A 57,671-nucleotide genomic window follows, 5' to 3' on the forward strand; every position below is an offset into this window, starting at 1 on the left:
TACATCGATATGTATAAAGATCGTTTCGGGGTCGAGCCGATCTGTCGCACTTTAGGTGCTACAGAGGGTGGGTTCATCACTTCCAGGGGTTACCGTGCCGCTAAGACCCGTCCCATCAGCGACCGTGAAGTACGCGATCGCCAGTTGATTCCAGTGTTGTGTGAAGTTCATGCCCGTAACTACGGGGTGTACGGCAAACGCAAAATGTGGAAAGCCATGGTACGTGATGGGTGGGAGATCGGTCGGGAACAAACCGCCAGACTTATGCGCCAAGCCGGCCTTCACGGAATCCGCAGGGGCCGCAAACCCGTAACCACCTGCCCTTCTAGGACTGTTGATGAACGCCCTGATCTAGTGGACCGTAACTTTGATGCCACTGCTCCTAACCAGCTATGGGTGGCCGACATTACCTATGTGAGAACCACGTCTGGGTTCTGTTACACCGCATTCGTCACCGACGTGTTCTCCCGCAAGATCGTAGGCTGGTCAACCAGGTCAACGATGCGAACCGAAGACCTCCCCTTGGAGGCGTTGGAACATGCGTTGATTGCTGCTAAAGACCAAGCCCTTCAAGGCCTAGTCCATCACAGCGACAGAGGCAGCCAATACGTGTCGATTCGTTATTCTGAACGTTTGGAGGAAGCCGGAATAACCCCCTCAGTTGGGTCACGCGGGGATGCTTACGATAATGCCTTAGCCGAGACCGTCAACGGTCTTTACAAGGCCGAGCTCATCTTCGCCAGGCCTGCATGGCCCAGCGTCACCGAGGTCGAGTTCGAGACCCTCAAATGGGTGCACTGGTGGAACCACAACCGCCTCCACGAAGCCCTTGACTACCTGACCCCAACCGAATACGAAACAAACCACTACAACACCCATGCCAGAGCAAAAGCCCTAGCATAAACAACGGAACAAAACCTGGACCGTCTCACGAACGCTACACAAGCGCCGCAATGACATCCTGGCCTACTTCACCCACCCCCACTCCTCCAACGGACCAACCGAAGCCATCAACGGGCGCCTCGAACACCTCCGCGGCATAGCCCTAGGATTCCGAAACCTCCAAAACTACATCCACCGCAGCCTCCTCCACACCGGAGGATTCAAACACCACCTACAGTCCCTATTGTGAAGAGCCCACATACAGCGCCGTTGCGGCTCCCCCTCGCCACACCTGCCCCATCAGCAACGGCGGGTAGAGAACCGCCGCCAACAGAAGTGAAACGACGAGGACGAAGAACGAGGCCGGCAGAATCCGCCTCACCCTCTTCGCATAGAAGTCCGCAAACGGCACCCGCCCATACCGCTCAATGGACCCGAGCAAATGTGACGTAATCAGGAACCCCGAAATCACAAAGAATATGTCGACACCCACATAGCCCCCGGGAAACCAAGGTAGGCGGGCGTGATACAGCAACACTGCCACCACAGCAATTGCACGCAACCCCTGAATATCTGGCCGAAAACGGGTCTGCGAAGGGGAATGTCCACTCACGAAGACATATTAGATCCTGTGCGGACATAGGCGTGACTGGTGGCCAACGGTGGGCATGGGTGCCTGCAAGCAGACTGTCTCGAACCTCAATCGAGTCTGACCGCGTCCGACAACCTAGAAGCAACGTGGGCAATCGGTCAAGCTACGCCATCGTCGCGCTCGCCCGCCACCGGCACGGTATCCTCAACACCATGCTTCGATGCGGCAGCCGTTGCGATCTTCTTGAGGCCATCCTCATGGTTCAACAGAACAGGTCAACGGCCCCGAAAACAGGAACCCAGACAACGGCCGCGGTAACCGTCAGGGTAGGCAACTAGATCCAAGGCGCGTTGCCCACCAGCCCAGTAGCTCAGCACCACCAAGACCACTTCGGTATGCGCCAAATTTACGGGTTGAGCCTACTTCTGCTTCTTGGTGCGGAGGTCGAATAGCGGTTGAGTTGGCTCAGCCAGACCCCTTTAGGGATGGTGTTGAGGAGCCGGAGCTGACCTTCGTGCACCTGAGCCGTCCCCGACTCCTCAAAGACTCAGCGGGGATACCTCACATGCGTCCGCATCCGAGGCTAAGCGCACCAAGTCACTTCATTGTGTGAGCCACGGTGGAACTCCACCGTCGCGCAAGACGAACTTGCGCAAGCACAATCAGTATACAAAGTGTGGTTGCTTTTCAACCATTGCAGTATCGAAATCAATCTCTCCCCACTCGAATCCGAGTACAGAATGACTCTTCTCTGCCTCTAAGGCCAACTTGCGAATCATCGGCTTTCTCTTGCCATCAGACTGGTCACCACCAAGCAGTTGTTTCCCTATGAGCTCCAAGACCCAAGGCTTTGATAGCAAACTCTCCTTCTCTTCAACAGCCAAGAAGGGACATGAAAGGACCGCTAGCAGGTAGAGCTCCTGCGCACTATGTGATGCAATCTTCGGACCTGGTATGTACTCACTGGCGAGCAGGGTATCTCCGATACCATCAAGTTTCTCGAGTAGATCAGGAGACACAGATGCCTCAACCATGGTTTCATGCTTCATCATGCTCAATGCCAGGATTAGTCCTGAATGGTCCCCTCGGGCATGCATCGCGCCGTCGAGATGCTTCAGCAGTTCTCTCCTGATTGATGGATCGCGGTTGAGCGAGATGTCGCACGCGTTGGCCAATGAGAGGAAGTAACATATCTCTGGACCCGCGTACGGGACACGTGCGAGTCTGCTAACGGTTTTGCGAACCGTAAACCGGGCATACTCTCTGACCTGCTGTGTCGCTCTGCCAACGTCAAGGGCGCCCTCTTGGACCAATGCTGGGGCCAGATAGTAGCGTCGGATCATGCGGATAATTTTCGTGGCATTTGGCACGGATGGACGCTCGAGATATTGTGCACAAGCGCTCTCTATGAACGGCCACACGTGATCTAGCAGAGCTTTCAACTGATCGGAATTTGTGCATTTCGGAACTTGCCCGTCAAGGAAGCTCCCGACTGCTCGCTCAACCTGTGACAGCCCACTCCCCGTTAGGTCGAAGCTTGGATCCGCCGATAGCAGCACTTCCTTGAGCCGTATCCGCATGCTCCGCTCGTCAGACCTCGGAAACTCGCCCTCCTTCGGCAACTGGCTAGCGAGATACTCCTTAAGATTCTCGCGGTTCAGAGCCACTGAGGCAGAAAATGGGGTCTCGAAGTCTTTGGTCTTGTTCGGATTGACGACTAGACCCAGTTCGTTCAACGACTCTTCAATAGCCTTCTCCACCGTGCTCAATGTTTGCTCTTCATCTGCGAAGAGAAAATAGTCATCCATGTATCTCAAGAACTCATAATGCTGCCTAGGCAATTCCCCTTTATTGCAAGCCCTTCGGATCACAACGTCGACGTGGCCAAGAACAACTTCTGCAAACACTCTTGAAGCCTCGGGCCCGACGGGGATCCCATGGGTCTCGCCCCAGTTTGAACTCTGCATGACGATGTCGAAGCATTTTCCAAGGGTGCTCTCGCCACGCCCACTTCCCAAATGGAGCTTGCTCATGTACTCATTGCCCACAAACCATTGAATACTGTGCGTATATAGCGACGGGAAGCAGTTGGACACATCCATTCGACGCATAATCTGCCATCGGGATTCCAGCGCTGCCCACTTGTTCGATTCGAAGAACTCCCCCATGAACGAGTAACGGTAATACCTAAAATACGAGGTGAAGTACCGCGTGGTTGTGCGCGTTGTCGCCGTGCGAGCGGTTGCGTGGCCGCTCCGCTCCCGAATGCGCAGAGCTCGACCAACCGGTGCCCGCGATCTAGGAACTCTCAGGGAATTCTGATTGCCCCTTAGCGTGTAGAGAATGACGTCGGAGTACCTAAAGTAAAGGTGCGCAAGCGCCAACTGGGATCCGATGGCAAGAATGTCAAGTGAACGAGTTCGGTTGCGGTCTCTACGAACCCTGATGTGCGCAGGCGCATGCCATCTTAGGTTTTCCAATGAGAACTCAAACCTCTTAGGATTTCTGTCAGAGAGCTCCAGGTAAGAGGCAGCGTCGTCACCCTGCGGCGGCTTCGCATCTGCAAGGATTGCAACCAAAGCATCAAGAGTACTTGCGATACGAATTGAGACAGTCGCTTCATTGACACCGATGAGATGTTGGTCAAACCATCTGTAGAGCCAATGAGTTGACATTTCGAGCGGAATCTCAAATGGAAGACAGTCAGTGAGCAGCGCCCTGAGTGGTACGGCTTTGGATTTTACGAGCTCCATACCAACTCCTTGATTTCACGGTATCGCGGAACATCTGAGACTGGAATCGGCTGTGCCGCCAGCACCCTCTCAGCCGATCGAAGATTTTCCACGAGGGCATCGACTGCCCTACGAGACTGAGCAGGTTGCTGACAATGCTTGCAGAGGGCGGGATGTGTGGTCCCAAGATCGGCGAGAAGTTTCCCTTGCACCTCCTGCACTAGGGCCCTGCTCCCTCCGACGAGCTGCGAGAACCTCGTCCCGTTACCCTTTTCGACGAACCGTGCACTATAGGCAAGTCCGGAGACTACTCGTGAGTAGGACATGGTTGAAACATATTCATGAGGAAGCATCAAGACCTCGACTTGGCGAGTGAAGAGCTCGACTTCATATGCGGAGGCCCAGCAGGTGTCGCCGGACAGGGCCCGCAACTTGATGCGCCCCAAGGCTGCTTCGTATCGGTCTGCCTTAGAGCCACTCAAATCTAATCTATCCATTTTGGTTTTCCCATCGCTGAAATGGAACGAGTAGCCCAAGAAGTCAAATTCAGTTGGTTGATCGTTGGGATGCCGAATCTGGGTATGCCGCTCGGTATCCGATGATAGCTTGAGGCCTGCATCCTTAAGTTGCCGCTGCACTTGGCGCATAATCTCATCGCCAGATTGCCTGTCGGATGAAATGAGAATATCGTCGACATACCGAACGTAGAGTCCGATGCGGGAGTGCTCACGTGCCCACAGATCAAGATTCTCGAGCGTGATCTCTGCCAAAGTTGCAGATATGGGGATCCCTGCCGGAATCCCGTATCCCTCAGTGCCAACTGCTTTCTCGTAGCTCGCTAGCAACGCGTCCACATACTCTATGACGAACGTTGGGACACCCAAATGCTTCCGAAGCTTCATCTTGATGTATTCGTGGCTGATGGAGGAAAAGAACTGACTTATGTCAGTGCGAATGAGAAACTGTCGGCTAGGCGGTGTCAATGAGTGGAAGTAGTCTCGTGAGGTTCGGATGCACTGGTCCCGGCTTGGTATATGAACTTGGAAGAATCGTCTCAGAAGCAGTGCAATATACCGATCGAGGTATTTGTTTATTGGATCGGCACATTTGAACTCTGTGATTAAGCGTTGGTCTGAATTAATGTGGAATTGTAGTCTTGTGTCCCAGTCTCCCGTTACGATTCGCTGGGTAACAGCGTCGCATAGTAGTTCCAGCTCGCAAGTCTCGCTCTGCTCTTTTAGTGACATGTAGGTTGAGAGTTCCTGTGTGTACTGAACGACTTTCTCAGGGCGAGCTCGCACCAGACGGTTTCGAGCAGCATCAAGCTTGTCGTTCAAGTCTGAGTAGATCTCCGCGTACTCTGGAATGGGCCTTTTTCTTCTATGGTCGGACCAAACGATCCTTCTCATATCAGCGGTTGTTGGAAGATTGTCGCGCAACTCGCACACCTCTCCGCGGGTACTCCCAGGCTGCTACCTAATGTTCGTAGGAACTGGTGTTGTGTTCTTCTTAATGAGTGACAACAGTGTCAACGCCCAGCCTATCCCTGCTGCTCACCCGTCGCATGTTTTGACGCGGAGCCAACCCCACCGCGAATGAAGAGAAGCTATATCCCTAGCAGATGACCTGAGCTCGTGCCCTTGGCCAGATCATGGCCAGGTTTGGACGTACCGGGCTGACTCCTCCGGGCGACTCCGGACCTCATCGTTCTCAAACCTAGGACCCTATTTCACTCGCGATGACAATTTCGATAGCAACGCACCATTGAGGAGCTACCGCAAGCGCATTGGTCTGAGGTGCTGACAGACGCTGACTTGTCACGCACTCTACGGGCTTCTGATCTGCCTCGACGAGGGAGGTTGCTTATTGGCGTCCAATCTCCATGTGTGACGAGTAATCCGCGCTCCAGACGTATTCTTCAAACCACGCGTTGCAAAACCCTGGGAACCCAGGCGAACGGTGGCCATCGAGCTCCCGTCTGGGCCCATTTGAGGCTCGTTGCCTGGGTCTTGTAGAAAAGCACGCGCACTTTGGTCGAGTTATAGCGTGCCGACCTTTGTCATCGAGGTGGGGAAACGGCCTCGAAATCCAAGTCGATTGGACCAGAATGCCAGTTCTGCGAACCCAGCATTGCGCGTATAGATCGTGTCAGTCAGCCGATCTCAGACCGCCAGTCATCGGCCGGCAGAAGATCTACCCGGGTACTCTTTCTCCACCCGTTCCTACAGAGAGGTATTGGTCCCAGGCAGGTAGCGTCGGTGCACGTCGCACCGGTCCATGCCCCTACTTTCTCTTCTTGCCCTCGCGTTTCGCCTTCTCGAGGCGCTCTTTGAGCTTTGCCTTCTCATTGAGATGCTTTGCTTCGGTTCGTAGCTCTCGCGGACTGCGGTTCTTGGCACCCGGCGTTCGACCCATTGTTGACCTTACCCTTCAACTTCTTGACTCATTTCCGCCATTCTGCCACGAATGCGCGAACTCGGAACCCGGTTATGACTCGGTCCTTTAAGGCGTAACTCAAACGACCGGTAAGAGAGGATCGTTACGACGAGCCACAACGAGCACTCCGTATTCAGTCGAAGTCCGCTCCCCCGTCTCAAGCCAGATACACCCCATCGCTAATAGCATGGTGCTAAACAAGGAGATGGTATGACTTGGAAACCAATCGATGCACCAGCGAACTTCAACGACGTCTTGGCACCTGGCATACCTCCGTGGATGGTCCGGCCCTTGAACGACTGGTACTCGCAGCACGGTCTAGGGGACTTGGCGGCCGCTTTCGATGCTGCGGCAAGAAATGCTTCGCTCTTGAGTACTTATTCGACCTACTCCTTCGCGAGTCTCCTCACGCGTATGAGTGAAGAAACCGTTATCAGTTATCTTGATTTTATTGTGTACGCGACATCTGCGTTCACCGAGAACCTTAAGAATTTCTTCGACCCCACCGCAGCTGACGATCTCGATAAGATTCTCAGACTGTGTGGCTCCGAATGGCGTGTAGGTGTGCGCGATGGCCAACGGGGACTAGAGCGTCGAGTCCCTTCGGGCGTGCAACTCGCCGCAGATACCGTCATCGCACAGCATGCGAGTGCGGGTGACCTGCTCGCTGATGCATGGCACGCAGCCTTTGGGCGGACGCCCAACCTTGAAGAGGCCTACAGCAGGGCAATCAAGGCAGTAGAGGCTGCAGCAATCCCGCTTGTGGAGCCGAAGAACTCGAAAGCAACGCTAGGAACAACCATACGCACCATGCGTGATCAAAGGGGCTGGTCACTCCTGTTGGCCGACGTGGAGACTCAACCATTTCCTGACATGATCCTTGAGATGATGGTGACTCTGTGGCAAGGCCACTCGAGCCGCCACGGGGCAAATGGCTACCGCAAGCCAACGAACAGCGAGGCCGAAGCAGCAGTCATGTTGGCGGTTCCGCTAGTGCATTGGTTCAGCACAGGAGCAGTTAAGCTGCGCAAATGAATGCCTGGTAGAGGCACGCTCGGACGGAGCGCCGAGCAGGTCGGCTAGGGCGCAATCCTCGAGGACACATGGTCGGACCTATGACGCCGCCCATCGCCTCTACCGGTTATTTGCCTCTCTTTTTCGCGGCGCCGTCCCGGCTTTGGCTCAGATCCACCTGCTGGGCATCTCCTCACTGATCCCCTGCTTCCGAGATCAACGTGCTAGCGCCAGCAAACGCGGTGACCTAGACATCAACACCTGACTGCACAGGCTCCGACTGACATCGACGAACACCAAGAGACCCGCACGAACCACCTTTCCAAGGACTAAGATAAAAGCGTTTCGACTTCGCAGAGCTTTGGAGGCTTCATGTCAACCGACGAGACCAAGCAGCAAGTACTCAATCAGCTAACCAGTATTCTGGGCATCGCTCCAATGTCCCTGGGAGTGGGCTCCAGCATCCCGAGCGAGTTTTTCAGAACAGCAGCCACAATCGTTGGGGTTCGTCAAGGCTCCATGCCCGAGATCTGCGAGGCTATCGTCACCAAAGCTGGCATGCCGTACGACAGGAAGCTCTTTGATTCGCGAGAAACCGAATCCGGTGGTGGATCAACTGTCACATTGGAGGGAATGCAGGCCCTTCGCAGTGCGCTGAAAATCGTTCTTACGCCGTAGGCCATAGGGCCACTCAGCGGCAATTACCGCGTCTCGCCTAGTTCAGCACACTTCCAACTAGCGCAGGTGGTGGCCACTGAACATATCCGGGGCATAGATCAGATCTAGGTCCCGAAGGCTGCCGCTGGGCATCAGCGCCTCGTTCAGTGCCTGCACGAGTTCGCGCGGGTGCCTGACGTTCTCATTTGCACGCCCCGCGTTCATCTTCACCACGACGTTCTCGCGTTCCGAGTCCCTTAGTCGTCCGACGAGGTCGGCAGTTGGTTCCGCATGGTCCGGTATGGGAACGGAGAACAGCACGCGTCTCGGCAAAGAGATTCCACCGTCTAAGGCGCGCCACCAAAAATACGGAATGCTCGAGTTGAGTACTAGGGCCGCTAGATCCCGGTCACGCGAAGTACGAAAGTTCAAGATCACTTTGGAGCTTCTCACCAACTCCATATAGGTAGCAGAAACGTAGTACCTCGGTGTCAGGGGCACTTCCAGACGAAACTCCGTATCTTCCTTGGCAACCAAGTCGCTCAGGTGGTTGCTCACCTTCCCGAGTTCTTCCCAGGCTGCAAGCATCTGAGGAGCAATCTTGACCCACTCGCCATTCGGACCGACTCTGCGAGGTAACAGGAGTTCTGAGCATCTCTCGAACATCGTCTGACGGGACCCCCTCTGCCATCTGATGATTGGAGTTACCCTCCACTCACCACTTTCCGGAAGGCAAACCATGATTGCAGCGCGCACGAAGTTCGTTTTCGACGAGTTTGTTGACCCGAACTTAAACCCGCGAAAAAGTGTGTCTGGGACATTATCAAAAGCGTAAATGTCCCCACCACTGCAGTCTCTATCGAGTACACGCCTGAGTGACTCGAACTTGGGCGCAGACAAGTACGACGCGGGAGTGACCGCGATAAACCCTTTTGTGCACTCAGCGATCCGCTCAATGAAGAAGGCGAACATGTCCTTGCAATCTGCAGTCTCGTAACCTTCGGGTGCAGAAGCACGCGCATACGGAGGATTAGCAATCGCAAAGTCGACCATAGGCAGATCGACCTTGGTAAGAAAGTCTCCAACAACCGCTCTACCAGCAAGTCTGCACACCCCGTCAGAATCACCGGGCGCCAAGAAATTAGCAGCTATTAGTGCGACAGCAGACCGAACTGCTACGACATCCAGATCCATGAGAACCAGCCGACTCCGGGTGAACTCAGAAGGATCCTCTTGGGCGTCCGCTAGATGCCAGGCAAGATTCCCAATGCCACAGCAAGGATCCATCCATACGCCCCGCGGGAAATTTGAAGATTGGGCAGCCATGAACCGCGATGCATCATCCGGAGTAAAGAACTGCCCCGATGCCCGCCTAGATGCCGGATCGATCTGGGCTCGTAGCGCCTCGTAGCAGACACCGATCTCCCCTATAGAGAGACCATCGAGTAAATCATCACCGTCGGGCTCCGCACACAGCACACCAGTTAGGGAATCCGCGATGTCGGGACGGTGCCGAGTTACGAAAACCGCCACCGACGACAGCCACGCCTCCAGAGGGTTCGAGCCTTCCTTGGCTAGCAGAGAGCGCACGACCCCGTTCACGCGCAGTACTGATGCCCGCTGTGCAGCCCGGTCGTAGGCTTCGGCGTTGCCGTCCCCCTGAAGTGATGAAGCCAATGTGAAACGCCCAGTCGGTTGAGAAGAACCCACTTACAAACAATCCATCTTATCTTCTGCAACACGACGAGGGCGCCCAAGCCCCCAGTCACGCGCAATCCAGGAGACTTCGGGCAGCGTGTTCGGTTCGGACACCACGTGAGGAACAACTGCAACACCCACCAACCTCACTTGAGCCAAGAAACCCTACGAGCCGGCTAGGTCTTGCACCAGCGCCGTTCTTCGTTTGGAGGGGAAGCGGTAACCAGCCATCTCGGAAAGGAACTCCCATGCCCCAGCCTCGTGTATCGCACCCCGCATCGTGGTCTGGTCGTCATGGCTCAGCGTGTCAAGGAGCTCAAGCGCCTCCCGAGCAGGAGCAAACTGGTGAATATCGGCGATTCCTCCAAAGACAGAGACCGCAAACGCATGAGCACCTTTGTCCCTAGCTCTGAGGAGACGCCCCAGCACCTCAATAGAAACGATCAGAATTGGATCTACGATTCCTGCGAAGGAAACATTGTTGTGATCATCAACTAGGCCTTCAATGGCAACTGTAAGTGAGTCCACTATCCCCTGTGGGTCCGCGTTCCACCATGCCTTCACTTGCTGAGGTAAAAGCTGGGCGAGAGTCCTTAGATCGCTCTCCTTTCGAACCGCCGGGTGCAGAGATGCCGCGACCACTTCCTTATAGCGACCCTCGGCAACCAAGGATCCAATACTGGACTTGCCCGCAGCGAGTTGGTCTCGACATGCCCGAGCGAACTCCTCAAGTGATTGGTATCTCCGATCAGGCCGCTCCGTCGTCGCGCGCGCAAGGGCATCACCAATCCGGAGCGTGTAGATCGCTTCGCGGCTGAGACTTGCTATATCTCTACCAGACAGCAGCCATCCGAGAATCAGTGCGGCCGAGTAGACGTCCGCTGCAGGAGTCACACGGTGCGCGTCGCCCCTCTGCTCTGGCGCCGCCCACCCCTCGGTTCCCAGAAAGAAACCTGTTCGAGTCAAGTCAGAGGTAGTCATGCCCACTGGTTTTCTAGCTATCCCAAAATCTGCAACAACCCAACGATCACCCTCGGCATCGCTCAGTCGGAGGATATTCTGCGGCTTAAGGTCTCGGTGGACCTCTCCGTCAGCATGGAGGTCCGCGAGTGAGTATGTGATCGCGTCCAGCACCTCCAGTGCCATCTCCAACGTGGTGGGACGCGTAACTTGAGAGAGATCGGAGGTCGCTACAGGCATGATGTACCAGGAGTAGTCGTCTGCGTGATCGATAACAGGGATGGTGTGCCGCCCAGCAGCCTTCTTTAGAGTCTCTACCTCATGTGCGAACCGCTTGAGAGCATGATCGCTGTCAAGTGGAGGTATTTTGGCAACATAGTCCACTCCCCCCTTGTCGACGAGACAAACCCGCGACATGTTCGAGGCGTGCAATACATCCTTAAACTCGTAATCATCAGGCAACATGCTCATCTCTCAATACGTCAGACGCCTAGACCCCTTGAATGGCAGAGCTCTCAGGGCTTCCTCGAGGTCAAACTCGCCCGGCGTTTGGCACTTGTCAGGCGACGATGATTCCAGCATAGGATGTCCTCTCACGCCCTGCGGCAACAGTTGTGTGGCAATAGGAGCGGCCACTGTGTAATGTGCTAGATCCCCCGCCCGCCGTGGGCTAGCTTCGGCTACTAACAACGTCGAGGATGAACGGGGCGTTCGACCTCCACGGCGCCACTGTTACTCCGAACTTCCAGACCAGCTCATCAACAAAAGCATGTAGTGCACCGCGACCACAGCTTTCGCCCGCAACCCGTGAATACCTGGCCGAAAATGGGTCTGCGAAGGGGAATATCCACTCACGATGACATATTAGGTTCTGTACGTGCAGTGCATGACAAGTAGCCACAAGTGGGCTCGGGTGCCTGCGGGCACACGCCTTCGCTAGGCGGCGGACACGTTTTGCACGTGCTCACACACATTTGTTCGAGGGCGGATCGCAACTCGCCAATCGGGCTCTCTTCGCCAAGTAGAATGTCTGAATGGACCTTGCGAACCTTTGGCACGAAGTTCAAAACCAACTACTGTCTGAGCTCGCCCAAGCGCGGGCTGGCCTGACCCACGCAGGTAGCAAGGGAACGGCAAACGAGGAAGCCGTAACCAGGCTCCTGAGAGAGCATCTTCCCGACTCCATCGGCATCACGTCCGGCCAAATCATCGATACTCAAGGCAATTCGAGCAAGCAAATAGACATCATCCTCTATGACGCTTCACGCGCCCCCATAATCTACACATCGGCGGACAAGACTACCCAGGTGTTACCGATCGAGGGGTTATCGCGGCGGTCGAGGTTAAGACCCGTGTGACCGTTAGCGATGTACCTTCCATCCTTGCAAACATGCAATCGGTGAAGAAGCTGAAACGCTATGCATATCTTCCTCAGAGTCTCACCGCGGTCTTCAACCTATACGGACAGTCCTTTCCACACTTCCCCACCGTCTATTCCCTATTCGCCTTTGAAGTTGAAAACCTAGAGAGCTTTGGTAGCGCGCTGGGGGAATCAACCATTCTGGATCCAGTAGACCAGCGTGTCGACATGGCGTGCCTTCTCAACAAGGGCGTGCTACTCAGTGCAGATCAGGCTGCGGATCGATACACACCCACCCCCACACCGTCAAACTTGCTCGGGATCTACAACACTGACAACGCACTCATGCTTTGGTACATCTTGCTATACCAGGTGCTCTTACAAGCCGAGCAACCCCCAATCGACATGTCGCAATACCTCCGAAGGGATTTCGCGTTCTAGTCTCCGACGCCGGAAAACGCGCAGCAAAACCAAGGTTCAAGGCACCTCTACCCGCATCACTCTGCTGTGAGAGCACCGCCAGGTTGGTCAACGGAACTGAGACTAAGCAGGGAACTATTAGGCATGGCCCGTCTTTCTGACGCTTCGTAGGCGGTGACGGAACGCATGATTAATGCCTCTCGCAGTGTTGGCGCATATGGCGTAGAGAACAACGAACAAGACAGTTCAACAGTCTTCGCTTGAGATCGTCGTTGCGCCGGACCTGGTCCAGCGAACTATGGCCGAAAACTTAGACCCGACTGAGGTAGCCCAGCCCGCGTTTCTGTGGTCTCGCGGACTTCTTCGATGTGGGGCACCAAAAAAACCTTGGGCCCTGCCTGCACCGAAGGGCGACTCCCGCCGATACGGACCGCAACGTTCAGTCGGGCTTTCGAGAAAGTCGTTTGGGTTCTATTTGAGCGGGTCCATCTGCTCGTGGAAGGACACTAGCCAAATTGGCTAACGTCTCTTCCCCGAGCTTCGATGGATCGGTTACCATTCCGGAGAGCAGCTCGTGCACCTCATTGGGTGGCAACTCAGCAATCCGCATCTCGATTTCAGAAACGTCGTTCACGCCGATGATATCCGCGTTTCGAACCATCCTGATTTGTTCCTCACTGAATGCCTGTGCGGCCATGGCTGCGAGGTAGCGGGCTTCAGCTTCGGCTGCTGACATCTTGGGTCGGGACACAGCTACAGTCGCCTCTGGTGCTGAGTCTTTGGGCCTTTTGCTCAGCTGCTCAATCTCCTCCCTCAAAGTTCGTATCTCGAGGATTAGTCTGTCCCCCTTAGACACTCTTCCTGACCGTAACTGACCCAGCCGTGCATGCTGTTCTTCCACGAACGGGCGCACAGAGTCGGCCCACCACCTTTTGACATGCGGCTTTGCCCGCTCGATCCCTTCCTGAAGGAACACGACCAGTACCGCGCTGACAACCTCAGCGAGCTCCTGCTGTTCTGGCGACAGGCGCCGCTCCTCAGCCGGCACATAAACGTTCTCCGTGACGTTGTCCGTGATAGGCACCGTCCTCAGCTCTGGCTCTTTGGCAGGAATGAACCGCGCACTTCCTTTCAAGCGGCCGTCTTCATCAAATAGGTTCTGATGGAGCCCACCTTCTCTCTTGCGCCCGGGCGTAAGATCATCATCGTCCCACTCATAGAGACCCCAGATACTTCCCATATCCCCATGGTACCTACTCGCCGTGCCTCTTCCGGTTGATTCACAGCCGGGTACTCGGTGATTGTGTAAGCCGGCCCCGGACACGAGCGGTGAAAGCTCCAGCCCGGGTCACTCCTTTTGACACATCACTTGCGCTACGATCCCAGCTCACCCCGCTGCGCTCGATGCGTGTGTTTAATCCGTGACCAGAACTCGTAGGTCCGTCTCCCGATTCGATTTCCCGCCCTAGGAGTCGTTGGTGATCGCGGACCACCCTATCTCGACGCGCCTTAGAGCTGGGAGCCAACCATGCGATGCCAATGGCTACAACACCCTGTACCCAACCCCACACCCCCAGCCCCAAGACCCACGCCCCTAACCGCCATAAGCTAACTACCAGGCACCCGTTATGCCACCAGCAACCGGCCCCCGGAGGAAAAGCGTGGAAATAGCAGTAATCGGCATGGGCAAGATCGGCCTCCCCTTGGCGGTCCAGTTCGCAGACGCCGGCCACCACGTCACCGGTGTGGACGTCAACCAGGCCACCGTCGACCTCATCAACAAGGGCGAAGAGCCCTTCCCCGGCGAAGCCCACCTCCAGGACAAGCTCTCCCAACTCGTCCCCACCGGCTCCCTGACTGCCACCACCGACTACGCCGCCGCCATCCCCGGCGCCGACACCATCGTCATCGTCGTCCCCCTCTTCGTGAACGACGAGACCTGGGACCCCGACTTCGCCTGGATGGACCAAGCCACCCGCTCGCTGTCCGAACACCTCACCCCGGGCACCCTGGTCTCCTACGAAACCACTCTCCCAGTCGGCACCACCCGCAACCGCTGGAAGCCCATGATCGAACAGATCTCCGGACTTACTGAAGGCGACGATTTCCACCTCATCTTCTCCCCCGAACGTGTCTTGACGGGCCGCGTCTTCGAGGACCTCCGCAAGTACCCCAAGCTGGTCGGTGGCCTCTCCCCCGCTGGCACTGCCAAAGGAATCGAGTTCTACGAGGACGTCCTCCAGTTCGACGACCGCCCCGACCTTCCCCGCAAGAACGGCGTCTGGGACATGGGCAATGCCGAGGCCGCGGAGATGACCAAGTTAGCCGAGACCACCTACCGCGACGTCAACATCGGCCTAGCCAATCAGTTCGCCGTCTACGCCGACAAGGAAGGCATCGACATCAACAAGGTGATCGACGCCTGCAACTCCCAGCCCTACAGTCACATTCACCGCCCCGGCATCGCTGTTGGCGGTCACTGCATCCCCGTCTACCCACGTCTGTACCTCTCGACCGACCCTGATGCTTCTGTGGTCCGTACCGCCCGCCAGTTCAACGCGGGTATGCCGGCATACGTTGTCGATAGGGTCGAGGGCGTTCTCGGTTCGCTCGAGGACGTTGACGTCGTGGTTCTCGGCGCTTCCTACCGCGGCGGCGTGAAGGAAACGGCCTTCTCCGGAGTCTTCGAGACAGTCAACCAACTCCGCAGCAAGGGCGCCAACGTGAAGGTTCACGACCCCATGTACTCGGCAGACGAGTTGGCCCGCTTCGGATGGGATGCGTACGCACTTGGCGAGCCAACGACCGCGGTCATCGTCCAAGCGGACCACAAGGACTATAAGGAACTCGCTGCCGAAGACTTCCCCGGCATCAAGCTTCTATTCGACGGCCGACGTGTCACCAACCCTGACAACTGGCACGGCACACCCCGCCTAGTCATCGGCGAGTAACCCACCATTAACCGAACTTCACAACCTCTAGTAACAACGCGAAAAGAGACAACATGAGTAATGAGCCTAGTGTCCTAGATTTTATTCCACCTGCTAAGCCGATTATTGGTGAGGATGAGGTTGAGGCTGTTTCGGCTGTTTTGCGCTCGGGCATGGTGGCGCAGGGTCCGCAGGTGGCTGCTTTTGAGGAGGAATTCTCGGAGGCGCTGGTTGATGGGGTGTTTGCTGTTGCGGTGAATTCGGGTACTTCTGCCTTGCATTTGGCGCTTCTTGCGTCGGGTGTTGGTCCCGGTGATGAGGTGATTGTTCCGTCGTTTACGTTTGCGGCGACGGCGAACTCGGTGGCGATCACTGGTGCGACTCCGGTGTTTGTTGATATTGAGGAAGACTATTTCTGTATGGATCCCTCGGCTGCTGAGGCGGCGATTACGGAGCGTACGAAGGCGATTATGCCGGTGCATTTGTATGGTCACCCGGCTGCCATGGGTGAGTTTGAGGCGATTGCTGATAAGCATGGGATTGCTTTGTTTGAGGATGCCGCCCAGGCGCATAATGCGTCTTTGCATGGTCGTAAGGTGGGCACGTTTGGTTTAGCGGCAGCGTTTTCCTTGTATCCGACGAAGAATATGACGTCGGGTGAGGGGGGCATGATCACTACCGGTAGTGAAGAGGTAGCGCGTCGGGCCCGTATTTTGCGTAATCAGGGGATGGCGAAGCAGTACGCCAATGAGTTGGTTGGTTTGAATAATCGCATGACGGATATTCATGCGGCGATTGGTCGCGTCCAGCTCGGTAAGGTTGGGGGTTGGACCAAGCAGCGTCAGGATAACGCTAAGTTCTTGTCGGAAAACCTTCAGGGCGTGATTGTTCCTCCGGTGGCTGATGGTGCGGTGCATGTGTATCACCAGTACACGATTCGTGTTCCTGAGGGTCGTGACGCGTTTGTTGAGACCCTACGTAATGAGTACAACGTGGGTTCGGGTGTGTATTATCCAATCCCGAATCATCGCTTGCCGTCTTTGGAGAAGTATGCTCCCGGTTTGGATCTGCCGGTAACTGAGCAGGTTGCCAAGGAGTGTATTTCCCTACCGGTGCATCCCTCCTTGTCGCAGGCTGATTTGGAGCGGATCGTCACGGCTGTGAATGAGACTGCGAAGGCTGGAGCATAACCAATGAGTGAAACCGTAAAGCAGGCCCCGTTGCGGGTTGGTGTGTTGGGGATTGGTTCCATGGGGCGTCACCATGTGCGTAACGCCCGCGCCCTGGACGGGTTTGAACTAGTGGCAGTGGCCGACCCTTCCGGTGACAGGTTCGGTGTCGCTGGTGGGTTGACGGTGCTACCGGACGTGGAGTCCCTCATTGAAGAGGGTCTGGATGCAGCCATTGTGGCGGTCCCAACCGTGTATCACGAGGATGCGGCCTTGAAGTTGGCGGCTGCTGGCGTTCACACCATGATTGAAAAACCCCTCTCTGGCAGTGTGGAATCAGGGGAACGTATCGCGAAGGCTTTTGATGAGGCGGGCCTAGTTGGTGCGGTGGGGTATGTGGAGCGTTGTAACCCGGCCCTACTGGATATGCGCAGGCGTATTGCTGAGGGCCAGTTAGGTGAGGTCTACCAGGTCGTCACCCGCAGGCAGTCCCCCTACCCGGCGCGCATCAGTGACGTCGGTGTCGTTAAGGACCTGGCCACTCATGATGTTGATTTAGCCGCCTGGATTGCCGGGTCACCCTATGAGTTGGTGTTCGCTCAAACCGCGCACCGCTCCGGCCGTGAGCATGAGGACATGGTTACCGTGTCAGGCCGCTTCCAAAACGGGGTACTGGTCTCTAACCTGGTGAACTGGTTGACCCCCTTCAAGGAACGCCTCACCGTGGTAACAGGTGAACACGGCGCCCTGGTCGCGGATACCGCCCTGGGAGACCTGACGTTCTACGAGAATGGGTCCTTCCCTGTCGAGTGGGACCAGATCGCTGCCTTCCGCGGTGTCTCTGAGGGCCAAGTGACACGTTACGCCCTACAAAAGCGTGAACCCCTAGCCGTGGAACAAGCCAACTTCCGTGACGCCATCAACGGTGAAGCAGCCAACCACGTCACCATGGAACAAGGCCTCCAAGCACTCAAAGTCACCGAAGCCATCCTCGAAAGCGGAAGATCAGGACAAGCAGTAGAACTCGGCTGACACCGTGCAAATCCTCATGCCTCCCGTAGCATTCACTAACGATTCAGTAAGGACGGGTCTTGGACCACATACGATCCTTTATTAAGCGCTTCGCAGGTTCCGGAGTGATGCTACGCCGAGTGGCCACCCTACTCTCCGGTACTACTATCGCCCAGGTCGTAACCTTAGCGATGACGATCCCGCTCGCGCGGCTTTATGGTCCCGAGCAGTTTGGCTTCTTCGCCATCATCCAATCGGTGGTGGCCGTGGGAGTCACGATTGCTTCCCTGCGCTACGACATGGCGATAGTACTTCCAAAGACTGACCTCGAGGGTCGGGTCGTGCAAAAGCTGGCTTCTCGGTCAGTCCTTGTGATGTCTCTGCTCTTCTCGCTGGTCCTCCTTGCAGCTAGCGGTTTGGTGGCAGCAAAGTACAGTAGCCAGCTTCTCGCGTACTCCTTGGTGGCAAGTGGTCTGGTTGTCTATACAACTGCTCAGATCGCCAACCGCCAATTCTGGCTAACCCGCAAGACTCGGTTCGGCGTAATAGCTTCCAACCGCGTCATCGGATCAGTTTCCACCGGCGTTTTCCAGGTGCTGGCAGCCCTCTTCACCCGAAGTTTTCTTGGACTGCTTGTGGGTCTAATCCTCGGGCAGATCCTTACCCTCATCCTCGTGAACAGTAGGGTCCCGGACCTGCGAAGCCCTATCCACGATGGAGCGCCGTCGACGCTGGATATGGCCCGACGGTATAAGAAGATGCCGTTACTGAACGGACCTAATGCAATTCTTGATTCCGTTCGAACTGCTGGAATCAATGTCCTTATCGGAAACATTGCCGTTGCCGGACTTGGGCAGTACTCAATGGCCTATAGAGTTACGGGGGCTCCGGCGGGCCTTATCAGCGGCGCAATCTCTCAAGTCTTCCTCCAGAAGATGTCCGTTACGGTACCAGGGGAAATGACGAAGCTGGTTCGCTCAGTACTAATTCGGATAGGGTTCGTCAGCCTCCCTGCGTTCACGATTCTCTACTTCGCGGCCCCCTGGTTCCTTCCCTTCCTGTTCGGACGGGAGTGGATGCAATCGGGGCTACTCGCACAGGCCCTCATTCCTTGGATCTTCATGCTCACATTCACGTCTCCTCTGTCCAACCTCTTCATTGTCGCGGAGAGACAAGGGACGCTTCTGGGGTTCGCGGTGTTGTACGCCGCCGCACCACTGACATTCCTCACCCTAGCGCCGTGGGGACTCGTGCGTACGGTTCAGGGACTGGGCCTCGTAATGGCTGGTTGCCTGTTGGTAATGCTGGCCCTAGCGATTCTAGTTGCAAGGGGTTTCGATCGGCGTCCACATCACGGCTAGCTATACCCCGTGGAACATGGTTCGCCCTGCGCCAGCGTGCCCGTATAGTGGTTTCCGTGACCTCGGTAGACGGAGTGATTACAAATGTCGGATCATAAGGGAACGCTCATAATGCTGACCAACCAGTTCCCAGACTCCCGAGGGGACTCCACGTTCATATGTAATGAGATTGATGGACTCGCTGACCACTTCAACCAGGTTTTGATCTGGTCATATGACACTCCCAGTGGCCCTCTTGTGACCGTGCCCGAGAATGTGAAGTACATGGGGCCCATGAGCCAACGCTCCACAGGCTGGCTTTCGAGTCGGATGCATGTCGCGCACTCCGTTTCCTACTGTCTCAAGCTATTACGGGACGACCTAAAGCACCGATCGGTGCCATCGCCGACCCAATGGGCGAGGGCTGTTGTGCACGCCTTGCGGGCGTCCTCCGCGGCCGTAGTCATTGAGAATCACCTGAAGAAAGTCGGTATTCCTCTCAGTGAGACCTATCTTTACGGATTCTGGGGCATGAATGGGGGACTCCCTCTTGCCCTGCTAGGCAGCTCTTCAAAGGGCTCTTGCGTCCGTCTGCACGGATACGACATTTACGAAGAGCGTACACATGGCTATATACCGTTCCGTCATCTGATGTTCGAGAATGCCGATCTCGTATTTCCCATCTCCAGCAACGGCGCGCAGTACCTAGCGGCACATTACCCGGGTTACAGGAACAGAATCTCGGTCCAGCGGCTAGGAACGAAAGACCATGGTGCTGGAGTCGGTGCGAGCCGCGACGTTGCGCGAGTTGTGAGTTGTTCAAGCATCATTCCACTGAAACGAGTGCCTCTGATCTTCGAGGTACTAGCGGCCGCAGCCGCAGCCGCCCCATACCCGCTCGAGTGGATCCACTTCGGAGGAGGCTCTGGTCTAGAGGAGGTACGGAAGCTAGTAACCACTACGGCACACCCCAATCTGCTAGTCGACCTTCGTGGGCCCGTCCCAAACGCGGAGCTAATGGACTTTTATTCCAGAACCCCCGTAGATGCGTTCATCAACTTGAGCGAAACCGAGGGCGTCCCCGTGAGCATAATGGAAGCGATGTCATTCGACATTCCAGTGGTTGCGACAGACGTTGGAGGCACCCCCGAACTCTTTTGTGCCGGTAACTCTACCGGCGTGCTACTGCCTGCTTCTCCGAGCGCCAAGAAGGCGGCGGATGCAGTGCTCGAGGTCATCGAAAAACGCGAATCATATAGCCCTCGATCTCGGTGGAAAGACCTCTGCGACGCAGCGAATCTAACCCGGGTCCTGGCGGAAAAAATCTACTTTACCGGTGAAGAACGTCAGCGCGAGGAGCTCCGCTAAAGGAACTGACGATTCACCCATCGGCGTCGCCCAGGATCTGCAACCGGGCCGCGGTCCGGCAGGCCAGCTCCGACGTCACCTAGCGTAGCAAACCGTTGGCGATCGTTGGCGGCCATCTAGCACTTGATTCTTGCGACGGCTCACCCACTAACACCATCTTCGAAGATAGAGGCGCTCTCACACCAATAGCCGCGTCAGGCCCAGAAACGGATCCAGTCGATCCTCAACCAGACACCCCACGAAAGGAACATGGCCACAACGTACGCAAACACCAGCGGAATTCGATAGGACGACCCGAGCCTTGTGATTGCCACGATGATAAACGGCAAGCCCAAGGCAATGTATCTCCCCGGGTATCCCCCCCAGAGCACGCCCAGGAGGGCCATGATCAATAGGATTGTCGAGGCACGCCCATCAAAGGTCTTTACCATCGAGCGCCAGTCCACCAACTGAATTAGGAGAACGAGTAGCCAGATCGCTATGTAACGGAGACTTAGATCTGAAAGATATCCTTCGGCCCCGTACCTCCGGTCCCCTGCGGCCCCAAGCAGTAGGTCGCGTGCAGGTCCCGTAACCACAGCAAAAAGAACACCGGCAGCCGCCGTCATAATCAGAGCAGCCTGTGGACCTGACCGCTTCAGAGACCGGCCGGCTAGGGACGCGGCAATCGCGATGCCCACATAGACAAACGCTGCGGTGTGAATAAGAAGCCCTGCGACCACGGCGAGCCACCAAGTGCGGACCTTTTTGCAACGGAGCAGGTACCCCACCGAGAGCAGGGCTACAGCGAGCGCTCCGCGCATCTGTGAGAAAACCAGGTCAATGAAAAGTGGGTTTATCAACAGCAGGAGATATGCGGGGGCTTCGGCCCTAAGGACCACGAGCGCTGCCACGAAAATAGCAACAGCCGATATCCCTAGAAAGACACCATCTACCGAAAGCCCGAGGGTCGTGACAGCAAAATCCAGAAGCCAGCCCCACAAGACCTCATTGGTGAATAGACCAGCAAGACTCGTAATCGAAGATAGGTCTCGAAGAACTCGCTGTTCCTCAATCTTTGTCCGGTAGACCTCGCGGTCCAACATTGGCAGGCCGTTTGCTACCTCGAATATCTGTGGCCACGGTATCAGAACCACTACGACGGTGAAGAGTAGCGCCCAGGTAACCAAGCTCCGAGCGCGCATCGTCGGCCTGGCACGCGCTACGGGCCTCAAAGCACCGACCTCTTCCATAGGTCCCACTATAGAAGAGTTGACGCGCGGTGCTCGGCGGAGGTACGCCATAAGTGGTGTCTATCATCGGTGAGATGCCACCCACCTGACGCTGTGACCGACCCTGGCTGAAATGCGCGCTCAGTTCGATGCAGCGGCGACTGTGCACACTTTCTCAGCCGTGACTAGTCGTTAGTGGTCTCAGCGGCGCACACTAGTCTTTCGAGGCTCTCCAACATTCGCAGGCTCTGCGTTTCCCGGGTGTGCTCCAGCGAGTCGACCCTGCCGTGGTATTTGACCGCACCTGTTACGGATTTTTCGTGCGCAGCGCCGAGAAGGAACTCGACGATTTCCTGCGGATCCGAGCTCACGAAACCCAGGTCCCTGTCACGAATCAAGTCCGGCGCCTCACCCTCTGTAAGACCAATGCAGAGGATGGGTCTCTGCGCTCCTAAGTACTCAAAGAGCTTCCCGGTCAGGACGCCCTTCTCCCTCGGATGACCGCCGAAAATCAGAAGGAGAACATCCGACTGCACCTGGGCTTGGACCGCGTCCACATGGGATACCCGACCTCGGAACTCTACGGAATCGCTTACGCCAAGCTCCTCTGCTAGGGCCCGCACCTCGTGTGAGTCCGCGCCGTAGAACTCAACGCGTACACTCAAGTCAGCCCGGGTGTCGCGGAGCCGTCGGATGGCTTGGAACAAAGGTGTCAAGTCATAGAGGCCTGCATATATAGTCCCAACGTATCGGATGACGAGCGCCTTTTCAGTTGGTGCGTACAATGCTCCTTCAAAATCGCGGGGCTCATACCCGTTCGTGATGAGAACTGTCGGAGTACCGGTCTTACTCTCGAGCAAGTCAACCATCGGCTTTGTAACAGCTGTGAACAGCGATGCATATGATCTCATTGCGCACTCGAAGCGTAGCGTCAACCATTGCCTAGGGGAGACTCGAGTACCGCCAAAAGTCCCCCGATCAGAAATGAGGTCACGGTAGTCTACCACTAGTGGTACACCAAACGATTGTGCAATGCGACGTGCGGGTGCGAGCGCGCTTACTGGACCGACACTGACGACCACAACGTCCGGCTTCCAGGGCAGGCGCAGCGGAGTGAACAGTGTCCTGGCAGACCACATCACGTGTCGGTCAGGCCACAGAACGCTTCGAGCAACTGATTGCAGCCCACTGAGCACCACCTGCTTTGCTGACCCATGGCTGCTCGAACGCACCCTCGCAGCTCCGCTCGTGGAGGCCTTCCCGAGCGGGTCCTTGATCCTCTGTACTGATATCCCGGGGTTGAGTGGTTCTTCGAGACCGAAGATTGTCGGTTCACGAGTGATAACGTGAACGTCGTGGCCTTCTCGGGACCAATACTCTGCGAATTTGGAAGTGCGAACCGCCCCGATAGAGTTGTGAGGAGCATATGGCGCTGCAAGGATTAAGATACGCATACTGCAACGTACCTGATGGGCCGACAGATTGCTGCGCCGACGGGCCGTCAGGGATACTATCTGAGCAGCTCAGCGTTTGACATGCTTCCAGATGTGCGGATTCAGTTAGCTCCCCCAAAGCGACAAAAGTGCTTAGGCGATCCAGGCTGGCGCCCTACCCCGGACTCGATGAGACCGGCAACGCTAGCTGTGGCTCGAAGGCCCACTGAACGGCCGTGTCGGGAATGACCAACGTGAACGCCGCAGACACAGATGACATTGTCCTGCCAGATCTCGAGCCACCTCGAGATGCTAGTTGGATCAGGGGAGTCAAAGCGCGAGGCAGGAGGACGTCCCGCTCATGGCGCTGGGGGCACCCAACCAGGCGTGGCACGTATTTCCTCTCTCCGAGATCCATGAAATCCCTAGCATCTACCTCGCTCTGGACATCCCCACTCAGCCAGTACTCGCGGGTTGCATGCTTCTCCGCTGCGACCACCCTGGTCTCCGCGCTGGGGCGCAGCGGACGTTTCGCGCGCTCGACAAAAGTCCAAGCACACCTCGCGGCAACGCGTCCTCCGAGCCCGAGGGGAGTCCCCTCGGGCTCGGGTTCTCACGGGATCGGCGTTACGCGCGGCCAGCGCCAACATTGAGCGACACCGCATCACCGCGATTGGCTTTTGGGCAGCTCAGCATCAGAAGGGGCCGTGTTGCTCGCAAACAACGCGCACGATGGTCTCGTGTCGAGGCCTTCAACCTGCCGAAACACGATTCACGATCAGCCTGTGTTTACCGGACGGAGCCCTCAGGATGTTCTCGACAACTTCCACTGTCAGTCGACTTTCGGGTCCAAACTTGTGCTGGAACTCTTCTCGCAGCAACGCCTCATGCTCCGCTCCGTAATGTTCCGGATCGACCTCGAGGAGGATCTTAACAGCTTCCACGCGATCCTGGACCAGCTGTGCGCGGATCACCACATTAGGCAGGTTCTTGAACAGGTTGGCCACGTTCCCACCATTGATCTTGGCCCCATCTGGGCGGTACAGGAAATCATCGTTCCGTCCTTGTATAGAGACCACAGTCGGACTCTCAATCCCGCATCGGCAGACAATATCGGGCCCGAGCACCATGGAGTCACCAATGGCGTACCTAATCAGTGGGGTGCCATGCGTAGTAAAACTCGTGACCAGGACCTCGTCAGAATCTTCGCTCCTACGCTCGAACACACCTGTTCCGGCTTCAATGTGCAGTGTTCCAAACTTGCACTCGGTAATGAATGGTGCGCCTTCAGACGAGGCGTACTGATCGTAGACCTTGGCACCAAATGCCTGTTCAAGAAGTTCCCGACCGGAGTCAGTCACCGTCTCCGACGTTGGAAAGATGGCAATTGGGCGAAAATCTAGCTTGATGTCGTTGCGGAGTACATAGCTGGCGACATCGACCATCGATGTGAAGAATCCATCCAACGCCTGCGGTTTGAACTTGTTGAGGCTCGCCACGTAGCTTGGCAAGTTTCCCTCGGTTATGTGGAATGTGGAGTAGAGCATCTGGCGTGAGGCCGCGTTGTAGCGCCAGAAGACGCGTTTCTTGCTGTTCGGAGGGACAATGTGCTTGCCCATGAAGGTCGCTTTTCGCATCTTGCGGTTCTCAAACCCGTTGCGCGCCTTGAAATGGTCAAGCTGGGCCATTCTCTCCATGGAGTCCCTGGGCGTACTCCTCACAACTAAGGATTTGCCCGTGGTCCCGCCGGTGTGTCCCTCAATCGACCCCTCACGAGAGACGGTATACGCCTGCTCTATGTGGGAGCGCAACAACTCTTTCTCGACCACCGGCAGGTTGCCGAGGTCCGCTGGAGTGCTGACGGCGCTGAGGTCTAAGCCCTGGTAGAGTACGCGATAGAACTGGCTATTCTCATTAGCGTGGGCAATGAACCCTCTTAGCCGCATGTCGCGGTACTCGAGCTTCCTCTCTAGTGGCCAAACGTCGAACTCCGCGAGGAAATCGCGATAGTCCCAGTAGTCCTTACCGTAGCGTTTCCGATTCTTCTGCAGCCCTGAACCAGTTGTCATCACATGCTGTAACCAGACCGGAGAACGGTCGTAAACGTTCTGGAGCGAAACCATTCAACCTCCTACTACAACCACAAGCTTGACACGTTAGGCGCGAGCGCACCCTTGAGGTCATACACTACGGGCCCAGCTGTACTGGATCCGTTGAGCGTTGATTCATACTGAGCTGAGTCTGCGAACTGACTGTGTGCCACGGCAAGAATGACGCCGTCGTAGGCTGTCTCGGGGATTGTCTCTACCAACTCAATCCCAAACTCTTCAACCGCCTCGTCTGGATCAGCCCACGGGTCGTGCACGTCGACGTCGATGCCGTAGTCTTCCAGCTCTCGGATAACGTCAATGACCTTGGTGTTGCGAAGATCAGGGGTGTTTTCCTTGAAGGTGAGACCCAGGACTAGGACCTTGGCTCCCTTGATCTGTACGCCTCGCTTCGCCATCTCCTTGACCAACTGCGAGGCAACGTAGGGACCCATGGAGTCGTTGATGCGACGACCTGCCAGAATCATCTCAGGGTGGTGCCCCACTGACTGCGCTTTGTGTGTCAGGTAGTAGGGATCAACGCCGATGCAGTGACCACCAACCAGGCCAGGCGTGAACTTGAGGAAGTTCCACTTCGTACCGGCTGCCTCGAGAACGTCCCGCGTGTTGATTCCGAGCTTGCCGAACAGGATTGCCAATTCATTCATGAGGGCGATGTTGACGTCACGCTGAGTGTTCTCGATTACCTTGGCTGCCTCAGCAACCTTGATGGTTGGTGCCTTGTGGGTGCCAGCCACGATGACCTTCTGGTAGAGGTCGTCGATGAAGTCAGCGGCCTCCGGGGTAGATCCGGACGTGATCTTCATGATGTTCGTGACACGACGTTCCTTGTCGCCCGGATTGATCCGCTCCGGAGAATAGCCGACAAAGAAGTCTTCGTTCAGCTTCAGCCCGCTCTCCTGTTCAAGAATTGGCACGCAGTCTTCCTCGGTTGCGCCGGGGTAAACGGTGGACTCAAAGATGACCACGTCACCCGGACGCAGGTGACGCCCAACGGTGCGCGATGCCCCAAGCAGTGGTGTGAGGTCCGGCTTCTTGAACTTGTCGATGGGGGTGGGTGCGGTAACGATGAAAACATTGGCATCGTCGAGGACGTCCTCGTCCGCAGTGACTGTCAGCTGCGTTGCTGAGGCGAGCTCCTCCGGCTCGACCTCGAGAGTCCTATCGTGACCAGCTTGGAGCTCTGCAACGCGCGATTCCTTGATGTCGAAGCCAACCGTGGGAAACTGCTTCCCGAACTCGACGGCAAGTGGCAGACCTACATACCCGAGGCCGATTACGGCCAGCTTTGTTTCAGCGAGATTCATTGTCGCCCTCAGATCCTTTGATAGAACGGAACCATTCGATAGTGGTTGCCAAGCCATCCGCTAGAGGAGCCGGCTTCACATTGGGGAAAAGTTCCTTGATGCGGATGCCATCAGCCTGTGAAGCCCGCACATCACCTGTTCGAGGCTCGACGTGCTCTCGGTCAATCGGAAAGCCGAGTTGCGATTCCATTTCCTCCAGCAACTCCAGCAGCGTTGTGTTGGTGCCATAGGCCAGGTTGACCGGGTATTCGCTGGAAGTCTTGTTCTTGACTGCTTCCGTTATCACGGCGCACACAGTGTCAACGTGGGTGAAGTCCCGCGATTGGAGGCCATCTCCCTGGATCTGAGCAGGCTGGCCTTCGAGCGCTGCATCGAGGAACTTCGGAATCACAGCGGCATAGGCATGGTCCGCAGGCTGCAGTGGCCCATAGACATTGAAGAACCGGAACGGAAGGGTCTTGAGACCGTAAGAGGACTGGTATGCGAGTGCGTACCCCTCAGTCGCGAGCTTGCTAACCGCATATGGGCTCATCGGCCGAGTCCACACCAGCTCGTTCTTCGGCAACGCAGGGTTGGAGCCGTACACGGAACTAGAGGACGCAACCACGACGTGGTCGACGCCCGCCTCACGGGCGGCTTCCAAAACGTTCAATGTGCCCGTAGCGTTTGCCTCATGAGAGGGACGTGGGGCTGCAACCGAACGAGGAACACTTGGAATTGCACCCAGGTGGACAATGGAATCGACGCCCTCGTCCGCTGCCAAGAGAGTCGGGTAGTCGAGGATGCTTCCCTCAATGAAATCCACGTCCAGGCCATCTAGGCTGGATAGTCGCCCAGTGCTCAAGTCGTCAATGATGCGCACCTGCACGCCCTCGACATTCTCAAGGAGGTAACGGGACAGATTCGAACCGATGAAGCCGGCGCCGCCGGTTATGAGAACTCGCATGATTCCATGCTATTCCTCCGTTCTCCTATCGCTGAACTTACGGCTGCAATAGCGCACAGAATCACACCCGCAACCAATGGTGGACCGTACACGGTGCTACGGGCGACGGTACAGTGTTTTTATGCTCTCATCTGCACCCAAAGGGTCTGCGAACCGCGTCATCCTCCTCGGAGTCACCTCCTACCTGTCTTTAGGATTCCTTCGAGGGCTTGCCTCTCAGCTGGTTAGCGATGGGTGGGAGGTGCATGTGGTCAGCGCGCCCGTTCCAAGCGACGAGCAACCGTTCGCGGTTCCCGGCGTCGTACTACACGAGGTCGAAATGGCGCGAGAGCCGAGCCCCCTCGCCGATCTCAGGTCTCTTGCTGACTGGAATGTCCTTCTTAAGGAAGTGCGGCCCGACGTCGTCATGGCTGGCACACCGAAGGCCGCTCTCCTTGGCATGTTGTCGAGCGCGGCGGCGCGCGTGCCCGTGCGGATATACCAGATCCGAGGTCTTCGCCTCGAGACAGCCAATGGCCTCCAGCGCAAGGTTCTTGGCGCCCTCGAGAAACTGACCGTCTTGCTCTCAACCGAACGCCTTGCGGTGAGCCGCAGCCTCGCTGAACGCTACTATGCACTCGGCCTCGCTTCGAGGACGTGTAAGCCGATCACTGTCCTAGGCAGAGGCAGCTCGAAAGGCGTCAACGTGGAGCGCTTTGCTGCCGGTGAGGACTACGAACGCCTGCGGGGTGAAGCCCGGCAACGGTGGGGTGTCGAGGGAGGCGTTCCAGTGATCGGATATGTGGGGCGCATTCACGAGGACAAGGGGCTGCGCGAACTGGATGAGGCGAGCCGTCTTCTCGCAGCCCAGGGCTTTGACCACCGCGTCGTGGTGATTGGCCGGTCAGAGGGCAGTGGCCTGGAAGAGCTACTGGCTCGCAATCCGAACGTAATCCTCGCTGGAAGGTCTGATGCGGTTGAGAACGAGTACCCGGGAATGGACATCTTCTGCCTGCCGACACACCGCGAGGGCTTCCCCAACGTGGTGCTCGAAGCGTCTGCAGCGGGGCTCCCAGTTGTGACCACAGACGCCACAGGTGCGGTCGACTCGATCGAGGACGGTCGGACCGGACTTCTCTATCGGACTGGAGACTCAGCGCACCTCGCAAAGGCTCTTGGCTGGCTACTGAGACACCCGGAGGACACCACCCGAATGGGCAGGGCTGGACATGCCTTCGTGGCGGAGGACTACGATCAGGCCGCCGTGACAGAGGCTGTTGCGTCCTGGTTAGAAGGAATCCAGTAGCCCTGCCCTCTACAGGCCACCGTTAGCAGAATCAGGCTCTCGCAAAGTGACTCCGGGCATGGAACCGAACGTTGAATGGGCGCCACGGAGCGTCGACGAAACAGGGAAACGGGAATCCTTGTCTATTTGTGACACATCGCCGAATGTGCCCCCCAGGGGTCAAGAAGGTGGTTAGTATTGTTGCACGCCGCCAACCAAGAGTTGCTACAACAACCATCGGTCAACGGCGTGCTTGCAAGCAGTAGCTTCTAGGAGACAGCGTCGCTTCGACTAAATGTCATCGCTTCTCGGTAGAAACCGCAAATACTTTTCTTCCCGACTTGGGTCGGGGGAAAAGTTGCGCCCAAGTCAAGGTAGAACGGAGTTCCGAACTGGTCGACGTAACGACCACCAACGTATACCCTTTGTCCGGTCTTCCACGTACCGTCTGGGCCTAGTGGATTTCTGTTTACCATACTTTGATATCCTCCTTTCTTTTTTAGTAGGGATAAAACTAATGAGCAGCGTGATCCAGCTAGACCACTACCGTGACAGACTCCAAGGAACAGCCTCGCATTTGTGCGACTGTGGATCTCAATGGTTTGAACTGGTGGTACCCACCCCAGGAACGCTCCCGAGCAATGGTGCCGTGATGGTCGCCGAGGATGGCCACGTCACGGGATACATGGGGGATCTCGTCTGCACAGAATGCAGAGCTGTTCAGCAGTTGAGCTAAGTTGGGAACCCTAACCTCCAGTGAGATTTGTTGGTAAGTACAGCTGAATAACACGCATGTAACTCTCTTATTTCCTGGACCAAATTAGCACACACCTGGGCGGTTTTACCGAGCCGTGTTCCCGCTGCACCTGTGGATTCACACCGGCTTTTGAAGGGGAATGGTCTGTATGATCCATCTATCCACAAAGCTCACCAGCGTATAGCGAACGCCACAGTGTTGTTTGTCGTCTACAACCGTTGCTACTTCGGCGAAAAGTCCCATTGCATGCGCTCTTGCAGACGCAAACCTAAGAGGCTGTGGATAACTCTATTTCACATTTCCACAGGCACAACATGTAGTGGTTTCTGTGGATAACCGCCCCCTAGATGTAGTGTCCCGCCGGCGTGTCGCAGCCAAGCTTTGGACCATTGTGATCTGAGCGTCGAGGTGATCGGACTCATTCCCGACAACCACACCGCAACTGAATGACTCCCGCAGTTGTGACTGGATCTCCGGATCCTCCCCGAAGTCATTGACCAGAAACGCGACTACTGTTGGCAAGGAGTTACCTTCGGCCCTGCAAGCGCTTGCTAGGGTCCGCGCGCGAACAATGTCCACCCGCCCTCACCACTTCATGATCTTCAATGCAGTCTGCCCGGAGTGCTAGGCGGCGCATGCGGCGTCGGTGAGCATCGCTATCATCGTTCTATGGAACGAGCCCAACCCGGGCTCGATCGACCAGAGTAGACCTTCGGGAGGGAAACACCATGGGTTCGTCTGGTAAGGCTCGACAGAGGACACGTCGACGAAGCCCAATCGCGCCAAGAAATGACAATGCTCCAGTGCCGCCACACTTTACGGACAGCGACGCCCGCGAAGAGCTGTGGGGGAAGCTGCGGCACGGCTCGCGCAACGTCGCTGGTGTCACTTGGCAGCTTGCTGTCTCGGTGCACGTGCTTGTGATGTCTCGTGCAGGCATCCTGCCGTTCACCACGCTGGTTCCCGAAGGCTTCGAGGACCTCGACTGTCGAACAGCTACAGGCGACGAGACCTTGGTGCAGGTGAAGGAGGTCAGCGCTGGAGCGGGACAGCTAGGGACTTCACGAATCCGCGACGCAATCTTGCACGCCATGCGTGTGACGACCGGCCCGATCGTTATCGTCACCGATGGCAGCGTCGGTTCAGGCTTGCAGTTCACGGGATGGGACGAACCACTTGCCGCACAGCCTGAGCGGTGCATAACTCTAGCTGACGCCCTCGTCGCCAAGGGCCTGACCAAAGCAGACGCAACCAGCGTGTTGGGACGTGTCCACCTCGTGTCGTTGCCGTGGAACCTACGCGAGCAGACCGAAGCACTCCTCTGCGACACGCAAGGTGTTCATCCATCGGTTGCTTCATTCACTGTCGGTCAGCTGTACGAAGCCTTTGGGGAGGCAAGTGCGGACCAACGTCATTTGGACCTCAACCGAGCCCGAACGCTTACGCTCAGCGACGTTGACACCGTGCTGCACAAGGTCCAGTCAGCGGTCGACGTTAACGGCTTGGATGCTGCAGTGTCCGCAGGTGTGTGCCGCCCCGCAGATTACTCGGCCACAGGGGTAGCGTCCGCGAGCCGGTTCTATCTGGGCGTGGACGGGGCCCCAATCCACATCGCACAGGGTCTGGATGTGATCCGGGCTGACGAGATGGACCAGATCACACAGGCAGCTCGAAACTCCGAGTACACCGTCATCGTCGGGCCGTCCGGTTCGGGTAAATCGGTGCGGCACGCGAAGAGGACTTCAGTCCCCGTCTTTTGAACGGCAGTACACGTGTAATCAAGCCTGTGCTCGACCGCCTCACCGCTGAGCTAATTGCAGAGCGTGTCGAGCGCGCCGAGCTTACGACGAAGATGGCCCCCGCAGAAGCTCTTGCGCGAAGTGACGGTCTACTCATGGAGTTCCTCTCCTTGCTGCGCGAAGGCAAGCACCTGGAACAGGTCCTCGCCTCACAAGCCGCCGCGCTGGCGGCTCCCGGCCGAGAGATTCAGCGAGAGGCCGCTCGCCTTGTTCTGGCAGCTCACGCACTCGGATTGTCGTTGACTTCCCGAATGCTCGGAGATGCGCTCGCTGCTATCGCGGGAAGCAACAGCGCGGTCGGCGACGCCCTGGCGACACTGAAGAACGAACATGTCGTCCTCGAGCAAGGCGACATCTGGACGGGGCTCCATGAGCTTCGGTCGCAGACACTGGCAACTCTGCTCCACGACGCCCCGCCCCCTACGCTCGGCGACACCCTGAGCGTCATAGCTCGGCTGCTCCCCGCCGACGAAGCGGGCTGGTTGCTACGTCGATCCGCCGAACGCTTCCCGGAGACCGTCGTCGCTGTTGCCGACGCGGTTGCGAGTAATCTTCATGAGCCAGGTGCCACCTCTTCGGGGGTGGCCGAGCTCCTCGAAGGAGCCGAGCGGGCCGACAACATCGTGTACGCCACCACCTGTCTTCCGATCATTCAGCGCCTCGCCCCTCCTGGAACCTCCCCGACGCTAATTGCTCCAATCGTCCACGGAATTCGCAATCAAGACACGTCCCTCGATCCGATCGGCGCACCAGCGTTCGATCGCACAGCAACGTTGATGACCCGGATCGCGCGAGCGCTGCCGCCGCGTAGTTCGCCTGTGTTAGAAGCCATTACCAGACAGCTCGATTCCACCCTCGTCGTGAGCCTGCTCACTTCGGGGACTCTCGTCGAGGCCGTCCGTCTCTTGGAGGCCCTGGCGGGATCCGTGACGCTCAGCGCATCCGAGGCTAGCGCGGTGTTCCAGGAGTTTGACGAACCGATCAACGCTACACAAGCCGACGCTTGGACGCGTCTGATATCTGCGCTGAATCCGTTCATCGCTAGCGAGAACCGAGAGGCTACCTTCGGACCAGTGGGGCACCGCGCCCTGGCAATCGCGCGAGCCGAGCCTTCGGCTGTCATGTTAGCCATGCAGACGGGGTCTAATCCGTCGGTGACGGTCATGCATGGTCTTGATGTTCCGGAGCAGGCACCCGGCATGACTTGGGACGTCCCCTCCTCAAGCAGCAGCGATCCCCTCAACGACTTCGTCGTAGCATTGGCGCAGCAGTTGGCGTTCGCGTGCCCGGAAGCGGGTCATGTCGCGGTCATAACAATCACACCGTCGGGACGACGTTACAGGGTCGGAGGGTTCGAGCCCGGCTTCAAACACATGGCACGCGAGGTCTTCAAGGAGCGTACTGGAGTCCGACGTAATGTCGGCTTCCAGGGAGCCGTCCGGATGTTGTCGGCGGCACCGACATGGACAGACCTGCTCCTCGAACAGTCACAGATTGCCCAGGCACTTGTGGACATTGCAAGCGAGGGCGCCTTCCGCCTACGGGCCAACGACCCGCCTCACCATGCGCAAGCTTGGGCCGAGCGTGCGCAAGCTGCAAACGAACGAGCAGGCGAACTAGCCTCTACGCCGAAAGACGGATCGAAAGAACGAGCCGCTTCCCATGCCAGCGAGGATGACGCTCAACGACAGAATGACCCGGTGTCACAAGCGCTCGGGGCCGCCGCGCAGGCGCTGAGCAATCTAGGAACGAACGACAATCGCGTCGCGGTGGCATTGTCGCTTCGAGATGCAGCTGCCAAGGTCGAACACGCGCGATTGCTGACTCCGACCTACTTCGGCCTCGATCAACCAGTCCCCGATGCACTCAGCACTGAACTTGAGCGGCTGGCGCGGGCGGCGATCAGCTCTGCGCGCGACCCAGATTCCTGGACCTCAGTGCGCTTCGGCGACCATGCGGCAGTCAATGCGATCACGGCGGCCTCGACAGCCAAGGCTCAACAGCAACAATATGCGGTGTTGTCCGTGATCGAAGCCGCCGTTCCCGGCGCCGTCCTACAGTCAGTGCCGGACCCCTTCCCCTCCCCTACCAGCATCGATCAGACCGGATGGTTAGTGACAGCGGCGCTGCAGGACTGGGACGAAACTGTTAACGCCCTAGCGAACATTGATGTAGATACACGTCGCACTCTCGACTGCAACGTGTGGGCGCTCGCGGTCGATGGCGTCCGCCCGCTTCCGCTAGCCGTGATCATGGCGCACTACGGTGAGCAACCCGTTCTCCCACTGGCGGGCGGATCTCTTGACCAGCACCTCACGGCAGCCGGACTCCCGTTGGCGCAGACAGTAGATGCCGCGACCGCGAAGGTCCGCGAGCTGGCCGCTACGGTAGCCCAGGCTTCATGGGCGTTGGCCCTGCACCGTAGTCGGCCGACCGATTGGCCGTCCACAGTGCCGGCACCAGAGATCGACGACCTAGACAGGTTAGCGATCGCTGCCCAGAGCGCAGTCGCACAACTTCCAGATTCCGTGGGGTCTGTCCTCGGAGCCGCCCTCGACACGTTGGTCGCACAAGTCAAGTTGGAACTGCAGGAGGCAACCGACCTGACACTCGCCGGGGAACTACTCGACGTAGCCGATCGGGGACCCACCCCCGCAGCCATCGACGCGGGTCTCTGGCAAGCCCTGACCGACCTTTCCCTAGCCCCCGCCATTGGTTTCCAAGCCAGCGAGGGGTTCGTATGAACATTCCAGATATCGGCTTCACGCGCGTGCGCTCACTGGGTGCGGGAGGCCCGCGCGGCGGGTACAAGCAACTCATCTGCGAGCTGGGCGTATAAGAGCTCCCGCACGCCGAGGGGAAGCTCGTGTCCCTTCACGGAGCCGGAAGCGGTTGAGGCGTCGAGTGCTACTGGACTCTCCCGACGAACCTTCACCAGCGCCGCTGCTTTGGCCTCCTACGCAGGCTTAGCACCCACGACCAAGCGGCCAGGAATATCCATAGAGTCCGAGCGCGTTGGCCACGGTAGCAACAAGCAACTCAAACGCGTCCTGTTCCTATCCACCATCATCGTCCTCACTCACCGCCGACCCAGTGTCCCCTGGGCCGCGCTCAGAGACGGCAGCCCTTACAACACAGCCGAAACAGTCGTCGTGGCTTGACAAGTAGCAAAAGGGGGCACCCCGGGTTCATCAATCAAGCCCGAGGGCCTCCCGAACGAGGTCTGTGAGTAGCGTCGGTGGAGCAATAGAGACGGTCACGTCTCCCTTGAAGATTTCGTTGTAGCCCCGAGCAGTCGCATCCCAGGTCCCTCGAATCACCTCGGGGGTCTCCCCCCTTGTGATCAGGACCGAGTCGCCGTCGTCCGTTTCGAAGTCCCCTTGGGGTCTGAGGTCTCCTACGCTCACGTCAACATTTACTGAGCGGGTAGTCCTCCACGATGCAGCCGGTGGAACGTAGGGACGTGAGCCTCGAACACCTTGATCGGTTATCGAAGAGGCCAAGTTGGCGGTGTACCCGACGTTGAGGCCGACGTCTCGCCTTGTCGGACCCCATTTTCGCGGCGGGAGTGGCAAGCTCACCTGTCTCAGATGCACCCGACCCCCGTACCCTTTGCGGTCGATTGCCTCGACTGCCCCCTCGATGTGCAGCGTGACCCTCACGTCATGCATGAATGTCAACGTCTTGTTCACGATGTTGACTTCGTTGGCCGCGAGGAGCCGGGCAGCAAGTGCTTCAAGCGCTTCGGGCCAAGCGGCGCGGAAGTCGGATGCCCACGCCTCCACCTCGTCCTTGTAGTCCCGTTCGGACCGCTTCTCCGGTACTTCGGTGTTGTCAAAGAGGGCTGCTCCGACCAGTCCTCTTGTCTGCTCGGACACCGAGCGGAACATAGCTTCTGACAATCCCATTCCCCCGAGATGCAGGCCCCAAGGCCCTGCCACGACTCCCGTCACTCCGAGCCCCTGCACCTCCGACGGCGCTGCTGGGGCCGGAGCTGGGAGGGCATCGAGCAGGAGCCTTTTCGTCTTTGCGATGTACTCGTTTACTGTTCGGTCTTCGTCTACGACGAGCGGGACCACGGTTCCGACGACGCTGACCTCAAGCTCCACCGGGTCCGCCGGACGCGCGCTGCCGCGTGCTATGAGGAGGTCAAGCTCGTCTGCAGTCGCCTCGCGCGTCTCTCCGTCGCCCCTGAAATAGATGCGCCCGCTCTGGAGTCCTTCACCGTTTGCACGACATATGAAGGGCCGCTGACCTGTCTGTGGCGGGTCTACAAGAAGCACGATCACCTGATTGGGCGATTCTTCGACGGAAACGCGAACAATATCCCAGTGAGGCCCTCTGGCGCCAAGGAAGGGCTGAATGACTTGGGATAACGCGAGCATTTCAACTGGCGGCACCCCCTCGGCACCGTTCCTGGTGACGCCGATGATCATAACGCCATACCCCTCAAAGGCTTCCGCTGCGCGTTCTGGCAGTCGGTTCGCTGCCCCGAGGATGAACTTGGCGAGTTTCGCTTTGTTCACCTTGCTTGCCAGGTCAGGCGGTCCCTTGAGTTCCAGGTAGTGGCGCTCGGCAAGGTCGCCCCTAGCCGCCGCCGCTGCCACAAGCTGCGTCGCCGCAAGTTCGCCTCGTGGTGCGTGCGTGAGGTCGAGCTCAGGTTCCGGTGCGTTCATGTGGCATCACATCCAGGGAACGAACCAGCTCTCTGCCGAGAAAGCCCTGTCATCAATTCTGAAACCTCTCCCTGGCGCTCTCCTCCACGATGACGGCCTCAACCAGTACGCGGAAACGGTCTTTGTCGCCGCGGCGTTCGGCCTCAACGAGGTAAGGCAGCAGGTTCGCTCGCGCCATCTCCGGGCTCCTCTGGTGGTGCGCTATCATCCACAGGAATCCTACCGGGATGGCCCCGACACTGCCGAGGCACACCAACGCAAATCGTTGACCGCCTCCATGAGAGGTACCCGGCGCCGGAGTATGCTGGGCCGAGCGACGGCAATCTCGAAAGGGTCGACGTCCCTGGTATCTTCCCCTAGACAGCGCCTCTTCGAGCATCCCTAACGAGGCACCGGAACGCCTGCCGTCACGGAGGGCTTCTCGTTGCCAAGTGAGCCAGAAGCCCGTCCGCCGTACTCGCGGCATAGCTCCTTGCAGACAGGGTCGGTGCCCTTCGTCGCAAGCGAGCTCCTGAATCTCGCGGTTCCGGCGGGCCCAGCTTGAGGACACGCCTTCACCACAGCAGACGGGAACAGTCGCGGTCGACGAGTCGAGGCACCGACTGCAGTCAGGCTCCGCGCACCACGCGGTGCGCGGGATCAGCAAGTGGCTAAGATTTCAGGTGTATCCGGGGCTCCTTGAGCCGGTGCCGCTGTAGTCAGGGATTAGGCGAACGATATTTTTGGCATGCGCGCCGATTCGTGCGGGCCAAGCGACCCGCGACATCAGCAAGAAGACCGAGTTGATCTCGGCTACGGCGCAACGTTCCAAGACTGGCCAATCGAAAACGCCTCCCGAACCGCCGAACACGGCAACGTTTTCTAACAAGAAGCCGACCCCACCACCGCACTTGTCTTTCTCCGCTACATCTGCCTCATCTCGATCAGCACGACGCAGGAAGAGCTCGGCACTGCTGTCACGACGATCGATCCGGCAGCGGTCCAAGCCTCCCGTGAGACCCGTCATCTCGTCGGGCAGCAAGCCCAATCCTTCGCCGTCCCAGCGCTACCGCTGTGCCGAGGCCCGTGAGAAGGACTCGCTGTGGCGCGTGCGGACATCGACAAGTCCTTTGGCTCTGTCTACCTCACCTTGAGTTGCGACTGGTAGATGCGTGGCTGCGTGGACCATACGCGCCCGTACCGGAACCGCCTCCATTCGGGTGCTCGATCAGATCACGTCTTCTACAGAACCGTTCACGCAGGGGCGCTCGGGTTGCTGCTTTCCGTGTTGAACGCCCTCTGCGTATCGAATACCGGGTCAAGGATCGCTGCGATACGCACCATCTGATCGTCCAGATTCTCCTCACACACCGCGGTAAGACCCTCCTTGCGCCGCCAGGCCGACCATTTCGCCTGCGAGCGGGTGCCATACCCCGCAACGACAGGACCAATGGCCTGCAATTCAACGCCACGGTGAGCCGCCACCGCGCGCACGGCTTGAGTAAGTGCCTCGCCTTCAAGGCCAGCATCGCCGAGAGTCACAATGTCAACGTAGTCTCGCCATCGGGTGCTCGTGATGCCCCGTTCAAGGATAGTGACGCCCTTCTCTGCCACGGTTGATTCGGGCGCATAGCCGATGAGGGTGATCGGTTCGCCGAGAATGCGGTCGAGGGTGACTTTGCGTGGAGCGGGAACAATCGGATCTCCGGTCGAGACGTCCCATGACACAGTGCCCTTCCATGTTGAGATCGTGACCTTCACACGAAGGCGCATGCCGGGGTACTCGGCGTCGTCGCGGATCTCGGTGACGTTGATGCTGTCGAGGTCGAACGTGACGCCGTCGTCGACGGTGACATCGGCAACGTCACGTATGACCTGCTCAAGGTGAGCAGGTGTTGTACTCGCGCTGATCGCATTCGAGTCGGCGTCTCTCGTGGGACGGCGCACGCCGTATGCGCCGAGCAGAAGTCCACCTTTCAGCACAAAGTCGGGTGCGTGTGGCGTGCGACCCAGGCGGTAAAGGAATGATTCGAGGGCGTGCCTGGTTAGATATTCCTGTGTGGCCACAGGATTACCGAACCTTGCCGCATCGCCGCGCGCGACTTTTTGAATCTCTCGGTAAACTTCGTCAGCATTCACGCCAGAAACTCCAATGCGTTGAGGACGGGAGACTTTGCGCGCGGAAGCTGGCTGGCGATGTGCATCAACTTGGCTGGTTTCCCTCCGCGGCGCAGCCACTCTTTCGTAGCATCACGCGCAGTCTCATATCCAACGATGGAACGCAATCGGAAGCAGTCTGCGATGGTGCGTTCGGGGCTGTAGATACCGATGATCTGCTCACTCCCTGGAATGAGCATGTCTTCCCGTCCCAAGTTGAAAGTGTCCTTGTCAAAGTGATGCCACCTGATCGAGCCCCGCGTTACAGGGGTGCGGACACCCCGCGGTATTGCAACGTCTAGGGCGTTGGGGATGGTATCGGTGAAATCGTAATGCGCGAGCGCCGATAGCAGGCAGATAGTGGCATCTGATCGCCTAATGGAGGCCTCCATCTGGTCCCAATCCATAGGTGACGCGTCGGCCGGCAGATAAATGCCGCGCGCGATTCGCTGCCACTGTCCCGTTTTGGCGCCGCGGTATAGAGCGCTACGGGTTGTCCCGGTCGGCGTGCTAGGCGTGATCGCGCGCATCTCAGGCACCTCCTGTTATGAATCGTATACAGATAACCGTACCTGATAACAGTTCGTACCACCAGTGTCTGGCGCAAACCCCATGCCGTCAGAAGGTTCAGGACTCGAGGGCGGCGGAGCAGACAATCAACAGCAGTCGCCGTCATGCATCGTGCCGTCTGGCGGTAGGGCTGGCACATCCCTTGTTGCCTCTATGACCGCATGGCCGCCAGGAGATGACGGAGCATATCTTCTGCTTTGTCTGGTTCTCTCCCGGACCCGGCGAATGCGTCCAGCACGCCTTGCACGCGCGAGACGAATTGAATGCCGTTATCGGTTTCGGCACCTTCTAATTCTGAGCCTGTTGAAGCGATCAGGAGTACCCCTTCCCCGGGGTTCGTTTCTCTGAGATCTAAAGCTTCCACGGCTTGGGCTGGATCTTCGACATAGATCACGGGGCTGGTCAATGTTGCCGTGGCGCGATCGTCGCGGGCGGCCAGAAGCCCCGAGACTGCGTAGGTGATTCCGGCTTTGCCTAGTCCTTTGGCAAGAGGGCGCCAGCCGTCTATTGCGACAACGGTTCGCCGGGCAACATCGCGTCTGGTGATCTTGCCGGCGTTGCCAGCAGATACGGCGAGCGTCACCATGTGGTCCGCGCTTGCCGGGTCGGAGAGCCAACCAGCGCGAACCCATCGGGTGATCCATCGGCCGATCTCCGTGGCATCTTCGGCAGTTGACCCCGGTGCAGCTTCCACCGCTGAGGCCATCTCTTCATCAAATGCCAGTCCCAAACTCCGAGCCTCTCGTCCTATGGGCTCTCCCAAGGAGGCCGAGCCGATTCCAAGCGAGGAAAGAGCATCCGCGTATGGCCCGACAAGAACAGACTGCAGGACCGACCTGGCGGCGGCAATGGCACTTGGATCACCCGCGGAGACAAGAGAATTTCCGCTGATCCGGTAACCGGTAGCCTCCAGTATTCGGGAAAGCATCCCCCAGGTCGGGTCGAGTTCTGCCCGCTCGATTCGACTGATTGTTGACGGGGAGACTTCCGCGAGCTGCGCAAGCTCCTTGCGGGTGATTCCGGCGAGCGCGCGGACTCGCCGAATAATTGTCGCGGCGTCCATCATCACCACTCCCCCTATTTGCGTATACGCAATCTTGCGTCAAACTCCTCGGCTCAACGAACCCTCAAGCTCGCGCTCAGTACTTGCCAAGGTCGGCTCTTCCCAAGCCTGGGAAGAAAGGTTCCACTGCAATTGGTTTGCACTGCCTGCGAGGACCGGCTCGACGAAAGCCAAACATGTTGCGAGCAGGTCAGCAAAACTCGCTGGGGTTGACTGCTCGAGCCTCTGCTTCCTTCGCCAAACTTCCCACTTGCGTTGCGCAAGCGCGGGCATCTGTGCCAGCAACGGACCAGGCGGCTCCAGCTCAACCTGCCGGTAGCGTGCGACAACGCCGATTGCTTCCTGAAGGTCCGCACCATCGACGGTTCGGGAGCGGGCAATGGCCGCGATGTCAGTGAAATCTCGCCAACGGGTGTTCTGCTCTCCTCGTTCGAGCGCGGTGACGATCTTCTCCGCGAGAACCATGTGGTCCGGATATCCCAGGAGTCGCAGCGTGCCACCCAAAAGTAGCGGCAGGACAGCCTCTGTGGGTGCAGGCCAGATGGGGTCCCCGAAGTTCACGTCGATGTGCAGTGGGACCTGCGCTGTCGCCAGCCGTGCAGTCATCTTGACTCGCACACCGTTGTAATCAGCTTCGTCACGGATTTGCTCTCCACGAATGGAGTCGAGGTCAAATTCCAGACCATCGTCACGAGGGACAGCAAGGATGCTTCTAACGCGTACAGGGTGATGTACTCCGCAGGGTCGCGGTTCTGTCTTCTGGCGAGGTTGCGTAGATCGTTGTACGCGCGCCCCGCTGGGGTGTCTCTGGAAGGAGATGGTGGAGTCACAGCAGCACCTCCAACGCTTGCCGGATCCGAGGAAGCGCTTTGGGGAACGAGCCCGCAACCTTCAGAAGACCTGCTGGTGAGTTCCCTCGTCGTCTCAGCCAACGCCGAAGCGCCTCATATGCAACATCGCTGCCCTCCTGATGCATGAGCCGGAAAGTATCGACAATGCTCCGCTCTGCGGAGTAGATCGCCACTTTGACCCCTCCTCCTGCGTCCGCATGCTCACGCCCGATCAAAAAGGTGGCAGGGTCGAAGCTGTGCCAACTCACGTTCGAGAGCCCGACAGGATGGTGCGTTCCGCGCGGCAACGCGATGTCGGAAGTGAACGGGATCGCGTCGCTGAGGTCGTGATGCACGAGGGCGCTCGTCAGACATAGCGTCGCGTCTTCGCGGAGTGCGGTTGCCGCGGCAAGCATGGTGAGCGCAGGCTGAAGCACTTCCGGGCGGACATAGAGCCCCCGCCCAACGCGCTCGATCTCGTCCCGCTCCAGCAAGGAATACACCTGATCCTTGGTAAAGCCCGCTGCGCGGGCGTCCTCAAGCGTGAAAGCTGGCGCAAGGTCCCGTATCAGCACCCCGGCCTCCTAACTCTTGACACATCAAGAGTACCTGTGGAGGGTTAGACGGGCAAGCGATGCACGCATCGCTGAGCAGGCTCCACCGAGAATGGGCCAAAATCCGTCATTAGCCACCACTCCCGTTCCATCACACGGTCATGTTGCCTATGTCCAAGATAACTACCCGCGGCGATCACCGCACCCCCTACCCGACCTAAGCTGAACCCGTGACCAAACTGGCCTCACCAAAGAACGTGGAGTAGTGGTAACACCGTGCAACCATCAGCCGCAGAACGTATCTACATGTCATCCCCCGACGTTGGGGAACTGGAACGAGAGTACGTAGAGAAAGCCCTCCGCGGTGGATGGGTCGCTCCCTTGGGTCCGGAGGTGGACGCGTTCGAGGACGAGGTCGCTGCCCGCACAGGCCGCGCCTACGCCGTGGCGCTAAGTTCCGGTACTGCCGCCCTCCATCTTGGCCTGCTCGCTATGGGTGTTGGACCGGGCGACACCGTGGTCACCTCATCAATGACGTTCGCGGCAACTGCCAACGCCATCACCTACACCGGTGCGCAGCCGTACTTTGTGGACTGTGACGAGACCGGGAACATGGACCCCGCGCTCCTTGCCAAAGCATTGGAGAAGCTCACTGCCGAGGGCAAGCACATCGCAGCGATCATCCCCGTGGATTTGCTTGGAAAGATGGCAGACTACCCGGCCATCATCGAACTAGCCAATCAGTACGGCATCCCGGTGTTCTCGGATGCTGCCGAGTCCTTCGGCGCCAGCCTCGACGGCCACCCAGCCGGCAGTTTCGGTGAGGCGGCAATCCTGTCGTTCAACGGCAACAAGGTGATGACCACATCCGGTGGTGGCATGTTCCTGACCGACAACAAGGAACTTGCAGACAAGGTCCGCTATCTGGCAACGCAGGCACGCCAGCCCGTCGCCCACTACGAGCACGTCGACATCGGCTTCAACTACCGTATGAGCAACATCTTGGCTGCCCTGGGACGCGCCCAACTCTCCCGCCTCGACGAGATGATCGGGCGTCGCCGGCAGATGCGCGCCCTCTACAAGGAGTTGTTCGAGGACGTCCCCGGCGTCACCGTCTTTCAGACCCAGATTGATGATGAGGACGAGAAGGAAGACAACTGCTGGCTCACCGCGATCCTTGTGGATGAGGACGCAGCGGGCTTCTCCCCCGCTGAGCTCACCGCAGCTCTAGCAGAACTCAGCATTGAGACCAGACCGCTGTGGAAGCCCATGCACCTGCAGCCGGTGTTCGAGGGCGTACCCGCCATAACCAACGGCATCAGCGACCGACTCTTCGCGACTGGCCTGACCCTGCCGAGCGGATCTGCGCTCTCCAAGGAACAGCGAGCACTGGTGGTTGATACGCTGACGAACTTTGTGAAGAGTGCACGTGGCTGAGCCATCACGCTTCTACGCTCCGACCAAGAGGCTCCTGGATGTCGCCGCCGCAAGCGTTGGCCTGATTGTTGCAGCGCCCATTATGGTGGTCACGGCTGCGGCAGTGCGACAGAACCTCGGTTCCCCCGTCCTGTTCAAGCAGGAGCGGCCCGGGAAAGACGAGAAGATCTTCACCCTCTACAAGTTCCGCAGCATGCGTGATGTGGACCTGGAGAAGGGCCTGGTGACAGACGCGGACCGCCTGACGAAGTTTGGAAAGCTGCTCCGTTCATCAAGCCTCGATGAGCTCCCCTCCCTGTGGAACGTTCTGAAGGGGGACATGAGCCTGGTCGGTCCACGCCCACTCTTGGTTGAGTATTTGGGCCTCTACACAGAGGAACAGAGGCGCCGCCACCTGGTGCGGCCCGGAATCACGGGCCTTGCCCAAGCTAGCGGACGCAATGGGTTGGAATGGGAAGAGACGTTCGCACTCGATGTCGAATATGTGGACAACCGCTCCTTGGGTGCAGATGCGAGAATCTTGCTGCAAACACTGCTGACAGTCTTACGCCGGGAAGGTATCTCATACCCCGGTCAAGCCACGATCCATCGGTTCGAAGGTGCAAATTGACCGACATTGTCGTTGTTGGAGCTGGCGGTTTCGGCCGGGAAACCCTCGATGTGATCGAAGCACACAACCGCGTGTGCATAAGGCCTGAGGATCGTTTGAACGTTGTGGGCATCATCGACGACAACCCATCAACGATCAACATTGATCGACTGCGGAGCCGTCATTACGAGGTGCTTGGCGGGTTGGACTTCCTTATCGCAAACAGGCCAGCAGAAGCCTACGTGCTTGGTATCGGTTCCCCGCGGGTGAAGAAGCAAATAGCTGAGCGGTTAGACCGTGAAGGGCTTCACGCACAAGGAGTGATCCACCCTCAAGCGGTAGTCGGATCAGACAACATAGTGGAACCCGGCGTGATCGTGTGTTCAGGAGCCCAGATCTCTACCAACGTGCAACTCGACAGGCACGTGCACGTAAATCCGAATGCAACAATTGGGCACGATACGCACCTTGCGGAGTTCACATCTATCAACCCGGGTGCCATTATCTCTGGCGAAGTGTACGTCGGACCAACCACACTGGTCGGGGCTGGCGCGGTTATCCTGCAGGGCCTGTTTGTGGGCACCGGCTGCACGATCGGTGCAAGCGCATGCGTGACCAAGGACGTCCCGTCGGGCAAGACCGCAGTAGGAATACCTGCCCGCTGGGCGACATAACACTGGTCCTCAGCTGCGAATACCGCGGCGTAGCTTCCGCTACCGGGAGAGACTAGGGAGCTCCACAGAGCCCTGTGGCATCCGAAGCCAAAATGTCGGAACGTCGACTTACCATCGAGATATGCTTCCTGGACATTCCTCATACTGTGCGAGCGGAACCACAGTCACGTTTCACTGGCGCCGCTATGACCACACTTCGCGCGCAATTGATGAAGCGTTGGACTCTCTCGAAGAGGCCGTCTTTGGAAAAGAAGGTCGTCTACGCAATCCCTATATGGTCGGCACTGCCAGAGGCGTCTTCCGCGCAATCCTTGAGCGCGCCGAAATCGGAGCCCTGGAAGACCCAGATGAGGTCAGGAGGATTGTTCGCCCAACGCCAGGGCGAATGTTCGAGTTCCGTTGGAACGACATTGTTGTACTGGAAATGCACGCGGGGGTGCAACGACGGCTTACGGTTCCCGTGCGCCTGCTGGAGATTGAGGCTAGCATCAGGCCGAATGAAGCACTTGGGCTAAGAGCATTTGAGAAAGACACTGCAGGCTCTCCCGATGAAATACGCGCCGCCCAGAACCACGAGATAGATCTGGCCTCCAGAGCATTCACCGCGCTCATTACAGACCAGCCACATTCTCAGAAATAGGAAGTGGCTAGTGCAAATGAAGTATAAGGTTTAGTTTATGAACGATCAGGACAACATCGAAGACGCAGAATCCATCGAACGACGAGCTGCGCATATTCGCCACGATCAACTTCAGATGCTGTCTTCACTTGTCCAGGTGCGCAAGAGGCAAGACCTAAGCCAACTGCAAGTGGCGGAGCGCATGGGTGTCACCCAGCCAATGGTGGCCACTCTTGAGCGGTACGACTCGAATCCGACGCTGTCGACCTTGCTCCGCTATGCAGTGGCAGTCGGCGCGAGGATAAACACCTCTGTTGAGTGCGACGTTTGCGGCTTATGGAGTGATGAAGTGATCCACCAACGGCTCAAGGTGCAGCCCATCGTAAGGAGACCCTCGTGGAAGGCGACGCCCCAACTGAAGAGAGTCGGCGCGTGAGCGCCAGAACGAGTCTGTTTGCCTCACTGGAGTCGGAAGCAGAACTTATCAGTATAAGAACCATGACGGTGAAAGCCTCCAGATACATCGACGACCAAGAATTACAAGAGAACGATCCTCATGGGGACGGGGCATTCGATATAACAGTGTCTTGGCGCGTTGGAAAAGGTGAGGATCCTGGGCACTTTGCCATTGAAGTCACAGGTGAACTTGTTGGGCTCCCGCAGGGAGAGCTTGAACTAACCGTGCAAGCCCGTTTCCATGCTCCTGGTTGGTCAGCAAAGGAACTCTCTGCTGAGCTGATCGAACAGTACGGCGCAGAATGCGGAATCAGGATCCTGTACCCGTTCGTACGCCAAGAAATCATGGACCTCTCACGGCGGGTCCTGAACGGCGAGGTCCTGCTGCCGCTCTTGCTGCCACGCGTGGACTGGGTTAGCGCCGAGGAGGCGGACTAAAGTAGTTCATCGGACATTGCGCCATTCGAAACCTGGGCGCATGATGGGGGAACTCTAGAATCACCGTGGAAATGTGCACAGGTTTCCCGCTGCTCTGACACACCCAGAATCATGCAGGTCCGCGTACGCATGTAACTCAGCGTTATGTGTCCCGGACGCGTTCTCCTGGGACCTGCACTTGTGGTCAATGTTGATGGATGGTGATTAGTGGACTTCGCGCAATGGAACCGCGAAGTGCTTGGCGAAGAGACCTGTGCTGCGGTTGTTGGTGTCACTGCTAGATTCGTGGCTTAAGCAGCAGGGTTCACTAAGCCGTCTTGCTCGCCTGGCGGGTGACTCATCTGTAGCCGAGGAGAAGAGAAATGACTGAGATTCCTATAAGGGTGCTCGATCTACAGATCGACAACGAAGCTGTTGAAGACGTTCTTACGGAAACGCTGGGAGCGTTTCTTGTTACCGGTTCTGAACCGGTTTGTAGGCTGTCGATTTTTGTTGAGCACGGAGAAGTTGTTGAACAGGCGGTAGGCCTCGTGCGCGAGCTGCAAGAGAGGCTCCCCGCGGCCACATTCTTAGATGTGGACCGCGACCTCGTCGGAAGCTCGCAGATCGCACAGAGAATTGGCGTCTCGCGGGAAGCAGTTAGAAAATGGACTCACTTGCAATCGTTTCCAATAGGCCAAGCCAACCTTGACGGTCAGGGCAAGCAGCTGTGGGCCTGGACCCAGATTGTTGACTGGGTGGAACAGTACAGGGGCTTGGACCTCGAAGAGGCTCTCCCCACTTTGGATGAGATCACGGCCATTGAGTTTGGGATCCTCACAGCAAGAAAGCAGAGCAAGAGCGAACGCCATTCGTCAACCGAAAGCTAGACCTGCACGCCCTTACCTGCGTCCACGTGCTCAGTATCAAATGCGCCCTCAGCCTCTTCAACGGCGGCCATCGACTCCAGCTCGATGCGGCGTGCTTCTTGTGAGCGCTGGTTTGCGTCGTAGGCGACCATGTCGTTCCAGGCGTCCTTGTCGAGGTCTGTGGGGCACAGGCCCAGGACTGGGGCGTGGCTGATCTTGGGGTGCAGGGGTGCGACCTCAACTTCAAAGTCGCTGTGCAGTTCTTCGTGGAGTTTTTCGCCCTCACGCAAGCCCGTGAAACGCACCTCTAGGTTCTTGCCGGACATGGCGATCATCTTGTTTGCGACGTCAAGGATGCTGACGGGTTCACCCATGTCAAGGATCAGTACCTCACCAATGCGACCGATAGCGCCGGCTTGGAGGACCAGTTGGCAGGCTTCGGGGATGGTCATGAAGTAGCGGGTGGCGTCCGGGTGAGTGACGGTAACCGGCTTACCGGCTTCGATGAGGCTGCGGAAGGTGGGAAGCATAGAACCGCGGCTGCCAATGACGTTACCGAAGCGCACCGACAGGTAGCGACGGTTGGACTGGCCGCCATGCCATGACACAAGGCGTTCAGCGACACGCTTCGACAAGCCCAACACCGAAGTGGGGTTCGCGGCCTTGTCTGTGGAGATGTTGATCAGGGTTTCAACGCCCGCGGCCTCGCAAGCGCGGATCACGTTGAGGGTGCCGAGGATGTTGGTTTGCCAGGCTTCGCTGGGGTACTGCTCCAGCATTGGCAGGTGCTTCAGCGCTGCGGCGTGGAAGACGACGTCGGGCTTGCGGTCTTGGAAGATAGCGGTCAGGGTTTCGCTGTCGCGAATGTCGGCCAGAACGACCTCGTCCGTATCAAGTAGACCGTTGCCACGAATGTTGATCTCAGTTGCTTGCAGGCCCGTCTCATCACGGTCAAGAAGGATCAGTTCGGCGGGGCCGTGCTTATTGATCTCAACACACAACTGCTGGCCAATGGAGCCGCCAGCGCCGGTAACCAGCACTGTCTTCCCGTTGAGGTAGCCGGCAATCTGCGAAACGTCAGTATCAACCTGGTCGCGGCCCAGAAGGTCTTCAATCTTGAGGTCGCGCAGGTCATGGGAGCTAATTCCCTCACCCAGCATGTGAGCCATCGAGGGCGTGACCTGGACTTTGATGCCCAGTGGTGTAGCGGCCTCTTCAACCTTTTTGAGGACGTCTGTGCCCGGGTCGCCCATCGCAACAATGAGGGTTGTCGCACCCGCTGCCTCTGCCACGTCAGGCAGATCGTAAAGTGTCCCGGCCACCGGAACGCCTTGCAGTACGAGGTGCTTCTTGCGGATGTCATCATCAAGGAAGGCAACCGGACGAATCGACCCATTTGAATCGGTCATCATCTGGCGTGCCAGGTGGTCCCCCACTTGACCGGCCCCGTAAAGAAGAACGGGGTCACCGGTGGAGTCCGGCTTGGAATGGCGCTGGCGGATGTACCTGTCTAGGTAGCGGATGCCGCCCATGAAGAGGACTGCCAGGGCTGTCGCGATGACAGGAACAGTGCGGGGAATACCGATGAAGTCCGGGAACATCAGATCTAACACCCAGATAGTGATACCGACAAGCGCTGTCACTGAGATCAGGGTTCGCAGACTCTCAAATGAGCCACGCAGGTAACGCCCTCGGTACAGCATGAGGAACCAGCCATAGAAAAGCTGCAAGGCGATGGCAAGTGCTATTACCCAGCCAATGTGTCCCCAACTGACGTCGCTTGTCAGGCTCTCAAACCTCAGCAGCATCGCCAGAGGTAAGGAAACCCCCCACGCAACTGCATCAAATGGGAAGGAACGAATAAGGTAGAGGAACCTCGATTCGTCAATGCTTGGTTTATCAGGTACTGCGGTGCGCTCTGAGTCCAGCAACGTTTCCCAACCCCATTCATTAGACCTCTGGTGGTGAAGTTGGGAACGCCAACTTGTAGCACGTTCCCCCACCAGATGACGTGCGCAAAACGAGAACCACCCACATTCCCACCCGCGTTTGTCTGATCAGATAGTACAACGTTATGGATGTGGAGCGGCAGTGCCCTGAAGGATGGTTCTTGTACTAATATCGGTGGAGCCGTCAAACGGAAGGTGCTGGACTGAGTATGAACCGCGAACAGGGTGTTAACTGGACCTCAATTGTGGGGGTTGTGGCGATCGGGATTGTGACGGTGATCCTGGCTGTCTTGGCACTCAATAGTGTCCGTGGGCAGGTCCTCAATGCGGGCGAAACCCCAGGTTACAGCCCTTCTGCCCAGGATGATCAACAATCGGAAGGTGCGCCCTCGGACCCCGCAGAAGAGGGCGAGGACGAGGTTACTCCCGCTCCTGAACCAGTGCTGACTGTTCCCGCGCTCAGTCGGGTTTTGGGTGTGCAAGATAACGATGTGGCGTACCGCGCAACCAGCGGCGCATGCCCTGAAGCTGGGTTCACGGTAGAGACCAGTGGCGATGGTGGAGTGACGTGGACAGTCAACGGTGATGGGGCTGCTACAGGGTTGAGTTCCCCGAATCGGATCCTCACGGGTGCTGACGGTTACGTCAACGTCGTGGCACAGAACGCCTCAAACTGCGCTGAGGTTGTGGTGGCACAATCCTATGGCTATGGCGACTTCTGGGAAGCAGTGGCAGGTGGAGCAGACCTGACATGGCACCTGGATCCCAGTAATGCGGCTACGGCTTTTGTGCCCCAGGTTGGCGCAGTTGCGCTGCCTTGCGAGGCGGCGCGGATTGCAAGTTTGAGTGCAACTGCGGCATCGGTGCTCTGCTCTGATACGCGGATTGCTACCACTTCCGATTCTGGAGCCAACTGGACGTTGTCCGAAGCATTCCCGGGCGCTGAAGCCCTTTCTGCAACGGGTGACACCTACCTGGTGGCGCAGACCGGCGCGGCAGACTGCGCTGGAACACTTGTGAGTCGGGTCAATCCCGGGCACGCCGTTGAGTCCAGCGCTTGCGTTGGAAGTGCTGCTTCAGTTGGGGCGACGGCTCTGGCTGGCACCGGTAGCGGTGTGGTGTGGCTGTGGGCGGGGGATGCGGTGCTGCGCTCTACTGATGGCGGGGTTAACTGGGGCTAGCCGACCGTGGGGCTAGCGCCGGTTCAGTGTCCGGCGCAACCCCTAGGCTGTTTGCATCAGCTTTCAAGTGGTGCCGACTCCCTGCAATCGGTATCCGCAATTGCTGACTGAGGTGTTTGGCGACGCGGCGTGAAAACTCCGGACATCCTGATTTTTCGAGAGCATCTACGAGAGTCAAGTTAGGCTTGCTCGGCTTGGAACTCCAATAGTGGAGCTGTCGTAACGCAACATCACAGACGAGTGCCGGCTGTGAATCGTCAACAAGACAGAAGAAGTCATCGGGCGAGGTGATCTCGTAAGAGAACTCGTCGGTAACTTTCTCCGGGAGGTCTAGGAATCCTCGATCAGCGGTTACCAAGTACATCATTCCGCCGTCTTCTGCCGCGGCATGTACGTGGTGGTCACCTTCATCCGCAATGGGGCAAGGGCGCGGCTTGTAGTGATTGAACACGGAGTGCAGATGCTCCTTGAGATGTGTTTCTAATCTGTCGAACTCCTCACCAGTTACGTGAGGAAAGCGATCACGGTACCGTGAGAGCGTCTCAGCCAAGATGTCGGGCGTTGAGTGCACGGTGTAGAGCTCACCGCCACTTGAGAGCAAGAAAAGCCAATCGCGCAGTGTTCTACTAAATAGAACATTGGCGTCTGGAAGCACCGTCCCGGTCATCGCAAGTCACACCTAGCCGGCTGTGCTATGGCGTTCATCGAGCTCATCCTCAAGGCGACGAAGCTCCATGAACGCATGTGCTCTGTCTTCTTCTCTCTTGGCCCTGAACTCTAGGACATCGTCATTCCGCAACCGCGTGTGAGTGCCAACCTTCGTCGCCCTAATCTCTCCGCCGCGAACCATCTTCATTAGAGTTGGGCGAGAGATCCCGAGGGTGCGGGCCGCCTCAGTGGTGGAAAGAACTTCCGGAACTGCGCGAATCGATACTGTTCCACCATCGGCAAGTGCCGACAAGGTTCTTAGAACTATGCGAGTCAACTCAGGAGATAAGAAGATTTCCCCGCCCTCATCTTTGCCCACATGGACCTCTAGCGTCGCCTCTTGATCCTCCGGAATGGCGTCTAGAACCCTCCGGGCGTCCACACGATCCCGCGTGTCTTCAATCGCAAGTGTCTCCACGGTTTCCTCCTCCTGACACACATGGGTTGCAGATATAAGTGTAACCATCTTTTGGCGGCCGCAGGTCCAACTTGGCTTGAGTCACGACAAGTCGGCGTCCCAACGCGTCCGAGAGATGCCCGCTCACCTTCCGAGGAGGCGGCGCACAGCCTCCAGTGAGAGAATCTCACCCAGCCACTGCGGTGTCACTTCGCCATCGCGGCTGGTGATGACTAGGCCGTGGGCCATGCGCCAGGCTTGGGCTAAGTCTTCGGCCTGCAGTTGGCCGACCTCTTCTAAGCCTGCTTTACGGGCGCGATCCAATGCGATGTCCAGTTGGGACCGCAAGCGGGTTGCGCCGTTGTAGTCGGCGACCTCGGCCCGCGCTGTGCGGAGGGCTTCAATGAAACCCACGTCGTCAACGGCTTTGACAAGCAGCCAGTCCCACAGTTGGAAGATGGCGCGCTCTCCCCCACTCTCAACAATGTCTTCCATTGCTACGAAGTTGTCTTCAAACACTTCCAGTGCAAGTTCAAGGCGGCTGCGGAAGTGGCGGTACATGACGCCCTGGCTCACCCCTGCTTCGCGGGCGATTAAGGAGAGGGGAATGTCGTAGCCCTGCTCGGCAAGAAGGCGGCGGGCGGCATTGAGGATGGCGGCGCGGTTCTCTGCGGCTGCGGCAGGACCGCGGTTGGCTTGTGTTGGCGTGGAGCGCTTTGGGGCGGCGCGTTTTGGGGTAGTGCGCTTTGGGGTAGTGCGCTTTGGGGCGCTGCGGGTGGTGGTATCCGCCGGCTTACTTGTGGGGTTGACGGCATCGGTTCGGCTTGTCATGCTTAAAGCATAGCGACCGGACAATACTGTCCGGTAGTTTGTGGGTGTATCACTTCAACTTCAAGGGGGAAGAAAAGTAATGGCGCAAAGCTTCGATGAGGAATTCGATGGCAAGTTTGATGAAGTCTTTGACGTGGTCGTCGTCGGCAGTGGTGGTGCCGGGTTTGCAACGGCACTAGGTGCGGCTGATTCCGGGCTGTCAACGGTGATTGTTGAGGGGTCGGAAAAGTGGGGTGGCTCGACCTCCATGTCCGGTGGCGGGATGTGGTTGCCTAACAACCCGCTGATGCAGAGGGATGGGGTTGGGGACTCTCGCGAAGAGGGCATCGAGTACATGATGTCCGCGATTGGGACGCCCTCGAAATCTGCATCACCGGAGCGGCAGGCGGCGTTCGTGGATGGGGTGGCCGACTTCGTCAATACGGCGGAGAAGCACGGGGTGGAGTTCGTGCGCGCCCCCAACTATCCCGACTACTACCCGGAACTACCCGGCGGGAAGATCGGGCGCGGGATTGAGGTCAAGCCGCTGGACTCGAAGAGAATCGGGTCGTGGTGGGACACGATGCTCGGCGCTGTCCCACTCCCCGCGAAGACGGATGACGTGTGGTTATTGGGGCGCGCGTGGTCGACGCCCTCGGGCTTCATGCGAGGCGCGCAACTGGTGTTCCGCGGCGCCGGAGGTGTGGTGACCGGCAAGCGACTAACAGGGATCGGGTCGGCATGGGCGACGGCGTTCCTGGAGGCCGTGGTGCTGAAACTCGGCGTGCCATTGTGGCTGGACTCCCCCATCGAAGAACTCATCATGGACGACGGGCGCGTGATTGGCGCAGTCATCAACCGTGCGGGGAAGAAGGTGCGGGTCGGGGCTCGTCGCGGCGTCATGCTGGCTGCCGGCGGGTTTGAGTCCAACGTGGAGTGGCGTAAGAAGTACCACGGGATTGAGGGCTCGCCCTCGGGCAACGAGTACAACACCGGCGCAACCATCACCTTGGCGCAGAAGGCTGGGGCGGCAGTGGAACTGATGGACGACGCGTGGTGGGGTGGCTCGATCGAGGCCTTCCCGGGTGGCAGCCCGTCATTCATTGTTGGGGAGCGGTCAATGCCGTACTCGCTGATGGTGGACTCGGAAGGTAAGCGGTTCGCCAACGAATCGGAGTCCTACGTTGACCTTGGACACCACATGCAGCAGGTCGATGGTGGGAAGGGCCCGTACTGGCTGATCATGGACTCACGCTACGTCGTGCGCTACTTCCGCACCTTCGCGATGGACCCGCGCGCGAACAAGGCGCGCAAGGAAGCGGGGCTGGAAGTCAAGGCGAAGACGCTGGATGAGTTGGCGGAGAAGATGAACGTCAACCCGGCAGTGCTGCGCGGTACGGTGGAGCGATTCAACGGGTTCGCGCGGGCCGGGGTCGACGGTGACTTCGGGCGTGGCAACTCGGCGTATGACCGCTACTACGGGGATCCCACCGTGCACCCTAACCCCAACCTGGGGGCTGTGGAGCGGGCACCGTACCATGCCTACAGGGTCGTCCTCGGCGACCTCGGCACCAAGGGTGGGGTGCTGACGGACGAGGACGGGCGGGCGCTGCGCTCGGACGGCACTGTCATCGAGGGGCTGTATGCGGCTGGGAACAACTCTGCATCCGTTATGGGGAACACGTACCCCGGGCCGGGATCAACCATTGCACCGGCCGCGGTGTTTGGGATGCGGGCGGCGCGGGAGATGGCGCGGAAGTAGGTGTCAGGTGCGGGGCCCCGCGGGAGTTGTGCGCGGGGCCCCTGCGGCGACAGCGGAGTCCGGCAACGGGCTATGGCGTGCAAGTACGCACTTCAGTGTCTAGTTGTGTACTTTTGTGTGCATTTGTGTGCTCTTGTGTATATTTGTGTGCACACGTGTATACCCGTATACACCTTGGTGTAGTGGCCTGTAACGGTCCACCAACGCGAAGGGGCAGAAATTGCGCTTACAGAACCCGTTTGCGGCCCTCGCGCCGGTAGGTTTAGACTCTCAGGTCCTGACCGTTTTGTCTCGTTCTCGCGACCATCTAACCGCTGATCAGATTCACCGCGTGCTACCAGAACACGGGTCACTGAGCGGCGTCAGAAAATCGCTTGATAGGCTTCTTCGTCAAGGCATCATTTCTGAAAGAGCCGCCGGACACACCAGTGGGTATGCTCTGAATCAAGACCACCTTCTTATCAACGCAGTATTGATGGTCGCCGACGCGAAGTCTGCGCTGACTACTCGCATCCGGGAGACGGTTCAGCAGCAGTTTAGCTTCGAGCCCACCCTCGTGGTTATGTTCGGCTCAGCCGCTCGGGGTGACATGAGTGATGACAGCGATATTGACTTGCTCTTCGTGATCCCGGATGGAGTGCCTGAGGAACAGGCCGAAGACCAGCTCTCTGACCTCGCACACAGTGTGCTCACCTGGACTGGAAATACAGTCGGCCTACTTACCTATCGGGAAGGAGAGGTCGCGTCTGCGCCGATCTTTGACTCAGTCATGCGAGAGGGGATCGAGATCCTCGGAGATATGGCCTGGTTGCGGCGGGCATCCAGAAGAGCCAAGGCAGCATCATGATGTCACCGAGGCGAGCGCAACGCACGGTTCCTGCAGACAAGTCGGTAGCTGTAGGCCGCCTAACGAAAGCCCAGAGCTTCTTGAGCGTGGCTGATGAAGCACTGGACCTGGCTGACAACGAGAACGATGTTGCTGATGCCGCCGTAACCTTGTACGTACACGCTGGCATTGCCGCAGCGGATGCAATATGCGCATCGGCACTTGGACTTCACGCCAAAGGCTCAGACCACGCACAGGCTGTGACGTTGCTGGCAGAGGTGGATAAGCCGGCATCGAGGCAACTGTCTACTCTCATCGGGATGAAAACTCGCGCAGGGTACGGGCATGATCCGATGAACTCAGACCAGTTGCGGCGCGCGAGACGGGCAGCGCAATCGCTCGTGAACCGCGCCCGCACCTAGGTGACCTTATTTGTATGCACTAGATAGTGACGATCCAAAGCTTTCCAACTTGCCAGCGCCCTGTCCGGTGACGTCGGTCGCTAGAGAAGGTGTCTGCCTCGCTGGCAGCTTTCCGCCCGCACTCCCCCGCCCAACGGAGCGAGTTTGGTCCACCCCCGCCTAACGGAGCGAGTTTGGCCCAGATAACACTGTCATATTGGGCAAAATCGAGCCGAACTCGCACCGTTAGGCCGAACTCGCACCGTTAGGCTCGTCAGGTGAGTGCTGCGCTGGTGGGCACGCCGCGGACCGCCGCCATTGTCTGCGGCACGTAGCTGCGGCCAAACAGGTAGCAGTGCACGGTGAGGATGTGCAGTTGGTGTAGGCCGACGCGCTGCTCCCAGCCGGGGGCTAGCGGTGAGACTTCGTGGTATCCGGCGATGATGTGGGCCAGGTGCGGGGCGCCGAAGGTGTGCAGGGTGGCAAGGTCCTCCTCGGCATGACCGCCCTGGGCCGCCGGGTCGATCAGGGTTGGGCCGCTCCTCCCCCACATGATGTTGCCACTCCACAAGTCGCCGTGGATGCGGGCGGCGGTGAAGCCGGCCTCGCGGACCGCTTGGGGTTGGGGGTGGTCGAGGGCGCCTGATTCAAGCAGGGCGCAGAGGGCTTCGACCTCGGCTTTCTCGGCTGCGGTGAAGGTGCGGGCCAGGTAGGGGCGGATGCGGTAGTTGGCGTAGAAGTGGCCCCAGCCGGTGCTCTGCGGCGGAGCAGCATCTTCCGGCGGCCCGGCCGTTTCCGGTGTTGCGGCACTGTCCGGCGGTGCAGTGAGGAGCGGCAGCGGTGCGGCTCCCATCCAACCGGTTGCAGGATTGTGCCTGACAGGGTCCGGATAGCCGGGCGGCGGTGCGCCAAACCAGGGGGCGCCACTGGCGTGCAGGTGGGCGAGCATGGCGCCTAGTTGGCGGGCGGCCTCGGCGGTTGGGGCGGCCTCGTCGATACGTTCGGTGACGAGCCTGGTGCGGGTTGCCTCGATCACCTTTGGGACGCGCGCACCACCCTCGGCCAACCACGCCAACCCGGCCGCCTCATAGAGGGGCTGACCCGGGGTGGCGCCAGCTTGTTTGGTGAAGGTCGCGTCTGCCATGCCTCCAACCTATCCGGCGGCGGCTGCTGCTGCGACCTCGGGATTCTTCCGTTTCGAACTGGTTGCGACAATGGAAATCACCACGGCCAGTGCCCCCCACAGTCCCAGCAGCACCGCGGCGCCCGCGATGGAACCAAGGCCGGGGACGAGGACGCCCGCGAACACCTCACCCGCGAGGCCCGCCGGGAGCATGCCCGCAAGGCTACCCAGTGCGGACACGCCCGCTGGGGCCAAGGCTGCGGAAACCCCGATAACCAGGGCCGAGACCGAGGCCGTGACCCAGCCCTTTGGCAAGACTAGGGCCAGGGCCTGTTGCACGGCGGCGAACACCAGGCCAGCCAGGATCCCGAAGGCGAGTAGGCCGAAGAAACCGCCCGCGCTTGCCGAGCCAATAATGGCGACAATGACGCCGCCCACCGCACCGATCGCACCCGACCACAGCGCCGGGTGTCGCAGGGCACGAACGGCAAGGAACGCCGACGAACGCGTTGAGGAAGCGAGGTATGTGGCGGCAGGGGGGTAAACGCTCTGCAGCAACATGGAGGCCAGCCACAGCAGCAGACCCAGCGCCACGGCAGGCGCTGCCGACTGACCGGCTGCAACAACTGGGCTCTGCACCGGGGAGGCCAAAGCCTCACCGAGGGCTGCGGCCTGCTCGTCGCTCACGCTCGGGACCGCGTCCCCAGCCATGGCAAGGCCGTCTGCAAGTTCACCGGCGCCGTCACCTAGTAGCCCCAGGCCATCGCCAAGTTCGTCAGTTCCATTGGCAAGCGCCTGCGCGCCGTCAGCCAGTTGCCCAACGCCGTCCTGGGCTTGACGCGCACCGGAAGCCAACTCACCGGTGCCGGAAGCGGCTGTGCTTGCACCATCGGCCAGTTGGCTAATCCCCCCGGCAAGCGGCGCGGCACCAGCAGCGATCTGGGAGACGCCGTCGGTGTACTGCTTGACGCCACCCACGTACTGGGTCATGCCGTCAGCAATCCCGCGGGCCCCGGGCACCAACTGCTGGGTGCCGGTGGCCGAGAGCTGGTTCATGCCATCCGCCAACGCCTGCAAGCCGCTGAGTAGGTCATCAATCTGCCCCACGCCGCTATTGATTTGGTCGAGGACGGCCTGGATCTCCGCGATGATCTGCTGGTTCAACCCGGCTTCAATCTGAGCTCGCAAGTCCACTAGCCACTGGGCGAGGACGGCATCCAGCTCTGCTCGCACCTCCGGCGCACAGAGCGGACTGTCAGGGTAGGCGACGCAATGCTGATCAAGCAGGGCGGGCAGCTGATCCAAGACAACCTCAATCTGAGCCAACAACTGGTCAACCAGATCCTCAACATTGCCGTCAACCTGGCCCAGTGCATCCTTGAGCGCATCAAGTATGGGGGCAAGCTGCTGCACGGCGTCATTCAACTGGTTGACACCGCCGGCCGCCTCACTTACCCCTGCAACATACTGTTCGAGGCCGTCTGTGAAGGACTGGCTCCCCTGGGCCAACTGCGTGCCGCCGCTGACCAATGCGGGACCACCTGCTGAGAGCTGGTTCAGTCCCCCGGCTAACTGACTGGCACCGCTTGCGGCCTCGCCCGCACCACCGGCCAGTTGTCCCAGGCCCGCGCCAAGTTCGTCGGTGCCAGCCGCCAACTGTCCCAAACCATCGGCGGCTTGACCAGCGCCTTCACCGAGCGCGCGGTTGCCGTCAGCAAGGGCGGTGGCGCCGGATTGGGCGTCCTCGGCCCCATCGGCTAGCTGCTGGGCGCCGTCGGCGGCCTGCTGCAGTTGCGGGCCCATTTCACTAAGACCCCCGAAGACACCGGCAACGAACTCTTCGGTCATCATGGAGCCGAGGTTGGCGGTTGCCTTCCACACCTCCAGCTGTACCTCTGTGTCGCGGGAAGCGGAGGAGCCGGGGGCGACCTCGACCTCAACCGAAGCCTGTACCGCGTTCGACAGCGATGACAGGGAGGTGACGTCGGCGGAAAACTCCGGCGGAATGGTCACTGCCGCAGCGTAGCGGCCCGAACTAAGGCCAGCGGCGGCGCGGTCGGAGGTGGTGATCTCCCACTCGAAGGGACCATCCAAACTGACCAGTTCGGCCGTGAGTTGGCGGCCCATGGGGACAATCTGGCCCTCGACCTCGACCGAAACGTCATTGTTGACGACGGCGGCCAACCGCGAATGAGCAGCGGCAGGGCGCATCCCCACCAGCGACAACGCA

General features: G+C 58.5%; 50 protein-coding genes and 2 pseudogenes (1 of these 52 running past the window's edge). 26 read left to right on the forward strand and 26 right to left on the reverse strand.

Annotated features, from left to right (window positions below):
• Nucleotides 1-903: IS3 family transposase (locus IDL90_RS10920; RefSeq protein WP_187995430.1), on the forward strand; the 903-nt coding region annotated here is incomplete at its 5' end.
• Between the two features lie 22 nt (nt 904-925).
• A pseudogene (locus tag IDL90_RS10925) lies at nt 926-1,132 on the forward strand (transposase); the annotation flags it as partial.
• Here IDL90_RS10925 and IDL90_RS10930 read toward each other — a convergent pair.
• The 4 genes from IDL90_RS10930 to IDL90_RS11615 all read right to left on the reverse strand — a co-directional run bounded on the left by IDL90_RS10930 (nt 1,124) and on the right by IDL90_RS11615 (nt 6,621).
• Nucleotides 1,124-1,495: an acyltransferase gene (locus IDL90_RS10930; RefSeq protein ID WP_223175322.1), complete on the reverse strand. Its 372-nt coding sequence runs from the start codon at nt 1,493-1,495 to the stop codon at nt 1,124-1,126. The pseudogene IDL90_RS10925 and the gene IDL90_RS10930 sit on opposite strands and share 9 nt — an antisense overlap.
• Before the next feature lie 641 nt (nt 1,496-2,136).
• Nucleotides 2,137-4,227 carry an RNA-directed DNA polymerase gene (locus IDL90_RS10935; RefSeq protein ID WP_187995432.1) on the reverse strand — a complete coding sequence of 697 codons (2,091 nt, stop codon included), beginning with the start codon at nt 4,225-4,227 and terminating at the stop codon, nt 2,137-2,139.
• Nucleotides 4,215-5,615, reverse strand: coding sequence for a reverse transcriptase domain-containing protein (locus IDL90_RS10940; RefSeq protein WP_316930327.1), 1,401 nt, complete (start codon nt 5,613-5,615; stop codon nt 4,215-4,217). The genes IDL90_RS10935 and IDL90_RS10940 overlap by 13 nt, the downstream gene beginning before the upstream one ends.
• An 874-nt stretch (nt 5,616-6,489) precedes the next feature.
• A complete protein-coding gene (locus tag IDL90_RS11615) occupies nt 6,490-6,621 on the reverse strand; it encodes a hypothetical protein (protein ID WP_262509171.1) in 132 nt (43 codons plus the stop codon).
• Between the two features lie 231 nt (nt 6,622-6,852).
• On the opposite strand from IDL90_RS11615, the gene IDL90_RS10945 reads away from it, so the two are divergent.
• Both IDL90_RS10945 and IDL90_RS10950 read left to right on the forward strand, forming a co-directional pair.
• On the forward strand, nt 6,853-7,677 hold the full coding sequence (locus IDL90_RS10945; protein WP_187995436.1) for a hypothetical protein: 825 nt from the start codon (nt 6,853-6,855) through the stop codon (nt 7,675-7,677).
• A 351-nt stretch (nt 7,678-8,028) separates the two neighbouring features.
• Nucleotides 8,029-8,334, forward strand: a complete 306-nt coding sequence (locus tag IDL90_RS10950) for a hypothetical protein (RefSeq protein WP_187995438.1) — start codon at nt 8,029-8,031, stop codon at nt 8,332-8,334.
• A 57-nt stretch (nt 8,335-8,391) separates the two neighbouring features.
• Here IDL90_RS10950 and IDL90_RS10955 read toward each other — a convergent pair whose 3' ends face one another.
• Nucleotides 8,392-9,990 (reverse strand): N-6 DNA methylase, encoded by a 1,599-nt coding sequence (locus tag IDL90_RS10955; protein ID WP_187995440.1) that lies wholly within the window; start codon nt 9,988-9,990, stop codon nt 8,392-8,394.
• A gap of 186 nt (nt 9,991-10,176) precedes the next feature.
• Nucleotides 10,177-11,442, reverse strand: coding sequence for a protein kinase domain-containing protein (locus IDL90_RS10960; RefSeq protein ID WP_187995442.1), 1,266 nt, complete (start codon nt 11,440-11,442; stop codon nt 10,177-10,179).
• A 563-nt stretch (nt 11,443-12,005) separates the two neighbouring features.
• Here IDL90_RS10960 and IDL90_RS10965 point away from each other — a divergent pair.
• Nucleotides 12,006-12,329: a DUF6602 domain-containing protein gene (locus IDL90_RS10965; RefSeq protein ID WP_187995445.1), complete on the forward strand. Its 324-nt coding sequence runs from the start codon at nt 12,006-12,008 to the stop codon at nt 12,327-12,329.
• Nucleotides 12,330-12,370: 41 nt separating this feature from the next.
• A complete protein-coding gene (locus IDL90_RS10970) occupies nt 12,371-12,772 on the forward strand; it encodes a hypothetical protein (protein WP_187995447.1) in 402 nt (133 codons plus the stop codon).
• Nucleotides 12,773-13,190: 418 nt separating this feature from the next.
• On the opposite strand, the gene IDL90_RS10975 is transcribed toward IDL90_RS10970, so the two are convergent.
• Nucleotides 13,191-13,991 (reverse strand): hypothetical protein, encoded by an 801-nt coding sequence (locus tag IDL90_RS10975; protein ID WP_187995449.1) that lies wholly within the window; start codon nt 13,989-13,991, stop codon nt 13,191-13,193.
• Nucleotides 13,992-14,412: 421 nt separating this feature from the next.
• On the opposite strand from IDL90_RS10975, the gene IDL90_RS10980 reads away from it, so the two are divergent.
• From IDL90_RS10980 to IDL90_RS11000, 5 genes are all read left to right on the forward strand, one after another.
• A complete protein-coding gene (locus tag IDL90_RS10980) occupies nt 14,413-15,702 on the forward strand; it encodes a nucleotide sugar dehydrogenase (protein WP_187995451.1) in 1,290 nt (429 codons plus the stop codon).
• 53 nt (nt 15,703-15,755) lie between these two features.
• Nucleotides 15,756-16,871, forward strand: a complete 1,116-nt coding sequence (locus IDL90_RS10985; protein ID WP_187995453.1) for a DegT/DnrJ/EryC1/StrS aminotransferase family protein — start codon at nt 15,756-15,758, stop codon at nt 16,869-16,871.
• Nucleotides 16,872-16,874: 3 nt separating this feature from the next.
• Nucleotides 16,875-17,882, forward strand: a complete 1,008-nt coding sequence (locus IDL90_RS10990; RefSeq protein WP_187995455.1) for a Gfo/Idh/MocA family protein — start codon at nt 16,875-16,877, stop codon at nt 17,880-17,882.
• A gap of 119 nt (nt 17,883-18,001) precedes the next feature.
• A complete protein-coding gene (locus IDL90_RS10995) occupies nt 18,002-19,222 on the forward strand; it encodes an oligosaccharide flippase family protein (RefSeq protein ID WP_187995457.1) in 1,221 nt (406 codons plus the stop codon).
• 84 nt (nt 19,223-19,306) lie between these two features.
• The gene (locus IDL90_RS11000; protein WP_187995459.1) at nt 19,307-20,569 is read left to right on the forward strand and encodes a glycosyltransferase; all 1,263 of its coding nucleotides are present in this window, start codon (nt 19,307-19,309) and stop codon (nt 20,567-20,569) included.
• A gap of 194 nt (nt 20,570-20,763) precedes the next feature.
• Here the strand turns inward: IDL90_RS11000 and IDL90_RS11005 are convergent, their stop codons facing one another.
• The 5 genes from IDL90_RS11005 to IDL90_RS11025 form a co-directional block, all read right to left on the reverse strand.
• Nucleotides 20,764-21,801, reverse strand: coding sequence for a hypothetical protein (locus tag IDL90_RS11005; RefSeq protein ID WP_187995461.1), 1,038 nt, complete (start codon nt 21,799-21,801; stop codon nt 20,764-20,766).
• 164 nt (nt 21,802-21,965) lie between these two features.
• Nucleotides 21,966-23,234, reverse strand: coding sequence for a glycosyltransferase (locus IDL90_RS11010; protein ID WP_187995463.1), 1,269 nt, complete (start codon nt 23,232-23,234; stop codon nt 21,966-21,968).
• A 731-nt stretch (nt 23,235-23,965) separates the two neighbouring features.
• The gene (locus tag IDL90_RS11015) at nt 23,966-25,336 is read right to left on the reverse strand and encodes a phenylacetate--CoA ligase family protein (protein ID WP_187995465.1); all 1,371 of its coding nucleotides are present in this window, start codon (nt 25,334-25,336) and stop codon (nt 23,966-23,968) included.
• 11 nt (nt 25,337-25,347) lie between these two features.
• A complete protein-coding gene (locus IDL90_RS11020; protein WP_187995468.1) occupies nt 25,348-26,628 on the reverse strand; it encodes a nucleotide sugar dehydrogenase in 1,281 nt (426 codons plus the stop codon).
• Nucleotides 26,615-27,574 (reverse strand): NAD-dependent epimerase/dehydratase family protein, encoded by a 960-nt coding sequence (locus IDL90_RS11025; RefSeq protein WP_187995470.1) that lies wholly within the window; start codon nt 27,572-27,574, stop codon nt 26,615-26,617. Before IDL90_RS11025 ends, IDL90_RS11020 begins: the two co-directional genes overlap by 14 nt.
• 121 nt (nt 27,575-27,695) lie before the next feature.
• Between IDL90_RS11025 and IDL90_RS11030 the strand changes: the two genes are divergently transcribed.
• The 4 genes and pseudogenes from IDL90_RS11030 to IDL90_RS11045 all read left to right on the forward strand — a co-directional run.
• Nucleotides 27,696-28,859, forward strand: coding sequence for a glycosyltransferase family 4 protein (locus tag IDL90_RS11030; RefSeq protein ID WP_187995472.1), 1,164 nt, complete (start codon nt 27,696-27,698; stop codon nt 28,857-28,859).
• A 1,539-nt stretch (nt 28,860-30,398) separates the two neighbouring features.
• Nucleotides 30,399-31,355 (forward strand): hypothetical protein, encoded by a 957-nt coding sequence (locus IDL90_RS11035; protein WP_187995474.1) that lies wholly within the window; start codon nt 30,399-30,401, stop codon nt 31,353-31,355.
• Complete coding sequence (locus IDL90_RS11040) at nt 31,352-34,138, forward strand: hypothetical protein (protein ID WP_187995476.1); 2,787 nt, start codon at nt 31,352-31,354, stop codon at nt 34,136-34,138. The genes IDL90_RS11035 and IDL90_RS11040 overlap by 4 nt, the downstream gene beginning before the upstream one ends.
• A 171-nt stretch (nt 34,139-34,309) precedes the next feature.
• Nucleotides 34,310-34,555: pseudogene (locus tag IDL90_RS11045) on the forward strand (transposase); the annotation flags it as partial.
• Between the two features lie 30 nt (nt 34,556-34,585).
• Here IDL90_RS11045 and IDL90_RS11050 read toward each other — a convergent pair.
• From IDL90_RS11050 to IDL90_RS11085, 8 genes are all read right to left on the reverse strand, one after another.
• Nucleotides 34,586-36,070 carry a hypothetical protein gene (locus IDL90_RS11050; protein WP_187995480.1) on the reverse strand — a complete coding sequence of 495 codons (1,485 nt, stop codon included), beginning with the start codon at nt 36,068-36,070 and terminating at the stop codon, nt 34,586-34,588.
• Nucleotides 36,071-36,122: 52 nt separating this feature from the next.
• Complete coding sequence (locus IDL90_RS11620; RefSeq protein WP_262509172.1) at nt 36,123-36,248, reverse strand: hypothetical protein; 126 nt, start codon at nt 36,246-36,248, stop codon at nt 36,123-36,125.
• A 480-nt stretch (nt 36,249-36,728) separates the two neighbouring features.
• Complete coding sequence (locus IDL90_RS11060; protein WP_187995482.1) at nt 36,729-37,091, reverse strand: hypothetical protein; 363 nt, start codon at nt 37,089-37,091, stop codon at nt 36,729-36,731.
• A gap of 212 nt (nt 37,092-37,303) precedes the next feature.
• Nucleotides 37,304-38,188, reverse strand: coding sequence for a nucleotidyl transferase AbiEii/AbiGii toxin family protein (locus tag IDL90_RS11065; protein WP_187995484.1), 885 nt, complete (start codon nt 38,186-38,188; stop codon nt 37,304-37,306).
• Entirely contained in the window at nt 38,185-38,736 is a 552-nt protein-coding gene (locus tag IDL90_RS11070) for a type IV toxin-antitoxin system AbiEi family antitoxin (protein WP_187995486.1), read from the reverse strand. The genes IDL90_RS11065 and IDL90_RS11070 overlap by 4 nt, the downstream gene beginning before the upstream one ends.
• Nucleotides 38,737-38,927: 191 nt before the next feature.
• Nucleotides 38,928-39,842 carry a helix-turn-helix domain-containing protein gene (locus IDL90_RS11075; RefSeq protein WP_187995488.1) on the reverse strand — a complete coding sequence of 305 codons (915 nt, stop codon included), beginning with the start codon at nt 39,840-39,842 and terminating at the stop codon, nt 38,928-38,930.
• Nucleotides 39,843-39,878: 36 nt separating this feature from the next.
• Nucleotides 39,879-40,727, reverse strand: coding sequence for a nucleotidyl transferase AbiEii/AbiGii toxin family protein (locus tag IDL90_RS11080; protein ID WP_187995490.1), 849 nt, complete (start codon nt 40,725-40,727; stop codon nt 39,879-39,881).
• Nucleotides 40,666-41,244 (reverse strand): type IV toxin-antitoxin system AbiEi family antitoxin domain-containing protein, encoded by a 579-nt coding sequence (locus IDL90_RS11085; RefSeq protein ID WP_223175324.1) that lies wholly within the window; start codon nt 41,242-41,244, stop codon nt 40,666-40,668. Before IDL90_RS11085 ends, IDL90_RS11080 begins: the two co-directional genes overlap by 62 nt.
• A gap of 255 nt (nt 41,245-41,499) precedes the next feature.
• Between IDL90_RS11085 and IDL90_RS11090 the strand changes: the two genes are divergently transcribed.
• The 7 genes from IDL90_RS11090 to IDL90_RS11120 all read left to right on the forward strand — a co-directional run bounded on the left by IDL90_RS11090 (nt 41,500) and on the right by IDL90_RS11120 (nt 46,305).
• Complete coding sequence (locus tag IDL90_RS11090) at nt 41,500-42,660, forward strand: aminotransferase class I/II-fold pyridoxal phosphate-dependent enzyme (RefSeq protein ID WP_223175325.1); 1,161 nt, start codon at nt 41,500-41,502, stop codon at nt 42,658-42,660.
• Nucleotides 42,653-43,270 (forward strand): sugar transferase, encoded by a 618-nt coding sequence (locus IDL90_RS11095; RefSeq protein WP_316930326.1) that lies wholly within the window; start codon nt 42,653-42,655, stop codon nt 43,268-43,270. Before IDL90_RS11090 ends, IDL90_RS11095 begins: the two co-directional genes overlap by 8 nt.
• Nucleotides 43,267-43,923, forward strand: coding sequence for an acetyltransferase (locus tag IDL90_RS11100; RefSeq protein ID WP_223175326.1), 657 nt, complete (start codon nt 43,267-43,269; stop codon nt 43,921-43,923). The genes IDL90_RS11095 and IDL90_RS11100 overlap by 4 nt, the downstream gene beginning before the upstream one ends.
• 121 nt (nt 43,924-44,044) lie before the next feature.
• On the forward strand, nt 44,045-44,563 hold the full coding sequence (locus IDL90_RS11105) for a hypothetical protein (protein WP_182142360.1): 519 nt from the start codon (nt 44,045-44,047) through the stop codon (nt 44,561-44,563).
• Between the two features lie 37 nt (nt 44,564-44,600).
• Nucleotides 44,601-44,978: a helix-turn-helix domain-containing protein gene (locus tag IDL90_RS11110; protein ID WP_182142359.1), complete on the forward strand. Its 378-nt coding sequence runs from the start codon at nt 44,601-44,603 to the stop codon at nt 44,976-44,978.
• Nucleotides 44,979-45,040: 62 nt separating this feature from the next.
• On the forward strand, nt 45,041-45,436 hold the full coding sequence (locus IDL90_RS11115; protein ID WP_187995494.1) for a hypothetical protein: 396 nt from the start codon (nt 45,041-45,043) through the stop codon (nt 45,434-45,436).
• Nucleotides 45,437-45,798: 362 nt separating this feature from the next.
• Nucleotides 45,799-46,305, forward strand: coding sequence for a hypothetical protein (locus IDL90_RS11120; protein WP_187995496.1), 507 nt, complete (start codon nt 45,799-45,801; stop codon nt 46,303-46,305).
• Here the strand turns inward: IDL90_RS11120 and IDL90_RS11125 are convergent.
• Nucleotides 46,302-48,215, reverse strand: a complete 1,914-nt coding sequence (locus tag IDL90_RS11125) for a nucleoside-diphosphate sugar epimerase/dehydratase (RefSeq protein WP_223175327.1) — start codon at nt 48,213-48,215, stop codon at nt 46,302-46,304. The two genes, IDL90_RS11120 and IDL90_RS11125, sit on opposite strands and share 4 nt — an antisense overlap.
• Before the next feature lie 227 nt (nt 48,216-48,442).
• Here IDL90_RS11125 and IDL90_RS11130 point away from each other — a divergent pair, with 227 nt between their 5' ends.
• A complete protein-coding gene (locus IDL90_RS11130) occupies nt 48,443-49,414 on the forward strand; it encodes a hypothetical protein (protein ID WP_187995499.1) in 972 nt (323 codons plus the stop codon).
• Here the strand turns inward: IDL90_RS11130 and IDL90_RS11135 are convergent.
• The 3 genes from IDL90_RS11135 to IDL90_RS11145 form a co-directional block, all read right to left on the reverse strand.
• Complete coding sequence (locus tag IDL90_RS11135; protein ID WP_187995501.1) at nt 49,401-50,081, reverse strand: PIN domain-containing protein; 681 nt, start codon at nt 50,079-50,081, stop codon at nt 49,401-49,403. The two genes, IDL90_RS11130 and IDL90_RS11135, sit on opposite strands and share 14 nt — an antisense overlap.
• Before the next feature lie 12 nt (nt 50,082-50,093).
• On the reverse strand, nt 50,094-50,540 hold the full coding sequence (locus IDL90_RS11140) for a helix-turn-helix domain-containing protein (protein ID WP_187995503.1): 447 nt from the start codon (nt 50,538-50,540) through the stop codon (nt 50,094-50,096).
• A gap of 123 nt (nt 50,541-50,663) precedes the next feature.
• Nucleotides 50,664-51,350 carry a TetR/AcrR family transcriptional regulator gene (locus IDL90_RS11145; RefSeq protein WP_187995505.1) on the reverse strand — a complete coding sequence of 229 codons (687 nt, stop codon included), beginning with the start codon at nt 51,348-51,350 and terminating at the stop codon, nt 50,664-50,666.
• Nucleotides 51,351-51,429: 79 nt separating this feature from the next.
• On the opposite strand from IDL90_RS11145, the gene IDL90_RS11150 reads away from it, so the two are divergent.
• The 3 genes from IDL90_RS11150 to IDL90_RS11160 all read left to right on the forward strand — a co-directional run bounded on the left by IDL90_RS11150 (nt 51,430) and on the right by IDL90_RS11160 (nt 54,339).
• Nucleotides 51,430-53,091, forward strand: a complete 1,662-nt coding sequence (locus tag IDL90_RS11150; protein WP_187995507.1) for an FAD-binding protein — start codon at nt 51,430-51,432, stop codon at nt 53,089-53,091.
• Between the two features lie 331 nt (nt 53,092-53,422).
• A complete protein-coding gene (locus tag IDL90_RS11155; protein ID WP_223175328.1) occupies nt 53,423-53,938 on the forward strand; it encodes a nucleotidyltransferase domain-containing protein in 516 nt (171 codons plus the stop codon).
• Entirely contained in the window at nt 53,935-54,339 is a 405-nt protein-coding gene (locus IDL90_RS11160) for a hypothetical protein (protein WP_220458788.1), read from the forward strand. Before IDL90_RS11155 ends, IDL90_RS11160 begins: the two co-directional genes overlap by 4 nt.
• Before the next feature lie 253 nt (nt 54,340-54,592).
• Here IDL90_RS11160 and IDL90_RS11165 read toward each other — a convergent pair whose 3' ends face one another.
• Both IDL90_RS11165 and IDL90_RS11170 read right to left on the reverse strand, forming a co-directional pair.
• A complete protein-coding gene (locus IDL90_RS11165) occupies nt 54,593-55,462 on the reverse strand; it encodes a fructosamine kinase family protein (RefSeq protein ID WP_187995511.1) in 870 nt (289 codons plus the stop codon).
• A gap of 9 nt (nt 55,463-55,471) precedes the next feature.
• On the reverse strand, nt 55,472-57,671 hold the 3' portion of the coding sequence (locus IDL90_RS11170) for a hypothetical protein (protein WP_187995513.1). It continues 86 nt past the right edge of the window; only the last 2,200 of its 2,286 coding nucleotides appear in the window; its start codon lies off the right edge, out of view; it ends in the stop codon at nt 55,472-55,474.

The organism is Schaalia sp. JY-X159 (genome assembly GCF_014525425.1).
Classification (GTDB): Bacteria; Actinomycetota; Actinomycetes; order Actinomycetales; family Actinomycetaceae; genus Scrofimicrobium.

What these genes read in the sequence shown, in the direction of transcription:
- IDL90_RS10935 (WP_187995432.1), bottom strand. Translation starts at nt 4,227, where the DNA reads ATGGAGCTCGTAAAATCCAAAGCCGTACCACTCAGGGCGCTGCTCACT.
- IDL90_RS10940 (WP_316930327.1), bottom strand. Translation starts at nt 5,615, where the DNA reads ATGAGAAGGATCGTTTGGTCCGACCATAGAAGAAAAAGGCCCATTCCA.
- IDL90_RS11615 (WP_262509171.1), bottom strand. Translation starts at nt 6,621, where the DNA reads ATGGGTCGAACGCCGGGTGCCAAGAACCGCAGTCCGCGAGAGCTACGA.
- IDL90_RS10945 (WP_187995436.1), top strand. Translation starts at nt 6,853, where the DNA reads ATGACTTGGAAACCAATCGATGCACCAGCGAACTTCAACGACGTCTTG.
- IDL90_RS10950 (WP_187995438.1), top strand. Translation starts at nt 8,029, where the DNA reads ATGTCAACCGACGAGACCAAGCAGCAAGTACTCAATCAGCTAACCAGT.
- IDL90_RS10960 (WP_187995442.1), bottom strand. Translation starts at nt 11,442, where the DNA reads ATGAGCATGTTGCCTGATGATTACGAGTTTAAGGATGTATTGCACGCC.
- IDL90_RS10965 (WP_187995445.1), top strand. Translation starts at nt 12,006, where the DNA reads ATGGACCTTGCGAACCTTTGGCACGAAGTTCAAAACCAACTACTGTCT.
- IDL90_RS10975 (WP_187995449.1), bottom strand. Translation starts at nt 13,991, where the DNA reads ATGGGAAGTATCTGGGGTCTCTATGAGTGGGACGATGATGATCTTACG.
- IDL90_RS10985 (WP_187995453.1), top strand. Translation starts at nt 15,756, where the DNA reads ATGAGTAATGAGCCTAGTGTCCTAGATTTTATTCCACCTGCTAAGCCG.
- IDL90_RS10990 (WP_187995455.1), top strand. Translation starts at nt 16,875, where the DNA reads ATGAGTGAAACCGTAAAGCAGGCCCCGTTGCGGGTTGGTGTGTTGGGG.
- IDL90_RS11000 (WP_187995459.1), top strand. Translation starts at nt 19,307, where the DNA reads ATGTCGGATCATAAGGGAACGCTCATAATGCTGACCAACCAGTTCCCA.
- IDL90_RS11005 (WP_187995461.1), bottom strand. Translation starts at nt 21,801, where the DNA reads ATGGAAGAGGTCGGTGCTTTGAGGCCCGTAGCGCGTGCCAGGCCGACG.
- IDL90_RS11010 (WP_187995463.1), bottom strand. Translation starts at nt 23,234, where the DNA reads ATGCGTATCTTAATCCTTGCAGCGCCATATGCTCCTCACAACTCTATC.
- IDL90_RS11015 (WP_187995465.1), bottom strand. Translation starts at nt 25,336, where the DNA reads ATGGTTTCGCTCCAGAACGTTTACGACCGTTCTCCGGTCTGGTTACAG.
- IDL90_RS11020 (WP_187995468.1), bottom strand. Translation starts at nt 26,628, where the DNA reads ATGAATCTCGCTGAAACAAAGCTGGCCGTAATCGGCCTCGGGTATGTA.
- IDL90_RS11025 (WP_187995470.1), bottom strand. Translation starts at nt 27,574, where the DNA reads ATGCGAGTTCTCATAACCGGCGGCGCCGGCTTCATCGGTTCGAATCTG.
- IDL90_RS11030 (WP_187995472.1), top strand. Translation starts at nt 27,696, where the DNA reads ATGCTCTCATCTGCACCCAAAGGGTCTGCGAACCGCGTCATCCTCCTC.
- IDL90_RS11050 (WP_187995480.1), bottom strand. Translation starts at nt 36,070, where the DNA reads ATGAACGCACCGGAACCTGAGCTCGACCTCACGCACGCACCACGAGGC.
- IDL90_RS11620 (WP_262509172.1), bottom strand. Translation starts at nt 36,248, where the DNA reads ATGGCGCGAGCGAACCTGCTGCCTTACCTCGTTGAGGCCGAACGCCGC.
- IDL90_RS11070 (WP_187995486.1), bottom strand. Translation starts at nt 38,736, where the DNA reads ATGCGCGCGATCACGCCTAGCACGCCGACCGGGACAACCCGTAGCGCT.
- IDL90_RS11075 (WP_187995488.1), bottom strand. Translation starts at nt 39,842, where the DNA reads ATGATGGACGCCGCGACAATTATTCGGCGAGTCCGCGCGCTCGCCGGA.
- IDL90_RS11105 (WP_182142360.1), top strand. Translation starts at nt 44,045, where the DNA reads ATGCTTCCTGGACATTCCTCATACTGTGCGAGCGGAACCACAGTCACG.
- IDL90_RS11110 (WP_182142359.1), top strand. Translation starts at nt 44,601, where the DNA reads ATGAACGATCAGGACAACATCGAAGACGCAGAATCCATCGAACGACGA.
- IDL90_RS11115 (WP_187995494.1), top strand. Translation starts at nt 45,041, where the DNA reads ATGACGGTGAAAGCCTCCAGATACATCGACGACCAAGAATTACAAGAG.
- IDL90_RS11120 (WP_187995496.1), top strand. Translation starts at nt 45,799, where the DNA reads ATGACTGAGATTCCTATAAGGGTGCTCGATCTACAGATCGACAACGAA.
- IDL90_RS11130 (WP_187995499.1), top strand. Translation starts at nt 48,443, where the DNA reads ATGAACCGCGAACAGGGTGTTAACTGGACCTCAATTGTGGGGGTTGTG.
- IDL90_RS11135 (WP_187995501.1), bottom strand. Translation starts at nt 50,081, where the DNA reads ATGACCGGGACGGTGCTTCCAGACGCCAATGTTCTATTTAGTAGAACA.
- IDL90_RS11145 (WP_187995505.1), bottom strand. Translation starts at nt 51,350, where the DNA reads ATGACAAGCCGAACCGATGCCGTCAACCCCACAAGTAAGCCGGCGGAT.
- IDL90_RS11150 (WP_187995507.1), top strand. Translation starts at nt 51,430, where the DNA reads ATGGCGCAAAGCTTCGATGAGGAATTCGATGGCAAGTTTGATGAAGTC.
- IDL90_RS11160 (WP_220458788.1), top strand. Translation starts at nt 53,935, where the DNA reads ATGATGTCACCGAGGCGAGCGCAACGCACGGTTCCTGCAGACAAGTCG.
- IDL90_RS11165 (WP_187995511.1), bottom strand. Translation starts at nt 55,462, where the DNA reads ATGGCAGACGCGACCTTCACCAAACAAGCTGGCGCCACCCCGGGTCAG.